Below are 57,671 nucleotides of genomic sequence, written 5' to 3' on the forward strand. Positions count from 1 at the left end.
GGTGCTGCTCCGGCTCACGGCGCCGCTCGTGCGCTTCGTACGAGTGGTGCTCGGTCCCATCCCGGGCGGTCTGGTGGCCCTCGGCAACCGCGTCACGCCGTCACGTGCCCGGAGTGCCCCGGTCACCAGCGAGGAGCAGCTGCTCTCGATCGTCGACGAGGCGACCGAGTTCGACGTGCTCGAGGAGGACGACCGGGAGCTCATCCACTCGATCTTCGAGTTCAACGAGACCGTGGTGCGCGAGGTGATGATCCCGCGCACCGACATGGTCACCGTCGACACGACGGCCGGGCTGGGTACCGCGATGGGCCTCTTCTTCTCGACGGGCGTGTCGCGCATGCCGGTCATCGACGGCGGCGATCCGGACGAGGTGACCGGCATCCTGTACCTCCGGGATGCGGCCAAGCTCAGCTTCGAGCGTCCCCTCGGGGCCGACGAGCTGACGGTCCGCGACCTGGCACGTCCGGCGCTGTTCGTGCCGGAGTCGCAGAAGGCCGACGCCCTCCTGGCCCAGATGCAGCGTGAGTCGAACCACCTGGCCATGGTGGTGGACGAGTACGGCGGCATCGCCGGACTGGTCACCCTCGAGGATCTCATCGAGGAGCTGGTCGGCGACATCTCGGACGAGTACGACCACGAGGTCGCGCTGATTCAGCCGCTGGGGGAGGGCCGCTACCGCGTGCTCACGCGCTTGCCGATCGACGACCTCGCCGAACTCTTCGACATCGAGATCGAGGAGGAGGACGTCGACAGCGTCGGCGGTCTCGTCACGAAGGCGCTCGGCCGGCTGCCGGAGGTGGGATCGACGGTGACCGTCCACGGGTTGCGCTTCACCGTCGACCGGATCGAGGGCCGGCACAAGCACGTGGCGTCCGTGCTCGTCGAGCGGGACACCGCGCTGCTGCCGGAACCGGACGGCGCGCACGTCCCCATGCCCAAGGACGAGGACCGGCCGGACCGGCACAGCAGCAACCGCACCGAGCAGCGCCGGGCGGAACAGCGCCGCACCGAGGCGCGTCGCACCGAACAACGACCCACCACGCAGCGCCGCACCGAAGAACGACACACCACGCAGGAGACCAGATCGTGACCGAGTACCACGCCGGATTCGTCTCGTTCGTCGGCCGCCCCAACGTGGGCAAGTCGACGCTGACCAACGCCCTCGTCGGCGAGAAGGTGGCGATCACCAGCTCGAAGCCGCAGACGACCCGCCGCGCCATCCGGGGCATCGTGCACCAGAAGGACGGCCAGCTCATCGTCGTCGACACGCCGGGCATCCACCGCCCGCGCACACTGCTCGGCGAGCGGCTGAACACGCTCGTCCAGTCGACGCTGGGAGACGTCGACGTGATCGGGTTCTGCGTCCCCGCCGACGAGAAGATCGGCCCGGGGGACCGCTTCATCAACGACCAGCTCGACGACTACCCGCGCGCCAAGAAGGTCGCGATCGTCACCAAGGTGGATGCCGTCGGCAAGGCTCAGGTCGCCGAGCAGTTGCTCGCCGTGTCGGCCCTGCGCGAGTGGGAGGCGATCGTGCCGGTCTCCGCCGCCAGCAACATCCAGCTCGAGACGCTCACCTCGGAGCTGATGAAGCTGCTGCCGTCCTCGCCCGCACCGCTGTACCCGGACGAGGCGACCACCGACGAGGGCCTGGAGGACCGCATCTCCGAGCTGATCCGGGAGGCGGTGCTGGAGGGCGTCGAGGACGAGCTTCCGCACTCGCTCGCCGTCACCATCGACGACATCGTGGAGCGCGACGACAAGGATCTGGTCGAGGTGTACGCCAACCTGTTCGTCGAGCGCGACAGCCAGAAGGCCATCGTCATCGGAAAGGGAGGCAGCCGGATCCGCGACGTCGGCGCCACGGCCCGGAAGCCGATCGAGGAGCTGCTCGGCCGGCACGTCTTCCTGTCGATCCGCGTCAAGGTGGCGAAGGACTGGCAGCGCGACCCGAAGCAGCTCGGCCGCCTCGGCTTCTGAGCGCGCCGCTCGTAGCTCCTTAAGATCGCGGGCTGAGTCGGTCCTGAATTCAGGAGATCGCGGGCTGAGTCGGTCCTGAATTCAGGAGATCGCGAGCCGAGTCGGTCCTGAATTCAGGAGATTCGGCACGGTACCCGCTCCTGGGGCCTTTATTCAGGACCCACGGCACCGCTAGAGCCAGAATCTCCTGAGAAAAATCGAGCCAAGGCCGCGATCTCCTGAAAACAGGACGACGGCAGCGGCATCTCCTGAAAACAGGACGACGGCAGCGGCATCTCCTGAAAACAGGACGACGGCAACGGACCGGGCGTCCCGCACCCCGCACCCCGCATCCCGCATCCCGCGACCCGTACATCCCGAGGATGATTCCGCCGACCGGATGCGCGACCGGCCGCGACCGGACCGTACGGTAGAAGCATGCCCGACCGCCGCCGCCTGTTGAGCGTGGTCGCTCCGCACCGCTGGGTGCTGGAGCCCACGCTGGCCGTCGTGCTGTTCGCTGCGTGGTTCGTCACGGGGTTCCCGTACGACATGGCCGCCGCCCTGGCACTCGTGTTCTACTGCGCCGCGGTGGCGGTGTCGCGCATCCTTCCGGGGGTGTCGCTCGGGCTGGTGTGGATCGCCGTCCTGCTCGAGCTGACCGAGCAGAGCGGGCTGGAGGCGCCGTTCCGGGTGATCGCGGCCGTCGCGGTCGTCGCCGCTCTGGTCGGCGTGGCCGCGCACGGCGGGAGGGTGCTGCGCTGGCTGGACTTCGCCTCCGCGATCCTGCTCGCTCCCGCCATGGCGTACCTGTTCACGGTCCGCGGGGAGCTGAAGTTCCCGCAGTTCGGCCCGGTCATCGGCGGGTACTACACGAGCCAGGGGCTCGGCTTCGTGCTGATGAGCCTCCTGCTCGGCGTCATTTTCGTCGCGGCCTGGCTGCTCGGCTTCCTGGTCGCCCGTCAGCGGGCGGAGGCGGTCGGCCGGGGGCCGTCGGTGCTGGTCTGGCTGGCGTCCAGCGGGGGAGCGGAGGTGCTCGAGGACGACGTGGACCGCCCCGTCCTGGTGCGCCGCCTGAACCGCACCCAGCTGACCGCCGACATCATCGGCGCCGTCGTGTTCCTGGTCTTCTGCCTGGTGGTCGGGGAGCAGGATCGCGCGGCTTTCCTCATCCTCACCGGCTTCGCCGTCGCCGTCGCCCTCCGCCGCATGTCGCCGCCGGTCGCGCTGTCGATCGCCTGGCTGGCGGCCGTGCTGCAGATGACCACCGGGCACTCGATCCTGGTCAGCGACCTGGGCGTCCTCGTCGTGCTGTACGCAACGGCCGCGTACGGCGACCGGATCGTCCGCGGCGCCGGGCTCATCTCCGCGGGCGTCGGCGCGCTGGTCGCGGCGCTGTACCTGACGGCGACCGCCGCGGTGGCGCAGGGCTACTACGACCTGCTGTCGAACGCCATCGCGAGCGTCGCCCTGCAGTTCGCCTTCCTGTTCGTGGTGAGCGTCACCGTCCTCGGCCTGTCGTGGGTGCTCGGCCTGCTGGCGAGGACCTGGCGGAACGCCCGCGTCGCGCGTCGCGCCCGGGCGGAGGCGGAACTCGACCGCAACCGCGCCGTCGAGGATGTCGTGGTCGAGCAGGAGCGCACCCGGATCGCCCGCGACATGCACGACGTCGTCGCGCACTCGCTCGCCGTCGTGATCGCGCAGGCGGACGGGGCCCGCTACGCACGGCACAACGACCCGGACGCGGTCGACGAGGCGCTCGCCACGATCGCCTCCACCGCCCGCTCCGCCCTGGGCGACGTGCGCGTGCTGCTCGCCGAGCTGCGGCAGTCGCACCCCGCCGACGCCGCCCGCGCGCCGGGCGCCCACGACGGCCCGCAGCCGTCGCTCGCCGACCTCGAACTGACCGTCGACCACATCCGTTCGGCCGGACTCGCGGTCACGCTCGAGCGGACGGGCGCCGTCGAGACGCTCGGCTCCGCCCAGCAGCTCGCCGCCTTCCGCATCGTGCAGGAGGCGCTCACCAACGCTCTCCGGCACGGCGACACCAGCCGTCCGGCGAGCGTCGTGCTCGCCGAATCGTCCGCCGACCGCGGCCCCGGCCTCGTCATCACCGTGAGGAACACCATGAAAGACACCACGCTGGAGCCCGCTTCGACAGGCTCGCTGCCCCGCATCGGCCACGGGCTGCCCGGGATGCGCGAGCGCGCCTCCCTCGCAGGCGGCTCGCTCACCGCCGGACCGCACGACGGCGAGTTCGTCGTGACCGCGTTCCTGCCGGGAGCGGTCGCGTGAGCGGGAACGCGAGCGGGAACGCGAGCGGGAACGTGAGCGGCGGAGCGAGCGGGGATGCGGCCGGCGGCGTGACCGAGGCCGGCACACGCATCCGCGTGCTCCTGGTCGACGACCAGCCGCTGTTCCGGGCGGGCGTGAGGATGCTGCTCGGCTCCCAGGACGACCTGGAATTCGCTGGCGAGGCCGGCAACGGCCAGGAGGGCGTGCGCCTGGCGGCCGAGACCCGCCCGGACGTCGTCCTGATGGACATCCGGATGCCCATCATGGACGGCATCGCGGCGACGAGCACGATCATCGCCGACGCCGAGCGCGCGGGCCGCACGCCGCCGCGGATCGTCGTGCTGACCACCTTCGACCTCGACGAGGCCGCAGCCAGGGCCATCCGCGGCGGCGCGAGCGGTTTCGTCCTGAAGGACGCGGAGCCGGAGTTCCTGCTCGCCGCCATCCGCACCGTTCACGCGGGCAGCGCCGTGATCGCCGCCGGTGCGACGCGCGAGCTGTTCGAGTACTTCTCGTCGGCGCAGCCGAACCGGCCTGAGCCGCCCGAGTTCGGGTCGCTCACGACCAGGGAGCGCGAGATCTTCGTCCTCGCCGCCCGCGGCCTGAGCAACGCCGAGATCGCAGGCTCCGAGTTCCTCAGCGAGGCGACGGTGAAGACGCACATCTCGCGCATCCTCGCGAAGCTCGGGCTGCGCGACCGGGTGCAGATGGTGGTCTACGCGTTCGAGCACGGCCTGACCGCCTCCGAGTAGCGCCGAGCCGCCCTCCACCGCCTCCCGGACCTCCACACGTCATCCTCAGGGAGGACACAGGATGGGCCCGCCGCCCGATCCGCCGCGCTGGTCCGCCTCCCTAGCGTTGAGGGCATGGAGCTGACTCTCACGGATACGGTGGCGCGCGTCGAAGCAGCCACGAAGACTTATGGCAGTGGCGCGGGGCGCGTGAGCGCACTCGACGACGTGACCATCGGGATCCCGGCCGGGCGGTTCACCGCCATCATGGGCCCGAGCGGTTCGGGCAAGTCGACGCTGATGCACATCATGGCGGGGCTGGACTCGGTCACGAGCGGCCGCGTGTTCCTCGGCGACACCGAGATCACGCACCTCGGCGACGCCGAGCTGACGCTGCTGCGCCGCCGCCGGATCGGCTTCGTCTTCCAGTCGTTCAACCTGGTGCCCACGCTGGATGTGCAGGGCAACATCCTCCTGCCGTTCGAGCTGGATGGCCGTCGGCCGTCCCGCTCCCAGTCGGAGTGGATCGACCACCTCGTCGACACGCTGGGGCTGCGCGATCGGCTGACGCACCGCCCGCACGAGCTCTCCGGCGGTCAGCAGCAGCGTGCCGCGATCGTCCGGGCCCTGGCCACCCGGCCCGACCTCGTCTTCGCGGACGAGCCGACCGGCAACCTCGATTCGCGGACCGGCCGCGAGGTCCTGGCGGTGCTCCAGGAGGCGGCACGCACGTTCGGCCAGAGCATCGCGATGGTCACCCACGACCCGGTGGCGGCGAGCTACGCCGATCACATCGTCTTCCTGGCCGACGGCCGCATCGTCGCCGAACGGCCGCAGTCGACTCCGGAGGAGATCTCGTCGTTCATGCTCGGGATGGAGGCTCGCGCGTGAGCCGCCCCTTCTCCGCCTTCCGGGCGAACGCCCGCGACCATCGGGCCGGCATCCTCGTCGCCGGGCTCAGCTCCGCGTTCGGCGTCGCCCTGGTCGGCGGTGTGAACACGCTCGCCGCCTACATCGGCAGCTCGTCGATGGGGGAGCACGGGAGCGTCCAGATCGCCCTCGGGGTCGTGGCGGGGATCTTCTTCGTCATCGCCGTCTACGTCGGCGCGATCGTCACCACGAACACCTTCGCCACCGTGATCGCCGGCCGCACCCGTACCATCGCACTGCTGCGGCTCATCGGCTCCAGTGCCCGTGCGCAGCGCCGGTCGGTGGCGAGCGAGGGGCTCGCGGTCGGTCTCATCGGCGGCGTGGCCGGCGGCGCAGCCTCCGCCGCGCTGTGCCTGGTCGCCGTGCGGGCGTTCGTGGCGACCGGGGTCCTCCCGGACGCGCTCTACCCGGTGCTCAGCCCGGTGATGGTCGCGCCGGTGGTCGTTGTCGTGCTGACGACGTGGCTCGCCTCCTGGGTGGGCAGCCGCCGGGTGCTCGCTGTCACGCCCGTGCAGGCGCTCGGCGCCGCGGAGGAGCGTCCGGCGCGCGTCGTGCGCAGCGCTGGCCGGCTCACGGTCTCGCTGCTGCTCATCCTCTCGGGCGCCGTCCTGCTGGCGGGCGGCCTGCTGCTCGGGCTCGGAGCGTTCGCGCGGATGAACGCCTCGCTCGGCGCCCTGTCGGGATTCGGTGTGCTGGTGGCGCTCCCCGGAGGTGTGCTCTCGTTCACCGGGATCATCCTGGCGGCTCCGTACTTCCTGCCTGCGATCCTCCGTGGTGTGGGTCTGCTCCTCGGCCGGGGCGCGGCGGGGAGGCTGGCCGCGGCGAATGCCGTGCGCAATCCCGAACGGAGCGCACGGTCGGCCATCGGGCTGGTGATCGGGGTCACCCTCATCACGATGTTCGTGGTCGCCGCCTCCACCTGGCTGCAGCTGATCCAGGATGCGTCCGCGCGCGAGCCGGGCATCTACGAGGGGGCGTCGGCGATCATCGGCGGCACCCTGACCGTGTTCATGGTCCTGGTCGGCTTCTCCGCGGTCATCGCCGCCTGCGGCGTCGTCAACACTCTGTCGCTCAGCGTCCTTCAGCGGAGGCGCGAGCTCGGCCTCCTGCGCGCCCTCGGCTTCAGCGCCGCACAGGTGCGCCGGATGATCCTGGCCGAGAGCTCGCAGCTGACCGTCGCCTCCGTCCTCACCGGTCTCGTCCTCGGCACGCTCTACGGCTGGATCGGCGCGCAGTCGTTGCTCGGGACGATCCCCGGCGGCGGTCTCATCGCTCCGTCACTGCCCTGGCCGTTCCTCGGAGCGATCGTGCTGGCGGCGGCGGTTCTGGCCGTCGTGGCGGCCCTCGCTCCCACCCGTCGGGCCACGCGGGTGTCCCCGGTGGAGGCGCTGGCGGTCGACTGACCGGCTGAATGTTGGCTGAACTCTCACAGAGCCTCAGCTATCGATGAACCTGGCGCTGAATAATCGAACGCGGTGCCGTCGAGTGCCCGCCCGAGCCCCACCGAGAGGATGTCCCCTGAACTGGCTGCTGACCCTGAGGATCGACAAGCCCCCGTTCCTCATCGCGCTCGACGTTCTCGCGGCCGGCCTGGCGCTGTACCTGCTGATCCGTCCGACGGCGCGGCGGACGCTCGCCGGGCTCGTGGCCGCGCTCGTCGGCGGGTTCGTCGGCTGGTTCCTGGTGTGGCTCCTCACGGACGTGATGGACCTGTTCGGCGTCGACCTCACTCCCGTCACGACGCTATGGACGGCGCTCGGCTTCGCCGGCGTGGGCCTGGCCGTGGCGAACCTGTTCCGCTCCCGCTGGTGGCGGAAGGTCATCGCCGTGGTCAGCATCCCGGTGTTCGTGGCCACCGCGCTCTGCGGCATCAACGTCGACTTCGGGGCGTACCGCAACCTGAACGACGCGCTCGGGATCGTGCCCTACAAGGCTCTCGGTCTGCACGCGGAGCGGGGGGAGGTGGTGGCCGGCACCGACTGGAAGGCCACCGTGAGCGACCCGGCGAGCGTTCCGGCGAAGGGCGAGATCGGCACCGTCCGCATCCCCTCCACCGAATCCCGGTTCCCGGCGCGCAAGGCCGTGGTCTACCTCCCGCCGGTCGCGCTGACGGCGAATCCGCCGGCGCTGCCCGTGCTGTACGCGCTGTCCGGGCAACCGGGCGCGCCCGCCGACATGTTCACCGCAGGCGGCGTCGCCACCGCGATGGACCGCTTCGCGGCGGCGCACGACGGCTATGCGCCGATCGTGGTCGCCCCCGACCAGCTCGGCGGTCCCGGCCGCAATCCGATGTGCGTCGATTCGCGTGCGTACGGCGACTCGGCGACCTACCTGCTGACGGATGTGCGGAATTGGGTGCGTTCGAACCTGCGCGTGAGCGGTGATCCGGCAGGATGGGGGGTGTTCGGCTACTCGCAGGGAGCAACCTGTGCGGTGCAGTTCGCGAGCGGCCGGCCGGACCTGTTCGGTTCGGCATTGGCCTCCTCGAGCGAGCTGGGGCCGACACTGGGGGATGAGGAGCTGACCATCAGCACGGGATTCGGCGGGTCGAGGTCCGCCTACGAGAAGGCGCAGCCTTCCGCGATGATGAAGCAGCACACGCCGTACGCCGACTCGGTGATGGTGTTCGGTGCGGGGGCCGACGACGCCAAGTACACCGCGTTCGCGCGCACGCTGTACGACGATGCTCAGCGCGCCGGCGTGCACGCTCAGTTGCTGAGCTCGCCGGGGACGGCCCACGACTGGAAGACCGTGCGCTACGTCCTGGCCACCGGGTTCCCGTACCTCGCCACCCAGATGGGCCTCGGGTCGTGAAGCTGTCCGCGCTGCCGGCGCGGATCGGACGGCTGGTCGCGCAGCATCCCTTCACCACCGGGGTGACCCTGCTCATCCTGGTCCTCGCGCTGGTCACGGGTCCGCTGCGCGGCCCGCACCGGCCGCTGCGCGGCTGGCTGGGCGCGGGCGCCGTCCAGCTGCTGGACGGCCACTGGTGGTCGCCCTTCACCGCTGTGCTCTTCACCGACGACCTGCTCGAGCTCGTGATCGCGCTCATCCTCACCGTGGTGCTCGTCGGGGCGTCGGAGCGCCTCATGGGCGCGTGGCGGACAGCGCTCGCCTTCTTCGGCACGGCCGTCGTCGGCATCGTCGTCGGCGCTCTGGTGCAGGTCGCCGCGAACGACATCGGCGAGCTCTGGGCCCGTAACGTCCACGGCCTGCTGGTGCTCGACGTCTTCACGGCGATCGGCGGCACGGTCATGACGGCGAGCGCGTTCGCCGGAACGCTGTGGCGGCGCCGCCTCCGCGTGATCACGCTGCTGGTGGCGATCATGTACGTGCTGTACTCGGGCCTCCCGTCGGACCTGTACCGGCTGCTCGCCGTGCTGACGGGCCTCGCGCTCGGCCCGCTGCTGCGGCAGACGCGCGTCGCGGGGGATTGGCTCCGCAGCTCCCATCACGAGGTCCGGGTGCTTCTCGCCTCCGCCGTGACGATCACCGCGCTCGGCCCGGTCATCGGTCTGCTCGGCTCGACGCGGTACGGACTGCTCTCGCCGATCGGGCTGCTGTTCAGCAACGAGGCGCCGAGCGCCGGATCGGTCATCGAGCGCTGCCAGGCGTTCGCTGTCACTCGCCAGTGCGTGCGCGACCTGACCCTGGAGCGCATCAACGGCTTCGGCCCTGTGCTGCTCTCGGTCCTTCCGCTGCTCGTGCTGCTCGTCGCTGCCTACGGACTGCTGCGCGGGCGTCGCTTCGCCGTGTGGCTCGCCGTCGCGGTGAACGGGCTGCTCGCCCTCCTCTCCGCCCTGTACTACGGCATCTTCCCGATCGCGGCAGCGCGGCCGGTCGTCTCACCCCGGTACTGGGAGGTGACGGCGATGCTGGCGCTGTCGACGCTGGTCCCGTTGGCGATGGCGGTGCTGCTGATCGTCTTCCGCCGCAACTTCACGGTCATGCCGTCGGCGCGGGCCGTTCGCCGCTACCTGCTGCTGGTGCTGTCGACGGGCGTAGGACTCGTCGTCCTGTACGTCCTCGTCGGCTGGCTGCAGAAGGACACCGGGTTCACCCGTCCCATCGACCTCAGCGACCTGCTCGACGACGTGCTCGAGCGGTTCGTGCCCGTCAGCTTCCTGCGCCGCGAACCGGTGCAGTACCTCCCGACGACGCCGCTCGCCACGATCGTGTACCACAACATCGGAACCGTCTTCTGGCTGGTCGCCATCGTCGGGGCGATCCCGGCGACGCTCGGCCGCGGACTCCGACGCCTCGGGACGGGCGAGGAGGGACGCGTGCGCGACCTCCTCCACCGCGGCGGCGGCGACGCGATCTCCTACATGGCGACCTGGCCGGGCAACTCCTACTGGTTCGACCCGGTCGGCGGAGGGGCGATCGCCTACCGGGTGGAGGGTCGGGTCGCGCTGACCACGGGCGGCCCGTTCGGCGCGCCCGGGCCGCACGACGGGGCCATCCAGAGCTTCGCCCGGTTCTGCGACGACAACGGGTGGATCCCGGTCTTCTACAGCGTGGATGCGCACTACGCGCCGCTGTTCGAACGGCTCGGCTGGTCGACCATGACCGTGGCGGAGGAGACCCTGATCCGCCCGCAGCTCTGGGCGACGACCGGCAAGAAGTGGCAGGACGTCCGCTCCTCCATCAACCGGGCGCAACGGGCCGGCATCCGGTCGGAATGGACCAGCTTCGCCGCCCTCCCGCTGACCGCCGCCGTGCAGCTCGCGGACATCTCGGAGCAGTGGGTGGCCGAGAAGGACCTCCCCGAGATGGGCTTCACCCTCGGAGGCCTCGACGAGCTGCGCGACCCGGAGGTGCGCCTCATGCTCGCGGTCGACGAGAGCGGCCGCATCGAGGCGGTCACCAGCTGGCTGCCGACCTTCCGCAACGGCATCGTGGTCGGCTGGACACTCGACTTCATGCGACGCCGGCCGGACAGCATCAACGGCGTGATGGAGTTCCTCATCGCCGAGGCGGCCACGCGGATGAAGGAGGACGGCATCGAATTCATGTCGCTCTCGGCTGCTCCGCTGGCTCACACCGCCGCGGCGCCAGAGGGGGACAAGGACGCCATGGACCGGCTGCTCGGCTACCTCAGCTCTTCGCTGGAGCCGGTCTACGGCTTCCGCTCGCTGCTCAAGTTCAAGCAGAAGTTCCAGCCGGAGCTGCACCCGCTGATGATGGCCTACCCGGACCCGGTGGCACTGCCCGCGATCGGCATCGCTCTGGTGCGGGCGTACCTGCCGGAGCTGTCGGTGCGCCAGGCTGCGACGTTCGTCCGGGGACGGTCCTGACGGAACGGGCGATGACCGGGCCGAGACGGCGTGGTACTCTCGGTGCTGTGTACGGTCTGCTCCTCCTTAGCTGCCGCGACGAGTCCTAATCCCGGGCCTCACTCGTCGCGGAGTTCGTCGTCGGCTCTCCCCAGCACACGAGTGAAGGATTCGAGAAGACCATGAAGAACACGCAGGCGCCGAGCGCCATGCCGATCCACAAGTACCGTCCGTTCCACGAGCAGATCCGCGTCGACCTGCCGGACCGCACCTGGCCCTCCCAGCGCATCACCGAGGCGCCGCGCTGGTGCGCGGTCGACCTCCGCGACGGCAACCAGGCGCTGATCGACCCGATGAGCCCCGAGCGCAAGCGGATCATGTTCGATCTGCTGGTGCGGATGGGCTACAAGGAGATCGAGGTCGGCTTCCCGTCGGCCAGCCAGACGGACTTCGACTTCGTCCGCAGCCTCATCGAAGAGGACGCCATCCCGGACGACGTCACCATCCAGGTGCTGACCCAGTCGCGCGAGCACCTGATCAAGCGGACGTACGAGTCGCTGGTCGGCGCCAAGCAGGCGATCGTCCACCTCTACAACTCGACCAGCATCCTGCAGCGGGAGGTCGTGTTCCGCACCGACCAGCAGGGCATCATCGACATCGCCCTCAGCGGCGCCCGGCTGTGCCGGCAGTTCGAGTCGCTGGTCCCCGGCACGACGATCTACTACGAGTACTCGCCCGAGAGCTACACCGGGACCGAGCTCGAGTTCGCCGCCGACATCTGCAACCAGGTGCTGGAGGTCTTCGAACCGACGCCCGAGCGCAAGGTCATCATCAACCTCCCCGCGACGGTCGAGATGGCGACCCCGAACATCTACGCCGACTCGATCGAGTGGATGTCGCGGCACCTGAACCACCGTGAGAACGTCATCCTGTCGCTGCACCCGCACAACGACCGCGGGACCGCCGTCGCCGCCGCCGAGCTGGGCTACCTGGCCGGCGCCGACCGCATCGAGGGCTGCCTGTTCGGCAACGGCGAGCGCACCGGCAACGTCGATCTGGTCACCCTGGGCGTCAACCTGTTCACACAGGGAATCGACCCGCAGATCGACTTCAGCGACATCGACGGGATCAAGCGCACGGTCGAGCACTGCAACCAGCTGCCGGTCGGCGAGCGCAGCCCGTGGGGCGGCGACCTGGTGTTCACTGCGTTCAGCGGCTCCCACCAGGACGCCATCAAGAAGGGCTTCGAGTCGATGGAGGCGCGCGCCGAGCGCGAGGGCGTCACGGTCGATGACCTGGTCTGGGCGGTGCCCTACCTGCCGGTCGACCCGAAGGACCTGGGGCGGAGCTACGAGGCGGTCATCCGGGTCAACTCCCAGTCCGGCAAGGGCGGCGTCGCGTACCTGCTGAAGAACGACCACTCGCTCGACCTGCCGCGTAAACTGCAGATCGAGTTCTCCGGCGTCGTGCAGGCCAAGACCGACGCCGAGGGCGGCGAGGTCACCAGCGAGCAGATCTGGGACGTCTTCCAGGACGAGTACCTGCCGGCGCCGTCCTCCGACCCGGACGCCAAGTGGGGCCGCTTCGAGCTGGGCAGCACGACGACCACCAACGAGACCGGCGAGCACGTCGTCCTCACGGTGACGCTGCGCGACGGTGACACTGTGTCGAAGGCCACCGGCGAGGGCAACGGCCCGATCGCGGCGTTCTTCGACATCCTGCACCAGCACGGCGTCGACGCCCACCTGTACGACTACTCGCAGCACACGCTGTCGGCGAGCGAGTCGGCCCTGGCGGCCGCGTACGTCGAGGTGGATGTGGACGGCCAGCGCCGCTGGGGCGTCGGCATCGATGCGGACACCACCACGGCCTCCTTCAAGGCGGTCGTCTCCGCGGTGAACCGTGCGGTGCGGTCCGCCGCGGGCCAGGCCGCCTCGGAGCTCGTCGGCGTCTGACCGCCCGCGCGCTGTCCTCCTGCCTCTCCCCGGAACCCGACATTCGTCACGAATGTCGGGTTCCGTGCGTCCGGAGCCCCGATTCGTGACGAATGTGCGGTTCGGTGCGTCCGGAGCCCCGATTCGTGACGAATGTGCGGTTCGGTGCGTCCAGAGACCCGATTCGTGACGAATGTGCGGTTCGGTGCGTCCGGAGCCCCGATTCGTGACGAATGTTCGGGGGCGGCGTTCAGTCGGGGCGGTCGCCGCGGTCGATGCGATAGCGCGGGATCGCGCCGGTCTCGGTGCGCTCGTCGATCCGGGCCGGCGTGCGGGTCCGGCTCAGGTTGAGGCGCGGCCACCGCATCCGCGGCAGGCGCCCCAGTTCGCGCTGCTCGGGGAGGCTCCAGCCGAAGCGGACGGCCAGCAGCCGGATGACGACCGTCACCACGACGCACGCGATCGCCGCAGGGATGAGCGGCACGCCGAGGTCGACCATCACGACGAGGACGATGGTTCCCGCGCCGGCCGCGACCGCGTACAGCGACCCGACGTGCATCAGCGCGATCGGGAGGTTCAGCAGCATGTCGCGCAGGATGGACCCGCCGACCGCCGAGACGACCCCGACGAAGACCGCGGGAACCTCCGGCAGACCGAGCGCGAGCGCCTTCGTCGCCCCGATCGCGCCGAACAGCCCGATGGTGAGCGCATCCAGCAGGGTGATCAGCGGGTCCAGCCTCCGGAACAGCCGCACCAGCAGCATCCCGAGCAGTGCGGCGACCACGGTGATCGGCAGGTACCAGTTCGACTGCAGAGCGACCGGCGTGACATTGAGCAGGATGTCGCGCAGCAGTCCGCCGCCCACCCCGGTGGCCACGCCGATGATGGCGATGCCGAGCAGGTCGAGGCGGCGGTCGCGGAAGCCGGACGCGAACATCGCGCCTTGGAGGCTGCCGACGCCGACGGCGACGAGGTCGCCCCACAGCGGGATCGCCAGTGCGCCGATGTTGAGGGCGGTCGTGCTCACCCGTCATGTGTACCATGCGCGGCACGCCCGTCCGCCCGCCGCGCTGTCAGCCGCAGGCGCGATACTGGAGTGTGCCTGTCTACCGTGATGAAGCCGTCGTGCTCCGCACCCACAAGCTGGGGGAAGCCGACCGCATCGTCACCATGCTCAGCCGGCAGCACGGCAAGATCCGTGCGGTCGCCAAGGGCGTGCGGCGCACGGCGTCCCGCTTCGGGTCTCGGCTGGAGCCGTTCATGGTCGCCGACGTGCAGCTGTACGAGGGCCGCAGTCTCGACACGATCACCCAGGCCGAGACCATCGGCGCTTACGGTGCCCTGATCGCCGACGACTATGCGAGCTACACCGCCGCCAACGCCATGGTGGAGGCGGCCGACCGGCTGACCGACGCCGAGGCGTCACTGCAGCAGTACCTCCTGCTCGTCGGGGCGCTCCGGTCCCTGTCGCGCCGGGAGCACGGCCCCGGGCTCACCCTCGACTCGTACCTTCTGCGCGCGCTGTCGCTCGCGGGGTGGGCGCCCAGCTTCCAGGACTGCTCCCGCTGCGGTGCACCCGGGCCGCACACAGCCGTGGTCGTCCAGCTGGGCGGGGTCGTCTGCGCGGATTGCGCGCCGCAGGGCGCCCCCAAGGTCGACCCGGAGACGATCGCGCTGTTGGGCGCGCTGCTGTCGGGGGACTGGGAGGCGGCGGAGGCGGCCTCCGAGACGACCCGCGGGCGGGCCAACGGCGTGGTCGCCGCGTACACGCAGTGGCACCTCGAACGCGGACTGCGGTCCCTGCAGCACGTTCAGCACGACCAGGTCCGCCCTGCCCCGAACGGCACCGACCAGAAGGCGAGTGGATGAGCCCCAAGCCGTACACGCACAAGGATGCGGTCGAATACCGGCCGCTCGACTGGACCGGGGTCTACCCTCCCGAGTTCCCCGCAGGCAGCGTCCCCTCGCACGTCGCGATCGTCATGGACGGCAACGGCCGCTGGGCCAACCGCCGGGGCCTCACCCGCATCGAGGGCCATCGCGCCGGGGAGGCGGCGCTGCTCGACGTGGTCGCCGGCGCCATCCAGGTCGGGGTGAAGCACCTGAGCGTGTACGCGTTCTCGACCGAGAACTGGAAGCGGTCGCCAGAAGAGGTGCGCTTCCTCATGGGATTCAACCGTGACGTCCTGCACAGGAGGCGCGACCAGCTCAACGAGTGGGGCGTCCGTGTGCGCTGGGCCGGGCGCAAGCCGCGCCTGTGGTCGTCGGTCATCAAGGAGCTGCAGTACGCCGAGCAGCTCACCGCCGGCAACGACGTGCTCACCCTCACCATGTGCGTGAACTACGGAGGCCGCACCGAGATCGCGGACGCCGTCCGGGCGATCGCCGACGAGGTGGCCGCGGGGAGGCTGCGGCCGTCCGCAGTGAGCGAGAAGACCATCCAGAGGCACCTCTACCTCCCGGACATGCCCGACGTCGACCTCTTCGTGCGGAGCTCCGGCGAGCAGCGCACCAGCAACTTCCTGCTCTGGCAGAGTGCCTACGCCGAGATGGTGTTCCTCGACACGCTGTGGCCGGACTTCAGCCGGACGGACCTGTGGGATGCGGTGGAGCTGTACCACCGCCGCGACCGGCGCTTCGGGGGAGCGGTGGACGCGCCGAAGCCTTCGGCGGCGGCCGCGGCCTCCGCGGCGGAATAGGTGCAGCGCTGCAGCGTTGACCCTGACGTGAGCGAACCCATCAAGATCGACATCTGGTCCGACATCGCCTGCCCGTGGTGCTACATCGGCAAGCGCAAGTTCGAGGCGGGGAGCGGTCTCTTCGCCGGTGCAGGCGACGGCCGCGGTGTGGAGGTCGAGTACCACTCGTTCGAGCTGTCCCCGGACACCCCCGTCGACTTCGAGGGCAGCGAGGTCGACTTCCTCGCCGGGCACAAGGGCATGCCCGCCGGTCAGGTGGAGCAGATGCTGGAGCGGGTCACCGGCATCGCCTCGTCGGTCGGCCTGGACTACCATTTCGACACCCTCAAGCACACCAACACGGTGAAGGCGCACGAGCTGCTGCACTTCGCGAAGGAGCAGGGCAAGCAGCTGGAGCTGGCCGAGCGCCTGTTTCGCGCCTACTTCGTGGAGGGCCGCCATGTCGGCCGCGTCGAGGACCTTGCGGACCTCGCGGCGGAGGTCGGCCTCGACCGCGCCGCCGCGCTCGAAGCGCTCGAGTCGTCCCGCTACCTGTCGGACGTGCGCGCCGACCAGGAGACCGCTACCGGGTACGGCATCAACGGCGTCCCGTTCTTCGTGATCGACGGCCGCTACGGCGTCTCCGGAGCCCAGGACGCGCAGACGTTCGCCCAGGTCCTCGAGCAGGTCTGGTCCGAGCGCGCCCAGGTGCCCGCGTGACCGCCGCCGAGGCGCCGCAGGCGGCTGCCGCGGCGGCCACGGGCGTGCCGGCCGTGCGGGCCGTGCCGGCCGCTGGCGTGCCGGCTGCCGCCGCCGCGCCGCGCCCGTCCCTCATCCCGCTCGGCGCCCCCGCCGCCGTCTGCGACGGCGACACCTGCGCCCTCCCGTGAACTACTGGTCCCGACATGCCGTTACGCGTGAAGGTGTGGCGGCATGTCGGGACCACTAGTTGCGCAGCGCACCGCGGATGCGTCGGAGCGCTTCGGCGGCTCCCGCACGCATGTGTGCTTTGTTGATGCGCAGCACACGCCAGCCCAGTGACTCGATCCGGTAGATGCGGTCGATGTCGGTCTGGTACTGGTCGGCGTCGCTGCGATGATGGTCTCCGTCGTACTCGATGACGAGGCGCGCCGAGGGCAGCACGAGGTCGCCCGACGCGACCACACGTCCCGACCCATCGCAGATCGCGTAGTTCACCTGAGGCTCCGGGAGGCCGGCGCGGACGATGGCCAGCCGCAGGATCGTCTCCATCGGAGAGTCGGTTCGGGCTCGGACGAGCTCCGCTGCAGGCCGAAGGCGACGGATGCCCGGACGCGCGTCGGCCGAGGAGACGGCGTCGCTGAGGTCTGAGGGAGCGCACAGAGGACCCTTCCGCCGCAGCAGCGCGTCCCCTGCGATGACGAGATCGTCGATGCCGAGAAGTGCCGCAAGTTGGCACCACACCTCTGCGGGCGCAGGCACGGGCATCCCCTGCACACATCGCAGTGAGATCGGCACGGCGAGCGCATGACCGAGGATGCTCTGGCCCTTTGGCGAACGACGGGGCAGGACCCTGGAGACGTGCAGTCGGCTTTCGTCGGTGAAGCGGGCGGGGAGAGGGAGCCCGTACAGCAGAGCCGCGGTCGCGTGGCTGAAGAAGGCATCCGGCTGCATGACCGTTCGGTATGACGCGCAGCGTTCCAGGAGTCCCGGATCGACATCAGCCCCGACACGGGCTCCGTGGAACGGTGCGACGAGGTCGGCGCGCCGCAGCCGCTGCACAGGCACCCCGGCCTCCTGGGCCGCTCGGGCGGAGAAGGGTGCGTCGCACAACGGAGGTGGCAAAGGCGTGGCGGGTCTCATCCCGCCACCCTGCCGCATCCCCCGATTCGTCGCTCCGGTTATCCACAGCTCGCGATCTGCTGGTCCCGACATGCCGTTACGCGCGCGGCCGTAACGGCATGTCGGGACCAGTAGATGGCTACTCGGGGTCGGTGATGTCGGCGACGGCGGCGCCGAAGGCGGCGATGAGGGCGTCCGCGTCGACGAAGAGGGAGTAGCCGTGCTCGCCGGCGCCCATCGAAACGGTCCGCCCCGGGATCGTCGCGTCGGCGATGACGGGCCACGCGGTCGTGCTGCCGAAAGGCGTGATGGTGCCGCGCTCGTAGCCGGTCGCCGCGAGAGCGACGGAGGCGTCCGGCAGCTGCAGCTTGTTGACGCCCACCACGGACCGGAGCTTCGGCCAGGCGATCTTGCGACCCCCAGGAACCAGGGCGAACACGAACGTGTCGTCGCTGCGCTTCACGACCAGCGTCTTGACGATGTCGGACGGCTGGATGCCGAGCAGCGCAGCCGCCTCGTGGAGGCTGCCCGCAGCCGGGCGTTCGATGATGCGGATGTCGACCCCGCGGGCAGCTGCATCCGCCGCGACGCGCTCCCGTCCGCTGCTCACAGATGCGCCTTCGGAGGAGTAGTCCACGGATTCCGGGCTTTCGGCCATAGCTCAGCACGCTTTCTGGGAGAATCGAGTGAGATGTCTACCACTGCAACGATAAGCCACGCCCCCCAGCTGACCATCGGTCCGCTCGGGCTCGACGTGCCCGTGGTCCTCGCACCCATGGCGGGGATCACCAACACCGCGTTCCGCCGGCTCTGCCGCGAGTTCGGCGCGGGGCTCTACGTGAGCGAGATGATCACCTCCCGCGCGCTCGTGGAGCGGACGCCCGAGTCGCTGCGCCTCATCACCCACCACGAGTCCGAGACGCCGCGCTCCATCCAGCTCTACGGGGTCGACCCGGTTACGGTCCGCGAGGCGGTCACGATGCTGGTGGCGGAGGACCGCGCCGACCACATCGACCTCAACTTCGGCTGCCCGGTGCCCAAGGTCACCCGCAAGGGCGGCGGGGCCGCGCTCCCGTGGAAGCTCGGGCTGTTCCGCGAGATCGTCGAGGGCGCTGTGGAGGCCGCGGGCGGCATCCCGCTGACCATCAAGATGCGCAAGGGCATCGACAGCGACCACCTCACCTACCTCGAGGCCGGCCGTATCGCCGAAGGGGCGGGCGTGGCCTCCATGGCGCTGCACGCCCGAACGGCGGCGGAGTTCTACTCCGGCCACGCCGACTGGTCCGCGATCGCGAAGCTCAAAGAGACGGTCGCCTCCACCCCGGTTCTCGGCAACGGCGACATCTGGTCGGCGGCCGACGCGATCCGCATGGTCGACGAGACGGGATGCGACGGAGTGGTCGTCGGCCGCGGCTGCCTGGGCCGCCCGTGGCTGTTCGGGGATCTAGCGGCCGCTTTCCGCGCCCGAGCGGGTGAGATCAGCGGGGCGGAGGCCGAGGCGGCGCAGGCGCGGCCAACGCTCGGACAGGTGGCGCAGACGTTCCGCCGCCATGCCGAGCTGCTGGTGGAGTTCTTCGACAGCGAGGAGCGCGGCTGCCGCGACATCCGCAAGCACGTCGCCTGGTACTTCAAGGGCTACCCGGTGGGCGGCGACCTGCGCGCCAGCCTGGCGACGGTCGACACCCTCCAGCACCTCGACGACCTCCTCGCCACGCTGGACGGGAACCAGGAGTACCCCGGCGAAGCGGCGGAAGGGCAGCGCGGCCGTGCGGGTTCGCCGAAGCGGCCCGCTCTGCCCGACGGCTGGTTGCAGAGCCGCGACCTCGACGGTGTCCAGCGCGCAGAGGTCGCCGACGCGGAGGTCCACAACAGTGGTGGATGACGTGGCACCGGCCGCGCAGCCGAGCGCTCAGCCGAGCGCGCAGCCGAGCGCGCAGCCGAGCGCGCCTTCCGGAAGCGGCTGGGACGAGGCGGCGTCCGGATACACCGAGCACGACCGCGAACGCTGGCTGCCCGAGCACCACTCCAACCGCCGCAGCGACTTCGCCCGCGACCGCGCCCGGCTGCTGCACTCCAGCGCGCTCCGCCGCCTCGCGGCGAAGACGCAGGTGCTGAGCCCGACCGCAGGCCTCGACTTCGCCCGCAACCGCCTGACGCATTCCCTCGAGGTGGCGCAGGTCGGCCGCGAGCTGGCCAACAGTCTCGGGCTCGACCCCGACATCGTCGACACCGCCTGCCTCGCTCACGACATCGGGCATCCGCCGTTCGGCCACAACGGCGAGCGCGCGCTGAACTCCTGGGCGGAGGGGATCGGCGGCTTCGAGGGCAACGCCCAGACCCTGCGGCTGCTCAGCCGCCTCGAGCCGAAGGTGTTCGGCCGCGACGGGCGCCCGTACGGTCTCAACCTCACGCGCGCCAGTCTCGACGCGAGCTGCAAGTACCCGTGGCCCGCCTCCTCGTCGGTCGCCGACCCGAGCGGCCGGGCCAAGTTCGGCTTCTACGCCGACGACCGGGCTGTGTTCGAGTGGATGCGCGCCGGCGCCCCCGACCGGCAGCGTTGCATCGAGGCCCAGGTGATGGACCTCTCCGACGACATCGCCTACTCGGTGCACGACTTCGAAGACGCCGTGGTCAACGGCTACATCGACGTCGCCGCGCTGGGCAGCCGCGTCGACCACGAGGACCTGGTGGAGTCCATGCACGAGTGGGTCGGCGGCGAGGTGAGCCACCAGGAGCTCATCGAGGCGTTCGACCGGCTCGACAGCATGGACATCTGGCTGGACGGCTGGGACGGCTCCCGCCGCTCCCAGGCCCGGCTGAAGAACCTGACCAGCCAGCTGATCGGTCGGTTCGCCCACGCCGCAGTGCACGCGACGAAGGAGGCCGCCGGCCGCACCGACCTCATCCGGTTCGGCGCCGACGTGGTGGTTCCTCTGGGCATCCGTGCGGAGATCGCGGTGCTGAAGGGCATCGTCGCCACCTTCGTGATGTCGCGCAACACCCGTCAGCCGATCTACGCCCAGCAGCGCCAGATCCTGACGACGCTGGCCGACCTCCTGCACCAGCGGGGGCCCGCGGAGCTCGACCCCGGCTTCGCCGAAGACTGGCGTGATGCCGCGAACGAAGACGAACGTCGCCGGGTCGTCGTCGACCAGGTCGCCAGCCTCACCGACCAGTCCGCTCTGAGCTGGTACGAACGGCTCGTGCAGCATTGATGCGCCAACCGGAGCGGATGCGCGCACGACCGGGCTTGAATCCCGCCGCCCCGTGCAGAATGCTTGAGGTCAGGCCTTCAGGAGGAAACGAATGAGCACCGCACTACCACCGTCGGACGGCGACCGCCCCGCTGAGGGCGAGTCGGCGGAGGCGACCCCGGCCGCGCCGGCGACGCCCCGCCGGTCACCGCGCGCGTCCGCCGGAACGGGTGCGGCCCGCTCCACCCGGACGACAGGGACGACCAAAGCCACAGGAACGGCGAAGAGCGCATCCGGGGCCAAGACCACGGGCACGTCGAAGAGCGCAGCCGCCGCCAAGACCGCCGGCACGGCGAAAAGCGCAGCCGCCGCCACGCCGGACGGCGCCGAGAGTGCTTCCCCCACTTCCGAGCCCGAGACGGCCCGGAAGACGACCGGCGCGAAGTCCACGACCTCCGCGTCGCCTGCGAAGAAGCCGGCCGCCGGCCGTACGAGACGGACCACGGCGAAGCCCGCGCCGATCGCCCCCGAGGGCGAGGCCCCGGGCATCATGGATGCCACCCTGGGTGCGCGCGAACCGCTCGCGCCGGCCGCGACGGCATCCGCGGCGGTATCTTCGACCGGACCCGCCGACACCTCGACATCGCCCGCAGAGCCGCTCGCCGAGTCCGAGGCCTCCGCGGCCACCAAGCGCCTCCCGACGGCCGCCGAGTTGTACGGTGACGCATCGGCAGCACCCGCAGCAGCTGCAGCAGCCGCAGCGCCGACAGAAGTCCTCCCCGAGGCAGCGACCGCCGCCTCCACCTCGACCGCGGAGACCCCCGCAGCAACGGAAGGCGACACCGTGCCCGAGAATGTCCGAGCAGATGGCGCCGACACCGTGGTGGCAGAAGTACCGGTGCCCGCCGGCGCCGCCACTGCCGCCGCAGCCGCGGCCCCCGCAGCATCCACGCCCCTTGAGGGGGCGGACGCCGACGCCGCCGAGCACCCCGCGGGCGGGCGCACCGTCCACGACCTCGCCGACCGCCTCGACGACTCGCGCTTCTTCTCGTCGCTGTTCGACTTCACCTTCACCAACTACGTGACGCGCAAGCTCGCCGGCCCCGTCTACGTCGTCGGGCTCGTGCTGATCGCCCTCGGCATCATCGTCGGCTTCGCCAACGGCCTGACGTCCGCCATCGCGACGCATTCGCCCGTCGGGGCGTTCGTGTTCCTGTTCGGCGTGCTCATCACGCTGGTGGGCGCAATGCTGGCCGTTCTGCTGCTCCGCGTGGGCATCGAGGTCTTCTGCGCCATCATCGAGATCGCCCAGAACACGCGCCGCAGACGCCCGCCGCGGGAGTGAGTCCGGCCGCACGCGGGTGACCGTCGGTCCGGCTCACTAGAATCGAGAGCATGGCCGGCCGGATTCGACAGAGTGACATCGAAGAGGTCAAGGCCCGCACCAACATCGCAGACATCGTCGGCGATTACGTCAGCCTGAAGACCGGCGGGATCGGCGCGCTGAAGGGCCTCTGTCCCTTCCACGACGAGAAGAGTCCCAGTTTCTACGTGCGCCCCGGCGTCGGCCGGTACCACTGCTTCGGCTGCGGCGAGGGCGGCGACGTCTACGAGTTCCTGCTCAAGATGGACCACGTCACGTTCACCGACGCGGTCGAGCGCCTCGCCTCCCGCATCGGCTACCAGCTGCACTACGAGGAGGGCGGCGGCGGTCCGTCGGAGAGCGGCGGCAACCGGGCGCGCCTGCTCGCGGCGAACTCCGCCGCAGAGGAGTTCTTCCGCGACCGCCTGTCCGCGCCGGACGCCGAGCCGGGCCGTCGATTCCTCGGCGAGCGCGGCTTCGACTCCGCGGCGGCCGCCCACTTCGGCGTCGGGTTCGCCCCGAAGAGCTGGGACGAGCTGACCAAGCACCTGCGCGGAAAGGGCTACACGCAGGAGGAGCTCCTCGCCGCCGGTCTCGTCTCCCAGGGCGACCGTGGCGTCTACGACCGTTTCCGCGGCCGGCTGGTGTGGCCGATCCGCGACGTCACCGGTCAGACCATCGGCTTCGGCGCGCGCCGGCTCCTCGACGACGACAAGGGTCCCAAATACCTGAACACCCCCGAGACGGCCGTCTACAAGAAGGCGCAGGTGCTCTACGGGCTCGACCTCGCCAAGCGCGACATCTCCCGCCAGGACCAGGTGGTCGTGGTCGAGGGGTACACGGACGTGATGGCCTGCCACCTGGCCGGCATCACCACCGCCGTCGCGACCTGCGGAACGTCCTTCGGTGTCGACCACATCAAGGTGATCCGCCGGGTGATGGGCGACGACTCCAGCCAGGGCTCCGTGATCTTCACGTTCGACCCGGATGCAGCAGGCCAGAAGGCGGCGACCCGCGCGTTCGGCGAGGAGCAGCGCTTCTCGGCGCAGACCTACGTCGCCGTCGGGCCGGACGGGCTCGACCCGTGCGACCTCCGGCTGATGAAGGGCGACGACGCGGTCCGCCGGATGATCGACGCCCGCAAGCCCATGTTCGAGTTCATGATCCGTCAGGTGGTGGAGCGCTTCGACCTCGACTCGGTGGAGGGGCGCACGGCGGCGCTGCGGGCCGGCGCGCCCATCGTGGCGACGATCCGCGACCCCGCCTCGCAGAACGGCTACACACGCGAGCTGGCCCGGCTCTCCGGAGCGGACCTGCAGGATGCGATCCGCGCCGTCCGGGCGGCCCAGCGGAGCAGCGGCGGCGGCAGCAGCGGCGGCCGCCCCGGCGATGGGCGCGACTCCGGCCCGGGCGCCGGACCCGGCGCGGCCTCAGAGACGCAGCGCCGGCTCCCGCAGGCCGACCTCGCCGACCCCACGCAGCGCACCGAGCGCGAGAGCCTCATGGTCCTGCTGCAGCTTCCGGCCGAGGTCGGCCGCGAGCGCGCCGCCCGCGCCGTCCAGGTGCCGTTCGTGAACGCGACCCATGCCGTCGTCCGCGACGCGATCGCCAGCCAGCTGGCGACGCTCGAGCAGCCGGGCTGGGTGGATCGGATCCTCGCCGAAGTCCCGCAGGCGTACGCGTCGACCGTGAACGCCCTGGCCGTGTCCGCACTCCCGCAGGAGGGCGACGCCGGCCCCTACGCGCGCTCCATCGTCGATGGGCTGATCGATCGCGACCTGCTGCGCGAGAAGGCCGAACTCACCTCGCGGCTCGGGCGCACGGACGATCCGGAGCTGCGCCGCCAGATCTCGCTGGCGATGGTGGCGATCGAGACCGAACGGCGGCGTCTCCGCGGGGAGTGACCGCAGGTGACGGCAATACTGCGGAATCCTTCGTCGGGTGCGCAGATGAGCGCTCTTTTGTTGCGCCTGTGTAAAGATCACGCCCGGATCCGCATCTGGATGCGCTGTCCGCGACCATTCCGTGCTAGGAAAGTTCTCACGCGAACGGCGATCACGCATGCCCGCGAGGACGCCGCCGCGCATCCCACACCAGGAAGAGGTACTCGGATATGACATCCGCACACAACGGCGGTCGGCGCCTGCTCGCCGTCTCCGCCGCGTTCGCGGCCGCGGCACTGGTGCTCGCCGGCTGCTCGGGAAGCAACAACTCCTCCGGCGGCGGCTCAGCGCTCACCATCGGAACCACCGACAAGATCACCTCGATCGACCCGGCCGGCTCGTACGACAACGGCTCGTTCGCCGTCATGAACCAGGTCTACCCGTTCCTGCTGAACACGCCGTACGGCAGCCCGGACGTGAAGCCCGACATCGCCGAGAGCGCCGACTTCACCTCGCCGACCGAGTACACGGTCAAGCTGAAGCCCGGACTGAAGTTCGCGAACGGCCACGACCTGACCTCCTCCGACGTGAAGTTCACGTTCGACCGTCAGATCAAGATCAACGACCCGAACGGCCCGGCCTCGCTGCTCGCCAACCTGGACAGCGTCTCCACCCCGGACAAGTCGACGGTCGTCTTCAAGCTGAAGGTGCCGAACGACCAAACCTTCCCGCAGGTGCTCTCGAGCCCGGCCGGCCCGATCGTCGACGAGCAGGTCTTCTCGGCCGACAAGGTCACCCCGGACAACACCATCGTCAAGGGCCACCCGTTCGCCGGTCAGTACGACATCACGAGCTACGACTTCAACAACCTGATCGCGTACAAGGAGTTCGACGGCTACAAGGGCCTGCTCGGCAAGCCCGCGACGGCCAAGATCAACGTCAAGTACTACGCGGAGTCGTCGAACCTGAAGCTCGACATCCAGAAGACCGCCATCGACGTCGCCTACCGCAGCCTCTCGGCGACCGACATCGCGAGCCTCGAGAGCAACAACAAGGTGAAGGTCGTCAAGGGACCGGGTGGCGAGATCCGCTACATCGTCTTCAACTTCAACACCCAGCCCTTCGGCGCCACCACTTCCGACGCCGACGCAGCCAAGGCTCTCGCGGTGCGCCAGGCGGCCGCCGACCTCGTCGACCGTTCCGCGATCGCCGACCAGGTCTACAAGGGCACCTACACCCCGCTGTACTCGTTCGTCCCGGACGGCCTGACCGGCGCCACCACGGTGCTCAAGGACCTCTACGGCGACGGCAAGGGCGGCCCCAGCCTCGACAAGGCGAAGGCTGCACTGCAGGCGGCTGGCGTCAGCACGCCCGTCTCGCTGAACCTCCAGTACAACCCGGACCACTACGGCCCGTCCTCCGGTGACGAGTACGCGCTGGTCAAGTCGCAACTGGAGAACGGCGGCCTGTTCAAGGTCAACCTGCAGTCCACCGAGTGGGTGCAGTACTCCAAGGACCGCACGAACGACGTGTACCCGGCCTACCAGCTGGGCTGGTTCCCGGACTACTCCGACGCCGACAACTACCTGTCGCCGTTCTTCATCAAGGACAACTTCCTGGCGAACCACTACGACAATGCGGAGGTCCAGGGCCTGATCGCGAAGCAGGCGGGCACGACCGACAAGGCCGAGCGCACCAAGCTGATCGAGGAGATCCAGGCGAAGGTGGGCGCCGACCTCAGCACCCTGCCGCTGCTGCAGGGCTCGCAGGTCGCCGTCGTCGCCAAGGGCGTCTCCGGGGCGGACAAGACGCTGGACGCGTCATTCAAATTCCGTTACGCGGCACTCTCGAAGTAAGCACGGACCGGAGCCAGAAGCTCCGAGCCGACCGGGGGGTGGCTCGCTCACGCAGCGAGCCACCCCTCTCCACGAACCACCACGATTGGCTTCCATGACAGCGACTGTCAGCACCGCGGACGCGGGTACGACCCCCGGCCCCGAGCGCACCAAGGCGAAGCGACGATCCGGGGGCGGTCTCGGCCGCTACATCGTGATCCGCGCCGTCCTCATCATCCCCACCATCTTCATCCTGGTCACCGTCGTCTTCTTCCTGATGCGGTCGACCGGCGACCCGATCACCGCAGCGCTCGGCGGCAAGCTGCCTCCTGAGCAGCTCGCGCAGCGCGTGCACGAGGCCGGGTACGACCGGCCCATCATCGTCCAGTACTTCGAGTACCTGGGCCAGCTGCTCCGCGGCGACTTCGGCACCACCTTCACCGACAATCAGCCGGTCACCCAGGTGCTCCTCCACTACGGTGCGGCGACCCTGGAGCTGGCGTTCTACGCGCTCATCGTCGCCTTCATCGTCGGCATCCCGCTCGGCCTCGTCGCGGCGTACTTCCGTGACAAGGCGCAGGATGCCAGCCTCCGCATCTTCGCCATCCTCTGCTATGCGACGCCCGTTTTCTTCGTCGGCCTCGTCCTGAAGCTGATCTTCTCGATCTGGCTGGGCTGGCTCCCGGTGTCCGGGCGCGCGTCGACCAGCTCCGAGCTGGAGATGCAGACGCTGGACGGGAAGACCGGCATCTACCTGATCGACGCCTTCCAGACCGGCGACCCGGAGGTGGTGGTGGATGTGCTCACCCACGCCATCCTCCCGGCGGTCGCGCTCGGACTGCTGACCGCCGGGATCTTCCTGCGACTGGTGCGCACCAACGTGATCGGGACCCTGTCCACCGACTACGTCGACGCCGCGCGGTCACGCGGAGTCGGGGAGTCCCGCCTGCTGCGGAAGCACGCGTACCGGCCGGCGCTCATCCCGATCATCACTGTCATCGGCCTGCAGATCGCCCTGCTGCTCGGCGGCGCGGTGCTGACCGAGACCACCTTCGAGTGGAAGGGCCTCGGTTTCCAGCTGGTGCACTACCTTCAGGCGCGCGACTTCGTCGCCGTCCAGGGCATGGTGGTGCTGCTCGCGGTCATCGTCACCCTCACCAACTTCGTGGTCGACGTCATCGCGGCCCTCATCGACCCGAGAGTGAGGTACTGAGATGTCGACCGCAGCACTCACCTCCCGCAAGCGCTCCCTCTGGGACCGCCTGCCCGTCGTCCACCAGCTCCGGCAGAGCGTCGGCCTGCAGCGCGGAATGCTCGTCGTGGGCCTGGTCATCACGGCCGTCTTCATCCTGCTGTCGATATTCGCTCCGCTGATCGCCCCGTACGGCTTCGCCCAGTCGAAGGCCGACGGGAAGTCGTTCGGCGCGCAGCAGCCGCCGAGCGCCGCCCACATCTGGGGCACCACCTCCGGCGGCTACGACGTGTTCTCGCGGGTGATCTGGGGAACGCAGACCGCGATCCTGGTGATCATCGTCGCGGTCATCCTGTCGATCTTCATCGGCGTGTTCCTCGGCCTGATCTCCGGCTACTTCGGAGGCTGGCTCGACCGCGTGCTGGTCGTCATCTGCGACGCGATCTACGCCTTCCCGTCGCTGCTCCTCGCGATCGTCATGGCGATCGCGATCAGCGGCGGGCAGTCGAGCCTGTGGGGCGGCATCCTGGCCGCGGCGATCTCGATCACGGTGGTGTACATCCCGCAGTACTTCCGGGTGATCCGCTCCGAGGTCGTCCGCATCAAGGCGGAGTCCTACGTCGAGGCGGCGAAGGTGGTCGGCGCCAGCAACACGCGGATCATGGCGCGGCACGTGCTGCGCAACTCCACCCGCACCCTCCCGCTGATCTTCACCCTGAACTCGTCGGAGGCCATCCTCACGCTGGCCGGGCTCGGCTTCCTCGGCTTCGGCATCGAGCCGACCGCGGCAGCGGAGTGGGGCTACGACCTGAACAAGGCCGTGGACGACGTGACGAGCGGCATCTGGTGGACGTCCATCTACCCCGGTCTCGCCATCGTGCTGGTGGTGCTCGGCATCACGCTGGTGGGCGAGAGCCTCAACGACCTGGCCGACCCGCGTCTGCGCGGCCGTCGCCGCGCGGCAGCCGCCTCGGGGCAGGTCGCCGAGACCTCCGTGGTCCCCGGCGGCACCCTGACCGCCGGCCCAGGCGGAGTGGACGGCCTGGAGGGCGGCGAGTCCTTCGACGAGCATGGAATCGAGGTGCGTCCATGAGCGACGTCGTCCAGATCAACGACCTGTCGGTCTCCTTCTCGACCGACGCCGGAGCCGTCAAGGCGGTCGACGGGGTCAGCCTGACCGTCGGGCCGGGCGAAGTCCTGGCGATCGTGGGGGAGTCCGGTTCGGGCAAGACCGTCACCGCGAAGACCATCCTGGGGCTCCTGCCGGAGACGGCGACCGCCTCGGGCGCCGTCATCCTGCGCAGCCGGGACGGCAAGAGCGAAGCGGACATCGTCTCGCTCGACGGCCGCCGGCTGCGCGCGGTGCGCGGGACCGACGTCGCCATGGTGTTCCAGGAGCCGTCGAGCGCGCTCAATCCGGTCTATCCGGTCGGCTGGCAGATCGCCGAGGGGCTGCGCGCCCACGGCAGGCTGTCGAAGAAGGAGGCTCGCGAAAGGGCCGTCGAGATCCTCGGCCGGGTCGGCATCCCGGATCCGGAGACCCGCGTCAAGCACTATCCCCACCAGTTCTCCGGAGGCCAGAAGCAGCGCATCGTGATCGCGATGGCCCTGGTGCTGAACCCGGGCCTCATCGTGGCGGACGAGCCGACCACGGCGCTCGATGTGACGGTCCAGGCCGAGATCCTCGACCTGCTGCGCCGCTGCCGCGACGAGTTCGGCGCCGCGATCGTGCTGATCACGCACAACATGGGCGTGGTCGCCGACCTCGCCGACCGCGTCGCGGTGATGTACCAGGGCAAGCTGGTCGAGGAGGCCGACGTGCGCACCCTGTTCGCGTCGCCGCAGGCCGACTACACGAAGAAGCTTCTGGCGGCCGTTCCGAAGATCGGACAGGGCGCAGTTGCGACACAGGACCGCGCCATCGCCCGCGCCGAGCGTCCCCAGCTGGCGCCGGTCGTCCGCGCCCGCGACCTGCGCATCCAGTACCCGGGCCGGCTGGGCCGACCGGGGTTCGTCGCCGTCGACGGCGTCTCGTTCGACATCCGCCCCGGCGAGGTCCTCGGCCTGGTGGGGGAGTCCGGTTCGGGCAAGACCACGATCGGGCGCGCGATCGCCGGCCTCAACCGGGTCACCGGCGGCTCTCTGGAGGTCCTCGGGCAGGAGATGAACGGCGTCCGCGAGCGGCAGTTCCGCAAGGTGCGCAGCGACATCGGCTTCGTGTTCCAGGATCCGGCGTCGAGCTTCAACCCGCTGCTGACCATCGCCGAGTGCGTGGCCGAGCCGCTGGTGGTGCACGGGCGCGCGTCCTCGCCGACGGACGCGCGGCGCCGTGTCGACGAACTGCTGGAGGCCGTCCAGCTGCCCCGCGCGTACGGCGACCGCTTCCCGCACGAGCTGTCCGGCGGTCAGCGGCAGCGCGCGAGCCTCGCCCGGGCGCTCGCGCTCGAGCCGACCCTCCTGATCGCGGACGAGCCGACGTCGGCTCTGGACGTCTCGGTGCAGGCCCGGGTGCTGGAGCTGTTCGCCGACCTGCAGAAGGAGTTCGGCTTCGCGTCGCTGTTCATCAGCCACGACCTGGCCGTGGTCGACCTGCTGGCCGACCGCATCGCGGTGCTGCACCGCGGGAAGCTGGTCGAGGAGGGGACCGGCGCGGAGGTGCTCGGCAACCCGCGCGAGGCCTACACGCAGCGGCTGCTCGCCTCCCTTCCGGTGCCGGATCCGGTCGAGCAGGCCGACCGGCGGGAGGAGCTGCACCGCTTGCAGAGCCAGAGCGCCTAGGGTCGAAGGTGTGAGTTCCGAGCCAGCCATCGCCGTCAGCGACCTGTCCGTCGAATACCCCGCGCGCGGCCCCAGCGCCTCGTGCGTCGCCCTGCGCGGGGTGAGCTTCCGGCTGGAGGAGGGGCAGGTGCTCGGCGTGCTCGGCGAGACCGGGTCCGGCAAGAGCACGCTCGCCCAGGTGCTGGCCGGACGCGTGCTGCCGGCGCGCGCCTCCGATCCCGGCCCGCGCATCAGCGGCGGCGAGGCGTCGGTGCTCGGCCACCGCCTGCGCAAGGCGCGCAAGCGCGACCTGGCGGAGGTGACCTTCCACGTCGGCTACCTGCCGCAGGAGGCCGCGGCGACCCTGGAGCCGTCGCTGACGGTGCAGGACAACGTGGCGCTCCCGATCTTCGAGCGCGACGAGCACTATCCGCGCCGCGCGGCGGGGGAGCGGGCCGCCACCATGCTCGACACGGTGCACCTCCCGCTGAGCGTGCTGAGCAAGTACCCGTACGAGCTCAGCTCGGGTCAGCGGCAGCGCGTCGCTCTGGCGCGGGCACTCGTGCTCGGGCCGAGCATCCTCATCGCCGACGAGCCCACGGCCGGGATCGACGCCACCGTGCGGGATGCGGTGATCGACCTGCTCAGCCAGCTGCGCGAGCATCCCGACTTCACGGCGGTCGTGGTCAGCCACGACCTCTCGGTGCTGCGGAGGGCCACCGACGTGTCGCTGGTGCTGCAGGGAGGGCGACCGGTCGGGTTCGGCCCGATCGAGGAGGTCCTGGCCGACCCCACGCATCCCTTCGTCGCTGGGCTGGCGCGGGCGCTGAAGCCGCCGCAGCTGCGGACCGAACGTCGACCGCAGCGGGCCGCTGCTCGCCGGACCACCAAGGAGGACGGATGAACCAGGACGCAACCGAGCATGACGGGGGTGCGGGTGCGGGTGCCGGTGCCGCGCGGCATCGTGCCGTGATGGCGGACGAGGTGACCGCGATCCCCGCCGACCGGCGGCCCGAGCCCGGTCCGATCGCCGTGCTCCCCGAAGCCGGGCAGCAGTTCGTCGACGCGGTGGAGGCCGCAGGCGGCACGGTCGAGCCGCTCTCGGACCGCACGCGTGGCGTCGTCTGGCTGTCCAATAAGGACGCCGCGTCGTTCCCTGCCGTCCTGGAGGCGCATCCCGGCATCGGATGGGTGCAGCTGCCGTTCGCGGGTGTCGATGCCTTCGCCGACATCCTGGCCGCGGAGAACCGCCCGGGCCTCGTCTGGACCAGCGCCAAGGGCGCCTACGCGCAGCCCGTCGCCGAGCACGCGCTCGTGCTCTCCCTGGCGCTGCTGCGGGTCCTGCCGAAGCGCTTGCGCGCGCGTTCCTGGGCGACCGAGCCGGAAGGGCGCTCGCTCTACGGGATGGACGTCGTCATCGTCGGCGCCGGCGGGATCGCGCTGGAGCTCATGCGCCTGCTGGAGCCGTTCGGCGCGCGGGTGACGATCGTCCGCCGGTCGGAGGCCGCCGTTCCTGGCGCCGCTCGGACCGTGACCGCCTCCCGCCTGCGCGAGGTGCTGCCGTCGGCGGACCTCGTCGTCGTCGCTGCGGCGCTCACCGGCGGGACGCGCCGCCTGTTCGGGCCCGACGAGTTCGCGGCGATGAAGGACACGGCGTACCTGGTGAACATCGCGCGCGGCGGCCTGGTCGACACGGACGCCCTGCTGGAGGCGCTCCGGACCGGCGCGATCGCGGGTGCAGGCCTCGACGTGACCGATCCGGAGCCGCTTCCGGACGGCCATCCGCTGTGGGACGAGCCCGGTGTGATCATCACGCCCCACCAGGCGGACACCCCCGAGATGACGGCTCCGCTGCTCGCCGAGCGCATCCGGCTGAACGTGCGCGCGTTCCTCGACGACGGTCGTTTCGTCGGCGTCGTCGACCCGGAGGCCGGGTACTGAGCCCGACGCACCCGGGATGGTGGCCCGATTTCCGGAGGGGCGGCGAATCTTGCTAGAGTAGCTTCGCTGATCAAGCATTCCTCGATAGCTCAATTGGCAGAGCAGCCGGCTGTTAACCGGCAGGTTCTTGGTTCGAGTCCAAGTCGGGGAGCCAGCGAAACCCCCGGTCTTCTACGGAAGGCCGGGGGTTTCTGCGTGTGCGGGGTGCGCCGGTTTGCGGGCGATGTCGTCCTGAATTCAGGAGATTGGGCTCCGGTATTCAGGAGCGGCGGAGCGGAGTTCGTCGCGTCCTTTTCTCAGGAGATTCGGTCGGGACCGGTGCCTGACGTCCTTTACTCAGGACATAGCGGACGATCTGCGCCGTTTCTCCTGAGTTCAGGACGGCCATTCTCCTGAATTCAGGATCAGCGCCCTACTGCCACCCCGGCTGCACGAGCCCGGTCTCGTAGGCGAGCACCACGAGGTGCACCCGGTCGCGGGCGTCGAGCTTGGTCATGATCCGCGACACGTGCGTCTTGGCGGTCAACGGACTGAGGAACAGCCGCGCCCCGATCTCGGTGTTGGTCAGCCCGTGCGCCACGAGGGCCAGCACCTCCCGCTCCCGATCGGTCAGCTGCTCCAGGCCAGCGGAGTCCGGGGCCGGGCGGAGACCACCGGAGACCCGCTCGATGAGGCGGCGGGTCACCCCGGGCGACAGCAGCGCATCCCCCGCGGCCACCACGCGAACGGCGCGGATCAGCTCGACGGGCTCCGTGTCCTTGACCAGGAAGCCGCTCGCACCCGCGACGATCGCCTGCGCCACGTACTCGTCCAGTTCGAACGTCGTCACGATGACGATGCGCGTCCCCGCGAGCGCCGGGTCGGCGACGATCTCACCGGTCGCCCACAGCCCGTCCCCGTCCGGCATGCGGATGTCCATGAGCACGACGTCGGGACGGGCGCGGCGGACCAGTTCGACGGCCTCCCGACCGGTGCCCGCCTCGCCGACGATCTCGACATCCTCCTCGGCCTCCAGCAGAGCGCGGAAACCGGCTCGGACCAGGTGCTGGTCGTCGGCCAGCGCGACGCGGATCACGAGGCCTCCCGCAGGCCGGTTCCCGGCGCCGGGGGAGTCGCGGGGATGCGGGCCTCGATGAGCAGTCCGCCGCCGTCGGGCTTCCGCGCCTCGAAGGAGCCGCCGAGCAGCTCTGCGCGTTCGCGCATCCCGAGCATCCCCCTGCCCGTCGTGGCGCCCGGCCCACCGGGTTCGGCCGCCGTGTCGGCGGGAAGGCCCCGGCCGTCGTCCTGAACCGTGAGCACGTATCGGCCGTCCTTCTCTGCGATGCGGATCGTCACGCTCGTCGCCTGGGCGTGCCGGCCGACGTTGGTGAGCGACTCCTGCACGATGCGGTACAGCGCGAGTTGCGCCGCCGCCGACGGGGTGGAGCGCAGGTCCGACCGGTAGTCGATTCGGAGGCCGGCTTTGCGGTACGTCTCGACGAGCAGCGGGATGCGTGCCAGGTCCGGCTCGGGCGAGCGGGCAGCGTAGCCGTCCGGCCCGCGGAGGAAGCCCAGCACGCCCCGGACCTCCTCCAGGGCCTGACCGCTGGTCGCCTTGATGGCCTCGAGGCTCTCCCGCGCCTTCTCCGGGCGCGAGTCGAACAGGTGGAGGCCGACCCCGGCCTGAACGCTGATCTGCGAGAGCGAATGGGCGAGCACGTCGTGCAGTTCCCGGGCGATGCGGAGCCGTTCGGCTTCGGCGGCGGCTTCACGGCGGGCGGCGATGGTGCGGGCGACCTCCCGGTACCGTTCGCCCCGGTTGCGCAGAGCCTCTCCGACGCCCACCAGCAGGCAGAGGAGGAGGGCGACGATGAGGGGCCGGATCATGGCGGCCGGATCACCGCGCAGCAGGTAGGCGGCGGCGGGACCGGCGAGGGCGAACCCGGCGAGTGTCCACCACGCCCACACCCGGGCACCGCGGATGACGGCGCCGACGACGGCGAACGCGAGGGGGACGACGGAGAAGGGCGGCCCGGTCGTCACGGCGATCGCCGGCGCGCAGAGCGCGGCGACGATGGCGACGGTGAGTCCGGGATGGCTGCGCCCGGCGAGCAGGACGAACGAGGAGGCGAAGGCCAGGAGCGTGAAACCCAGTGCGAGCGGGTGGGCGGACGCCTGCTGCCCCGCGATGAGGACCCCTGGCACCTGCAGCAGCGCGGCGAGGACGACGGGGAACCAGCGGGAGCCGCGCGGTCGCCCGCGCTCCACCCAGGGAGGACGTCCCCAACCGGGTCCGGTGGCCGCGCCCTCGAACCCTCCGTGGCGCGGGCCTGCGCCGTCATCGGCGGGCGCGTTCCAGGGCATCTCCTCATGCTAGCCAGGGCCGCCCGCGTCGGCGTCCGCCGGACGGTGTCTCCCGGCTACTCCCCGGGGAGTACCCGGCGGGCGTCCGGCGCGCTCACGGGTTGTTCTGGGCGTTGAAACCGCCGTCGTCGGAGGGCGGCTGGTCGAAGAGGTGCCCGAAGCTCGGGCCCCCGAACGCGCTCAGTCCCGCCTCACGCTCCAACGACTCCCGGTTCTCCGCCTCGTCGTTCTCGTACGCGTCCACCTCGTCGTCCGGCTCCTCGGCGTTCGCGTCGCCCCTGTCGTTGCGGGCTGAGTGTCGTCCCTCGTCATCGTCCATGCGCGCATCGTACGACCGTGGGGCGCTGCGCGACGAGGGGGAGATGGGAGGGCGTTGCTCCCGCCGGAGTAGCCGGGAACGCTCCCGGCGGCGGATTCGCCCGGTGGCCGCCGCGGCGAGGCTGGCAGTGTCGTCCGCGAGAGCCGCGGACCGTCATCGATTGGACACATCATGCTCAGCTCACTGGCCACCGCGGCCGCGGCAGCCCCCTGCGTGGTGGCGTACGGCCACCCCTTCTTCGGCTGGTGGTGGATCTTCATCCCGATCTTCTGGATCCTCGTGATCGCGCTCATCTTCGGCTTCGCCGGCCGGCGCTGGCGGAGGGCCGCAGCGATGCGAGGAAACGGCTACCCGGGCTGGGGCCCGCACGGCGCCACCCGCTCGGCCGAGCAGACCCTCGCGCAGCGCTACGCGAACGGCGACATCGACGAGCAGGAGTACCGCGCCCGGCTGGAGGTCCTTCGCGCCAACCGCGACAGCGCCTGACGGTCTCGCGCGGCCCGGTAGGATCGACCGGGCCGCGCGAGCGCGTGGCGGGAAGGAAGGCCGATGGACGTCGTCGTCACCGCGACAGCCGTCGTGGCGCTCGTCGCCGCCGTGGTCTTCCTCGTCCTCTGGCTCGCCGAGCGGAGGCGCCGTGTCCGGTTGCGGGACACCCGGCAGGAGTCGGAGTGGGACCGCATCGACCGGGAGCTCGACCTGGCCGAGCAGGCGGGCCGGTTCCGCATCGTCGGCGATCTGGGGGATGTCGCGATCCAATCGGTCTCACGGCTCGTCACGCAGGCCGAGGGTGTCCGTTATGCGGCCGAAGCCGATCCGGCGGCCGCCGTGCGGTCGGTCGGAGCGCTCGAGACGTCCGCACGCGACGCCCTGGCCGACCTGCGCCGGCTGCAGGCGGTGGCCCGCGAAGCGCAGGAGGCCGCACTCCCGCAGCCGAGCCTCCACTCGGCGCGCGATCTGTTCCGCGTGTTGCGCGACGCCGGTCTCGCGGTCACCTTCACCGAGAGCGGCGACCGCTTCGACCTGCGGCCGGGGGCGGAGCTGGCCGTGTTCCGCATCCTGCAGACCAGCCTGGAGAACGCGCTCAAGCACGGCGGCGCCGGTACGAACGCGTCCGTCGCGTTCTCGTGGACGGCGGACGGGCTCAAAGTGAGCGTCGAGGACGACGGTATCCGTGCCGCCGCACGGCGGCTCGGTCTCGACCGGGACGGCGTGGACCAGGCGACGTCGTACACGATCGCGGACGATGTCCGGGCGCTCACCGCGCACTACGAGGGCGCCGGGCTCATCGAGATGCGGGAGCGTGCTGCGCTGTTCGGCGGGACGCTGACGGCCCAGACGGTCCCGGGCGTCGGCTTCACTCTGACGGTCGTGTTCCCGGCACTGCGCCACCACAACGGCGTGCACGGGGTGGACCTGCGGCGCTGACCGCAGCCTCCGCACCCGCGGCTTCCGGACCCGCGCTGCGCAGCACGTGCGACGTGGCCGGGGCGCTCAGTCGTCGAGGTGGTCGCGCCCGGGCAGCCAGCTGAGACCGGGGACGCCCCAGCTGTTCTTGCGCTGCGTCTTCAGGGCGGCCTTGCCGAAGGGATGCGTCAGGCGGTCCACGTAGAGGATGCCGTCCAGGTGGTCGTACTCGTGCTGGAAGATCCGTGCCAGCCAGCCCTCGGCCCGCACCTCGTACTCGACCCCGTCGAGATCGGTGGCCTGCAGGATCGCGCGCTCCGCCCTCCGGAGCGGGAAGCGCTCGCCCGGGAAGGAGAGGCATCCCTCCGACTCGATGTCCTCGTCCAGCTCCTCGACGGTCAGCGGGCTCAGCCAGAGCGTCGGGTTGATCGCGGCACCGCGGTGCTGCACGTCGTCGTCGTCGGTCCAGCCGTAGACGAACAGCCGGAGCGGCACTCCCACCTGCGGAGCAGCGAGACCGACCCCCGGCGCCTCGTCCATGGTCTCGAACATGTCGGCGACCAGGGTCCGCACCTCGTCGTCGATCTCGGCGACGGGACGGGCGGGGGAGTGCAGCACGGGGTCACCGGTGATCCGGATCGGGAGGACGGCCATTCAGCAAGACTATCCGGATCATTCCCGGTAGGGTCGTGGGGTGGGTACGGAACTGATGGACGCTTTCGACCTCTCGTATCAGCCCAGCCAGCTCCTGGGCATTCCGGTCGCGCTCGTCGGTGCCTGCTTCCTCTCCGTCGGTGCACAGCTCCAGCACCATGGCGTCGCCAAGGTGGAGGCCACCACCGGCCACGCGGGCGGGGGCATGAGCGCCAGGACCCTCGGTCTTCTGCTGGCACGTCCGTCCTGGGTGATCGGGACGCTGCTGCTGGGGCTGGCCATCGTCTTCCAGCTGGTGAGCCTCAAGCTGTCGCCGATCATCCTGGTCCAGCCGCTCGGCGTGGTCGGGCTCGTCATCACCAGCATCCTCAACGCCCGGGTCAGCGGTGTGAGACTCAATCACCAGTCGGTGATCGCGGTGACCCTCTGCGTCAGCGGCGTCGGTGCGTTCGTGCTGCTGGCGGCGGTGTTCGCCCGAGATCTGCCGGTCACCAGCCGGGCGCTGATCGTCATCCTGATCATCCTGGCCGTCGTGCTGATCACCTTCGGTGTCCTGTTCTGGTTCCTGCGGCACAAGTTCAAGGCGATCATCTACATCGTCGGCGCCGGCGTGCTGTACGGCTTCGTTGCGACCCTCGCCAAGGTGGCCATCGACCGCATCTCCGAGCAGGAGTGGGACTGGCTGCTCGTCGCGTGCATCGTCGCCCTGCTGCTCGCCGCCATCCTGGGCGCGTACTTCGTGCAGAACGCGTACTCGTCCGGGCCGCCGGACCTGGTGATCGCCGGCCTCACCGTGATCGACCCGATGGTCGCCGTCACCATCGGGATCGTCGTCCTGAACGAGGCGGCCGGGGCACCTTGGTGGGCCATGGTCGGGTTCGCCGTCACGGGCGCGGTCGCCGTCCTCGGCGTCTTGCAGTTGGCGAAATACCACCCGCAGAGCGCCTCGGACGCGCCGGTGGCCGACCGCATTACGGACGCCGCGGGACAAAGCGGCTTAGACTAGGCCGTTGAATCGACCGGGCTGCGACACTCACCAGCCCGGGCCGCGAACGCCGTCGCCGGATTCGCCATCCGAAGCCCACGACCGTAGGGAACGAACAACGTGCCTGATACGAGCGGACCGCAACCGACACCGCCCGCCCCGGCAACCACCGAGCCGCTGACCATCGTCATGGGCTGCGACACCTTCGCCCCCGACGTCAACGGGGCCGCCCGCTTCGCCGAGCGCCTCGCCGCCGGCCTCGTGGCGCGGGGCCACGACGTCCACATCGTCGCCCCTGCCGCGAGCCGCAAGCACGGCACGTGGATCGAGGAGCACGAGGGCCAGAAGATGACCGCCCACCGCCTCCGGAGCTGGCGCTGGTACCCGCACGACTGGCTCCGCTTCGCGCTGCCGTGGACCAGCAAGGCGAACGCGCGCCGCGTCCTCGACGAGGTGAAGCCGGACGTCCTGCACTTCCAGTCGCACATCGTCGTCGGCCGCGGGCTGGCGGCGGAGGCCCAGAAGCGCGGCATCCGCATCGTGGCGACGAACCACGTCATGGCGGACAACATCGTGGAGTTCACCCTCCTGCCCAAGTTCCTGCGCAAGACCTTCGTGAAGATCGCCTGGGCCGACGCCAGGAAGAGCTTCGACCGGGCCTCGGCCGTGACCACCCCGACGCGCAAGGCGGCGGAGTTCTTGGAGGCGTCGACAGGGCTGCGCGACGTCTACGCGGTCTCCTGCGGCATCGACGCGCACAACTACACGCCCGACTTCACGCCGCGCACCGGCAACCGCATCCTCTTCGTCGGGCGGGTGACCGGCGAGAAGCACATCGACGTCCTGCTGAACGCCTTCACGCTGCTTCCCGAGAGCCTGGATGCGCGGCTGCAGATCGTCGGCGGCGGCGACCAGCTCAAGAACCTGCAGAACATGGCCGAGACTCTCGGCATCGCCGACAGGGTGGAGTTCCTCGGCTACGTCAGCGACGAGGAGCTCCGCGAGGCGTACACGCGCGCGACGGTCTTCGCGATGCCGTCCATCGCCGAGCTGCAGTCGATCGCCACGATGGAGGCGATGGCCTCCGCGCTGCCGGTGGTCGCCGCCGACGCCATGGCGCTTCCGCACCTCGTGCACGACGGCGAGAACGGTCACCTGTTCCGTCCGGGCGACGCGCAAGACCTGGCCGACAAGCTGGAGAGCGTCCTCACGCTGCCGCAGGACGAGCTGGATGTGCTCAAGCGCGCGTCGCTGCGGATCGTGGCCGCGCACGACATCCAGACCACGATCAGCACGTTCGAAAGCCTGTATCGTGGTGAGCCGGTGGCCGAGCCGGAGACGGAAGCGGCCCCCAGCGTCCCCGCTCCGGAGTGACCGGACCGGTACGCGATCGGGGCGGTAGCTCAGCTGGTCAGAGCAGGGAACTCATAATTCCTCGGTCACGGGTTCAAGTCCCGTCCGCCCTACTCATCCGCGGACGCGGCGGCCGAGTGGTGAGCAGATGTCGCCACTCGACGTGAATTGGAGCATCTACTCACCACTCGACGGCATCCAGGGAGCCGGGGGAGGAGCCGGGCGGGAGCCCGGCGGGCGGCTGGTAGAGTCCTCGGGTGACCCAGACCCGCCGTGCTTTGGCGGGCGGCATCCTGCTCGTCGGAGCAGCGACCATGCTGGCCAATGCGGCCTCGTATCTGCTGTCGATGTTCGCCGCCCGCTGGATGAGCGTCCCCGAATACGGCGCTCTCGGCGCGATGCTGAGCGTCTCCATCATCGGCGGTACGGCTGCGCTCGGTGTTCAGGCGGTGGCCGCCCGACGGGTCGCCCTCGCGGGAGCCGGCGGCGCGGAGGAGCGCGCCGCTGTCGTCTCCCTCGGCCTCCGGGTGACCGCCCTCATCGCCGTCGCCGGACTGGCCGTCGCGTGGCCGCTTGCGAGCCTGCTGACGGTGCCGCCTGCCGCGGTGATCCTCACCGTTCTCGCGGTCGCAGCCTCCATCCCTGGCTTCGGCGCGCTGGGCCTGGTGCAGGGCGAGGAGCGGCACCGCCACTACGGGTACGCGTACGCCGCGATCGGCGTGCTGAGGGCGGCGGGAGGCGTGATCGCCCTGGCCGTCCGGCCGGACGTGACCTCGGCCTGCGCGGGCATCCTGGTCGGGAGCCTGGCCGGCACGGTCGCCGCCGTCTGGTTCGCCGGTCCCGTCCGCCCGCGGCGCCGGCTCACCCCGCAGCTGGTGCGGGAGCTCACCGCCACGACGGGCACCCTGGTCGCGCTGTACGCGCTCTCGAACACCGACCTCCTCCTCGCCCGGGTGTTCCTCGACGGGCAGGGTTCCGGGGAGTACGCCCTGGGCGCCCTGGTCGCGAAGATCGCCTTCTTCCTGCCGTACGCGGTGATCACCGTGTTCTTCCCGAAGATGACGGCCGGGACGATGCGCCATGCCTTCGCCGTCGCGGTCGGGCTGTCCGCGGCGATCGGCGTAGTGGCGACCGCCGGGACGGCCGTGCTGGCGGTCCCGCTGGTCTGGATCATCGGCGGCGACAAGTACGCCGACTTCGCCTCCCTCGCATGGCTCTTCGCACTGGAAGGCAGCCTGTTCGCCATCGTCCAGGTCATCCTCTACGCCGGTTTCTCGTCGCGTGCGCGGGCGCTGGGTGTGCTGACCGCCGTCGGTCTCGTCGTGCAGATCGTGGTGGTCTCGCTGTGGACGCACCAGTCCGTGACCTCCATCGTGCTGACCAGCTCCGCGATCGCGGCGGTGCTCGTCGTGGTGGGTGTCCTCGTCGAGTTGCGGCGCAGTCGCGGCAGGGGAGAGGTTCCCGCCGAGGCGGAGCTGGCCCCAGCCCCCGAGCGAGACATGCACTAAGCTCCACCGAGGCATCCATGCCCGATCCCCGCTCCCACCTACCGGCCGCTCCGGCGCGCCGACCAGTACGAGGAACTGCAGCAAATATGTCCCACACCCCCAACGCCACCGCCGCCGCCAACCGGCTCTGGCCGCGTTCGACGAGCGTCTTCCTCATCCTGGTCGGTGTCGTGCTGAGTGTGGTGTCCTTCCTCGTGGTCATCAACATGCCCGCGCTCGCCTGGCACTCGGCGCGCGACCACGAGCTGCGCGCGACGTACGATGCGTTCCGGGAGACGGGCACGCTGCTCATCAAGGCGGTCAACTCCGGATCCAACTACACGCAGGTCGCGTCGTCCGGGCAGTGGGTCTCCGCCGCGTGGGACGACGACCCTGGCGCCTACATCGTCGCCAGCCTGATGGGCCTGGTCACCCGTTCGGCATCCCCGTACCCGGGGCTCGGTCTCGCCGAGGCCCTGCTGGTCGCCCTCCCGCTGCTCTGGCTGCCCACGGCCGTCGCCCGCATCTTCAAGCGTGCTCGCGCCGGCTACGCCGTCGTCCTGCTTCCGCCGCTGATGTGGCTGCTCAACAACGGCACGATCCTCGCCGGCACCGAGTACGGGCTCTCCGACTCCGTCAGCACGACCCGGGTGTACGCCCTCTACGGGATCGCCGCGTCCGTCGCGTTCCTCTCGCTGTCGCTGCTCGTGCTGTTCTGCACCTTCAAGCTGCGGACCAGCCTCCTGATCGTCGTCAGTCTCGGCTTCGTGGTGCTGGCGGCGATCGGCGACCTCTCCCGGTCGCTGTCCGGGATGGGCATCGCGGCTGCCGTCGGCGTGTTGTGGTGGATGCACACCCGCAAGAAGTGGCGGTGGCTGACGGCGATCGCGGCGGCGGCAACGGCCATCGTGCTCACCATCGGTCTGCAGACCGCCGCCATGACCGGTCTGAACGCGGCCCGCGCCTCGGCGACCGGCCAGTCGATGGACAACCTCCCGAACGCGCACGGCACGTGGCACCCGCTCTACCTGGGGCTCTCGTACCCGCAGCCGATCACCGGCCAGCCGTCGCCGCTGGGCATCGTCTGGTCCGACCAGTTCGGCTGGGACAAGGCCCGCGCGATCGACCCGGACGTGGTCATCGCGAGTGAGAAGTACGACCTCATCCTGAAGGACCTCTACCTGAACGAGGTGAAGGCCCACCCCACGACGGTCGTGAAGCTGTACCTCGAGAAGTTCCTCTACGTGGTGAAGCACTTCGGCGCCATGCTCGTGTTCATCCTCGTCGGCCTGGTTCTCGCGTTGATGAGGCGTGCGCCGCAGAGGCGCCCGCTCGGCGCCGCGATCACGGTCACGATCCCGACCATCCTGATCGGGCTCATCCCGCCCGTGCTGGTGATGCCGCTGCTGTACTACTACTCCGAGCTCACCGCGGCCCTCAGCATCCTGGTCGCCATCGCCCTCGGCGGGCTGGTGTGGTCGCTGACGTCGATGCCGTCGCACGTCCGCGCCTCCGAGCGCAACCGGCTGAGCTCGCGGGCGCTGCCGTCGGAGCCACGGCCGGAGCCGGCGGTCCGGCTGAGCGTCGTGGTGCCGACCCGCAACGGGTCCGGCGTCCTCGGGGCCACCCTCGCCACCTTGGGCGCCCAGCTGACCGCGGACGACGAGATCATCGTGGTCGAGAACGGCTCCACCGACACGGCCTGGGAGCTGCTGCAGTCCGAGCAGGCCTCCTGGTCTGCCGCGCCCGCCCTCGTGCTCCGCCAGTCGGAGCCGGGCCTGGGGGAGGCGCTGCGCACGGGCGTCCTCGCCAGCCGCGGACGTCGGGTGCTCCTCACCGCGGACGACCTGCCGTTCGGGATGTCCGACTACGACCAGTTCGTGCGGCTGTCCGACGACGTGATCGTCGCGATCGGCTCGAAGGCGCATCCGGATTCGCAGGTGCGGCGCTCGTGGAGGCGGTCGGTCCAGTCGAAGATCTTCCGCTTCCTGCGCGAAGCGCTGCTGCAGTCCCGGGTCGGCGACAGCCAGGGGACGATCTGGGCCGACGGCGAATGGGCCCGCGCGCTGGCGATCGTCTCCCGGGAGTCCGGGCTGATGTGGACGACGGAGCTCGTCCTCGCCGCCGAGCAGCAGGGGCTGCACGTCGTCGAGGTGCCCGTCGTCCTGAGTGAAGGACACGAGTCCGGGTCCAGCCGCTTCCGGTTCGGCGACGCCTGGAGGTCGGTCGTCGGCTTCACCCGCCTCGCCGTCTACAAGGACGACTACTCGGACGTGAACTGGGTCGTGCCGCTCGGCCCGCGCGTCGCGGCTGCCTCAGACCGTTCAATCCCCTAGCTATTCCGCGTCGTGGGAGTACCGTGACGCGTCATGAACACAACCGGATGGATCATCCTGATCGTCGTCGTCGTGATCGTGATCATCGTGATCGCCATCATCGCCGCGACCGTCGGACGCAACCGCAAGCGTGAGGCCGACCGCCGCCGGGCGGAGGAGATGCGGCAGAGCGCAGCGCAGGCGCAGCTCGACGCGCAGGAGCGGGAGGCCAAGGCCGCTCGCGCCTCCGCCGACGCCAAGCAGGCCGAAGTGGATGCGGAGCGCCTGCGCCGTGAGGCGCAGGAGCGCGAGTCCACCGCCGCCGAGGCGCGGTCCCAGTCCGACGAGGCGCTGCGGAAGGCCGACCACGTCGACCCCGACGTGCGCACGGACCGGAACGGCAACCGGATCGACGACGGAACCCGCCGTGCGGACGACCGTGCTGCTGCAGGGACGGACACCACCGGCGCCGCGCCCGCGGGCACGACGACCGCGGACGGGACCGCGGACGGGACCGCACAGGGCACCACGGCCGCCCCGGTCGACGACGGAACGCGTCACGCCCGGCACGAAGCTCCGCGCTTCGACGACGGAAGCGGCCGCTCGACGCGCTGAGCTAGCATCGGTCCGTCGGCGCACACGGACGGAGGTCGGGATGCCCGCCTTCGTCGTGATCGCCCACGGGTCTGCGGGGGCCGGGATCGCCTCCCGGCTCTCCGCAGGCGACCGCGCGCGTCTCAGTGCGCTCGGCGACGGTCCGGCGGCCGCACGGTTCCTGGCCGGGCGCGCCGCTCTCCTGGCGGCTGCTGCGGCCGCCGGCGAGCCGGACATCCGCATCGAGGCGGCCTGTCCCGAGTGCGGCAGGTCGCACGGCCGCCCCGAGGTGACAGGCGCCTCAGTCCGGCTGTACCTGTCGCTCGCCCACTCGGAGGGGGCGGCCTTCGCCGTCGCCTCCCGAGTGCCGGTGGGCATCGACGTGGAGGCCGACGGTGCGCCGGTCGAGCGTCTTGCCGCCATCGACGAGCTCGCGCCGGGGCGCGGTCCGGCCCTCCGGCGGTGGACGGCGGTCGAAGCCGTGCTGAAGGCCGACGGCCGAGGGCTGCGGGTCTCGCCGGGCGAGGTCCGCGTCGGCCTGCGGAGCGCCCGGCTCCACGACTCCCGCTACCGGCTCCGCACCACCCGCACCGACGGTCGCGTCATCACCGTGGCCGAGCGCGCGAGCGGTCACCCGGAGAGCGACGGCAGCGCGGTCTGACGCAGCCAGGCGTCGAAGAACCCGGCGAGCGGCTCCTCCGAATACTGCTGCGCCAGCTCCTCGAAGTCGGCGCTGCGGACGGTGCCGAACCGGTGGAGGCGGGTCCACTCCCGCAGCAGCTCGAAGAACCGTTGGTCGCCGGTCCGCCGCCGAAGGGCGTGCAGCAGGCAGGCGCCGCGCTTGTAGACGCGGTCGTCGAACATCGCATCCGGCCCAGGGTCGCCGAGCAGCAGATCCTTCGGCGCGAGGCGCAGCCGCGCGTGATGCGCCCGGGCGTGCACCGCGGCCGACAGCCCGCCGGACGCCTCCGACCACAGCCACTCCGCGTAGCAGGCGAAGCCCTCGTTGAGCCAGATGTCGCCCCAGGAGGCCAGCCCCACGCTGTTGCCGAACCACTGGTGGGCGAGCTCGTGTGCGATCAAGCGCTCCGACCCTCCATGCCCGTCGGCGTGCGTCGAGCCGAACGTGGCCATCGCCTGCGACTCCAGTGGGATCTCCAGCGGATCCTCGGTGACGACGACGGTGTACGAGGGGAACGGGTAGGGGCCGAAAAGCTCCTGGAAGGATTCCAGCATCCGCCCGACGGGCTCGAAGTCGTGCAGCACGCGCCGTGCTAGAGCGGGCGGGTAGGCGATGGACCAGTCGACGTCGGCCGTCCGCCTCCGCTCCACGGTGTACCGGCCGATCTGCACGGCGGCGAGGTATGTCGCGGTCGGCTCGGAGCGCTCGAACACCCACGTCCCGCGGCCTGCCGCGACGCTGTGGCCGACCGGCTCTCCGGTCGCGGCCACGGTGTAGGCCTGCTCTGTGGTGACCCGGATGCCGTAGGCGGCCTTGTCCGACGGGCGGTCGTTGCACGGGAACCAGGTCGGCGCGCCCGAGGGCTGCGCGGCCACGATGGAGCCGTCGGTGAGCTCCTCCCACCCCAGGGTTCCCCACCGGGTCCGCCGCGGCGCGGGCGACCCGTCATAGGCCACCTCGACGCTGAACTCCGTGCCGGCGGGAATCGGCGTAGTCGGCGAGATCCGCAGATGCGTCGCCGTCTGCCCGAAACGGACCCGCTTCTGCCCGTCGAGCCGGACGCGTTTCGCCTTGAGGTGGACGAGGTCGAGAACGACGACGGGGAGGTCGACGGCGGCGCGGGCGCGGATCGTCGCGGTCGCATCCAACCGGTTCGTGGTCACGCGGTACGACAGGTCCAGGTCGTAGCGGAGGACCGCGTAGTCATCGGTGCCCGACCGGGGAAGGTAGGCGTGCGGCCCGGCATCCGTCATTTGCCCACCCTAGCCCGGTACTCGCGCACGACCACCTCGCGCCAGGGACCGATCGGGTTGCCGCTCCAGCGGCTGCCCGCGGGCACGGTCTCGCCGCGCATCACCAGGGAGGCGGGGCCGACGGTCGCCTCCTGCCCGATGTCGGCGGCCGGGAGGATGACGCTGTGCGGGCCGAGCGTTCCGCCGCGTTCGATGGTGACCTGGTCCATGCTCATGATTCGATCATGGAACAGGTGCGTCTGCACCACGCAGCCCCGATTGACGGTGGATGCGTCGCCCAGCGTCACCAGGTCGGCCTCCGGGAGCCAGTAGCTGTCGATCCACACGCCGGTGCCGATCCGCGCGCCGAGGCTGCGCAGCCACCAGACCAGGGCGGGGGTTCCTGCCGCCGCCCAGGCGAACCACGGCGCGGCGACCATCTCGGTGAACGTGTCGGAGACCTCGCTGCGCCAGATGAACGACGACCACAGCGGGTGTTCGCCTGGCCGCAGGCGCCCCAGCAGGAGCCACTTCGCGGCCGTGCTGACGGCCGCCGCGACAGCGCCGGCGACGAGCAGCACCGGGCCGCCCAGCACCACGGCCCACGCCGTGCCCCAGGTCGCGTCGATGGCCCCGAGGGCGATGACGACACCGAGGCCGACGGCGCAGGTGACGAAGACGGGGACGATCCGCAGCAGCTCCCAGGCGGTGCGTGCGACGCGCAGCCCGGTGGAGGGTTCGAACGTGCGGGAGAGGTCCGCCTCCTGCGCCCGGCGCCGCAGCCGCACAGGGGGTGATCCCAGCCAGGACGATCCGGCCTTCGCCTTGCGCGGGGCGAAGGAGAGCACCGCGACGAGGCCGTCGCGCGGGACGCGGTTGCCGCCGCCGGCCATCCCGGAGTTGCCGAGGAACGCCCGCGCGCCGATGTCGACCGCGGCGATGCGCACGTAGCCGCCGCCCAGCTCGTACGACGCGACCAGCGTGTCGTCGGCGAGGAACGCTCCGTCGCGGATGCGCGTCATCCGGGGGAGGAGCAGCACCGTCGACGCCTCGACGTCCTTGCCGACCCGTGCGCCCAGCATCCGCAGCCAGACCGGGGTGAACAGGCTCGAGTACAGCGGGAACAGCACGGTCCTGGCGAGATCGAGCAGCCGCTCGGTCGACCACGCCTGCCAGCCCACCCGGCTGCGCACCGGGTGCACGCCCTCCCGCATCCCGCTGCCGAGGAGGCGGACCAGCAGCACGACGCACACGGCGAGCACGACGCCGGCGACCAGGGTCCCGGGGACGAGCCCCGCAGCCGCCCCGGCGACGACAGCGCCCCACGACGCCGCCCCGCGGACGAACGCGGCCACGACCGCGCCGCCCGCAGCCAGCGCCGCGACCGGCACGAGGGACACGACGATCGACGCCAGAGCGTAGGCGATCAGCCACCGGGTGTTCCGCGGCGGCCGTTCTGCAGGCCACCAGTCGTGCACCCGGCCGACGCGCACCGCGGGGGAGCCGGACCAGTTCTGGCCCGCGGGCACCCTCCCGAACACCGCAGAGCCGGGAGCGACCGTCGCGTTGCGTCCGATCTTCGTCCCCGGCATGAGCGAACTCCGCGCGCCGACCGAGCTGCCTGCCCCGATCCGGATCTCGCCGATGCGGACGACGTCGCCGTCGATCCAGTAGCCGGCCAGGTCCACCTCCGGTTCGATGGAGGCGCCCGCGCCGATGCGCAGCATCCCGGTCACCGGCGGGAGCGCGTGCAGGTCGACGCCGCGGTCGATGGTCGCCCCGAGAGCACGGGCGTAGGCGATGATCCAGGGCGCACCGGCGAGGCTGGCCGCGCCGATCTGGTGCGCCACCTGCTCGGCCAGCCAGAGCCGGAGGTGCACGCCGCCGCCGCGCGGATGGTCCCCGGCCTTCACACCGGCGAGCAGGAGACGCGCCGCGATCACCGAGATCGCCATCCGGCCCCACGGCGTCACGAACACGACGAGGCCGATGACCAGCCAGACCGGATCGACGACGGGCAGGACGTCGAAGCCTCCCAGCGGCCGCAGCAGCAGCGCGGCGGTCAGCAGGTACAGCAGCCAGCGGATGCCGCCCAGGATGAACAGCGGAACGCCGAGCACCGTCTGCACGGCCCGCATCCGCAGCGGTGTCGGGGGGACGACGTGCGTCGAAGCCGCCGACGCCGACGGCGAGCTCTCGGCCAGCGTCTGCGCCATGGCCCCGAACCGTGGCGTCGCGTAGATGTCGGCGACCGTGATGTCGGGATGCCGCCGCCGGATCAGCGAGACCAGCTGCGCGGCCGCGAGGGAGCCGCCGCCGAGGTCGAAGAAGTTGTCGTCCGGGCCGGTCACCGGCAGGCCGAGCACGCTCCGCCAGTCGTCGGCCAGCGCCTGGGCGACCGGATCGTCGCCGGCCGCGCCCTGTGCACCGTCACCGTCGTCCTCCAGCGGCCAGGGCAGCGCAGCCTTGTCCACCTTGCCGGAGGTGCGGACGGGCAGGTCGTCGACGACGGCCAGGAGCGGTACCAGAGCGGCGGCAGGGTCGCGCGCAGCTGATCGAGGGAGGCTCGGCGGTCGAACATGCCGCGGTCCGGCACCGCGAGATAGCCGACCAGGACGTCGTTGCCCCCGGACGATCGGCGTACCGCGGCCGCCGCGCCCGAGACGCCGGGGAGGTCCTGGAGCGCCGCCTCCACCTCGCCAAGTTCGATCCGGCGGCCGCCGAGCTTGACCTGATCGTCCGCCCGTCCCCGGTAGAACAGGCCGGTCGGGTCGAGCTGCACCAGGTCCCCGCTCCGGTAGGCACGGTGCCAGCCGAGCGTGGGCATCGGGGCGTACTTCTCGGCGTCCTTCGCCGGGTCGAGGTAGCGTGCGAGGCCGACGCCTCCGATCACCAGCTCGCCGATGTCGCCGTCAACGACCGGGCGGCCCTCCGCATCCACCACCGCGAGGTCCCAACCGTCCAGGGGCAGCCCGATGCGCACCGGTTCGCCGGCGACCAGCGGGGCCGCGCACGCGACCACGGTCGCCTCGGTCGGCCCATAGGTGTTCCACACCTCGCGGCCGGGCAGCGCGAGCCGGTTGACCAGCTCCGGCGGACAGGCCTCGCCACCGAAGATCAGCAGGCGGACGTTGTCGAGTGCATCCACGGGCCACAGGGCGGCGAGCGTCGGGACCGTGGAGACGACGGTGATCCGGCGCGCCGAGAGCCACGGGCCGAGATCCATGCCGGTCCGGACGAGCGAGCGCGGAGCGGGGACGAGGCAGGCGCCGTGCCCCCAGGCGAGCCACATCTCCTCGCAGGAGGCGTCGAAGGCGACCGAGAGACCCGCCAGCACGCGATCCTGCGGTCCGATCGGTTCGTCCTGCAGGAAGAGCCGGGACTCAGCGTCGACGAAGGCGGCCGCCGAACGGTGGCGCACCGCGACGCCCTTCGGTGTGCCGGTGGAGCCCGAGGTGAAGATGATCCAGGCGTCGTCGTCCGGGATCGGCGGCTCCAGAACCGCGATGGCGGCGGTGCTGGGATGCGGCGCCGCGCCGGCGAACACCGCCTGCGGCGCTGCGTCGCCCTGCAGGACGAGACCGGCGTCCGTCATGACGGCGCGGACGGCCGCCTCCCCGAACACGAGATCGGCGCGCTCCTCCGGGTCGTCCACGTCGACCGGAACGTAGGCGGCGCCGGCGGCGAGCACGCTCAGGATGGCCAGGTACAGCTCCCGGGTGCCCGAGGTCATGCGCACGCCCACCCGGTCGCCTCGGCGCACCCCGCTCTCCCGCAGCCGTGCCGCTCCGGCACCGACCCGGGCCAGGAGCTCGCGGTAGCTCAGTGCGCCGGCGGCGTCCTCCACGGCGGAGGCGTCCGGGTAGCGGCGCGCCGTCTCGGTCAGGATGTCGATCAGCGTCCGCGCGGGAGGCGCCTGGTCGGCGCGGAGCAGGCTGTCGGGGGTGTCGGGCACGGCGGCACGCTACGGGCGGCGGGTTAAGCGCCGGTGAACGGAACGGCGGGTCACCCTTCGCCCAGTGCGTGCAGCAGCTGCGCCTTGTTCATGCGCGAATACCCCTGGATGCCGCGGGATTTCGCACGGTCGCGCAGGTCGCGGAAGGTGGGGATGCCCAGACCCGACCCGGCAGAGGCCCCGCCAGCGGAGGCGGAACGGGCTGCGGAGGCGGAGCCTGCAGCGGAGGCGGAACGGGTCGCGGTGGAGCTCGCTGCGGCGGAGCTCGCCGCGGTCTTCTGCGAGCGGCGCACCGCCTTCTTGGCGTTCTTCGCCGCCAGGGCCAGGCGCTGGGCCAGCTCCTCGGCCTCCCGCTTCGTCTTCTTGTCCAGCTTCTTCACCGCGGCCTCGGCCTCGCCGACGGCGGTGCGCGCGCTGTCCAGCGCCTTCTCGGCGGCCTTCTCGGCCTTGCTCTTGGCCACGGTTCCTCCTTGCGGTCACGCCCCTGTTGGGGCCAACCATACGGGCGAAGGGCGGCTCTGCGCGCTAGTGGATTTCCGCGTCCTGCTCCAGCCGCGCGAGCAGCGCGTCCAGAATGGGCCGCTGCGCTTTCGTCAGTTTCGCCCGGGCCTCCTCGATCGGGAACCAGCGCGCGTCGTCGACCTCCGGGAAGCTCTGCATGCGGCCCGACCGCGGCGGCCACTCCAGCTCGAACGTGTTGCTCGTCACGGCCTCCGGCTGGAACTCGCTCTCGGCGGCGAACACGATGATCGTCTTCCCCGATCCGCGGAACTCGCCCAACGGCACGTAGTCGGCGTCGGGAGCGGGCGTGCCGATCTCCTCCGCGAACTCGCGTCGTGCCGCGACGAGCTCGTCGCCGAGGTCGCCCTCCTCGACGATGCCCTTCGGGAACGACCACGCCCCCTCGTCCTTGCGCGCCCAGAACGGGCCGCCCATGTGCGCGATCCACACCTCCACGTCCTCCCGGCGGCGGAACAGGAGCAGGGCGGCGCTGCGGACGGTCATGAGGACAGCCTCCCACGCCCGCGTCGGCGTGTGACGGCTCGGCGGGAGACGGCTGCGCGCGCGACTAACGTGGAGACGTGGACTCGGGTGACGCATGGGTGGAAGGGCCGGACGGCCAGCGGTTCTGGGGCCGATTCGGGGCCGCGGGGCTCCTCGTGCACGACCTGCGCCGCGGGGTGCTGCTGCAGCACCGCGCCGACTGGAGCCACTTCGGCGGCACCTGGGGACTCCCGGGAGGCGCCCGTCACGCGGGGGAGAGTGCGGTGGAGGGCGCCCTGCGCGAAGCGGCGGAGGAGGCGGCGGTGCCCCCGGACGCCGTCCAGGTGCTGTTCGAGAGCGTGCTCGACCTCGGCTTCTGGTCGTACACCACCGTCGTCGCGCAGGCGGTCCGCTCCTTCGAGGCGCACATGGCGGACGTGGAGAGCATCGAGTTGCGCTGGGTGCCCGTCCATGAGATCGACGACCTGCCGCTGCACCCCGGCTTCGCCGCCTCCTGGCCGTCGCTGCGGGCGCGGCTCGCCGCCCTCAGCGACTGACGCGCTCATCGATGGGCCGCACGCCAGCGATCTGGTGGTCCCGACATGCCGTTGTGGCTGGGTCGTAACGGCGTGTCGGGACCAGTGGATGGCGGAGGGAGGCGCCGCGAGCGGGGTCAGGAGGCGACGCGCGGCCAGAGCAGGGGGCTCGCGACGTCGTCGCAGCCGTCCGGCAGTCCCGTGTAGGAGGCGGCGCCGGGGTACGGGGCTGCTCCGGGATAGGCCGGCGCGCCGGGGTAGCCGGGCGAACCGCGGTAGGTGTGGGAGGCCTGGGCGAACAGACGGTCGCCGCGGACCGTGCCGAGGTAGTGCCCCTCGGGCGTGACGGCGTCGTCATCGCTCCAGGGGAACCAGCCGATCCAGTCGCCATCGGGATTGAACAGGTCGCGGGATCTCGGGTCGGTCCGGAAAGCGATCCATACGCCCTGGGAGTCGTGCAGGTAGACGGTCATCGTCGATCATGCCTTTCGGGTCGGCATCGTCGTTGGGTGAATTATCCTCACCTCGCCGCACGGGTGCAAGCGACGCGCCGCGATTCCGGTGTCGGAGGGAGCCCCCAGAATGGGAGGGTGCAGATCCTTCTCGAGCGCGACGGGCGCGACCGTGCCCGCGTGACGTGGATCGGGGCCGACCGCGAGGGCGGTGGCGACCGCGGCGGAATCGGCGGGGACCAGGGCGAGCGCACTGCGGTCCTCCCACTCGCAGAGCTGCCCGCGCTGGTGGCGGCCGAGGAGGGCGCCGCCGAGGAGGGCGCCGCCGAGCGCCCGCGCTGGGTGTGGGACGACACCCGCGCCTGGTACCCGGCGCTGCTGCGGGCCGGTGTGCGCGTCGAGCGCTGCGTCGACCTGCGGCTGTGCCACGCCATCCTCCGCAACTCGACGCTGACCGCCGGCACCGCGCTCGCCACGGCCGCGCCCGGGCCGTGGGACACCGCCCTCGACCTGCTCGAGGAGCCCGCCGCCGGCCACACCGCGCACACCGCGCTGTTCGAACTGGACCAGCCCGAGCCGCCGGCGCTCGACGACCGCCGAGACTCCCGCTCCGAACTGTTCGCACAGGAGGCCGCGGTCGCGGCGAGCACGGACCCACGACGGCTCCGCCTCCTGCTCGCCGCCGAGTCCGCCGGTGCGCTGATCGGCGTCGAGCTGCAGCACGCTGGCCTCCCGTACAGCGCCGACCGGCACGACGACCTGCTGACCGAGCTCCTTGGCCCACGGCCGACGTTCGGGCGTCCGCCGGTGCTGGAGGAGCTGGCGCGCGACGTCCGCGCCCGGCTCGACAGCCCCGACCTCAACCCGGACAGCCCGCCCGACGTGCTCAAGGCACTGCAGCGCGCCGGGGTGATGGCGACCTCCACCCGCTCGTGGGAGCTCCGGAAGCTGGAGCATCCCGTCATCGAGCCGCTGCTCCGCTACAAGAAGCTGTCCCGCCTCCTCACCGCCAACGGCTGGACGTGGCTCGACGCCTGGGTGCACGACGGACGCTTCCGTCCCGACTACGTCCCCGGCGGCGTGGTCACCGGCCGCTGGGCGACGCGCGGTGGGGGAGCGTTGCAGCTCCCGAGGCAGGTGCGCGGTGCGGTCGTGGCGGATCCGGGGTGGAAGCTGGTGGTGGCGGATGCCGCCCAGCTCGAGCCGCGCGTCCTCACCGGGCTCTCCGGCGACCAGGCGATGGCCGCCGCCGGGCGCGGAAAGGACCTGTACGAGGGGATCGTCGCCTCCGGCGCCGTCGACGAGCGCGCGCACGCCAAGGTCGCCATGCTCGGCGCCATGTACGGTGCGACGACGGGGGAGAGCGGCCGGCTGATGCCCCGGCTCACCCGGGCGTTCCCCCGCGCGATCCGGCTGGTGGAGGATGCGGCCCGCGCGGGCGAACGCGGCGAGAAGGTGACCTCCCGGCTGGGGCGGAGTTCACCGCTCCCTGGACCCGCATGGGACGCCGCTCAGTCCGCCGCGTCGGCCTCCGACTCCACTGCTGCGGACGAGCGGAGGGCGCGCAGTCAGGCGCGCGACTGGGGCCGCTTCACCCGCAACTTCGTCGTGCAGGCGAGCGCTGCGGAGTGGGCGCTGTGCTGGATGGCGGAGCTCCGCAACCGGCTGACCGCACTGGCCCCGGGAACCGCACTGACGGAGTCGCCGCACCTCGTGTACTTCCTGCACGACGAGGTCATCGTGCACACACCGGCCGACCGCGCCGACGAGGTGGCGGCGGCTGTCCACGCGTCCGCGGCGCAGGCTGGGCGGCTGCTGTTCGGCGCGTTCCCGGTGGAGTTCCCGGTGACGGCCGCGATCGTCGACAGTTACGGGGAGGCGAAATGAGCCCTGCGCCGGAATGCCCGAGTGTCGATGATGGTTGTCACCGGAGACCTGACCGAGGATGGACACCATGACCGACACCGCCACCGCTGCCAACAACAACGCTCCCGCCGGCCCGGACGCCGTCCTGGCCCGCTATCGCGCGCGGCGTGAACAGGCGGTGACCGCACCGCAGGGCAACCTGGCCCTGGTCAACACCCAGTGGATCACGGGCGACCCGGAGGTCGAACAGCCCATCTGGGGCGTGCCGGGCCTGTGGTCGCCGCTGCCGAAGGGCGAGTCCGGCCTGAAGGTGACCGCTGCGGCCACCGACGACATCTTCGTCGACGACGTGCTCGTCGACGGCTCGGCGATCGTCCGTGGCAAAGACGACCCCGACCCGAGCAAGATCCGTTTCAGCGAGACCGTCAGCGGCTTCGTCATCGCCAGCGAGGACGGCGACTACGCCCTCCGTGTCTGGGACGCGAACTCCGAGGCGATCCAGGAGTTCGGCTCCATCGACGCCTTCCCGTTCAACCCGGAGTGGATCATCACGGCCTCCTTCTCGCCTATCGAGGGCGGCAAGACGGTCGGCTTCGAGCACCTCAAGGACGACGGCGCGACTCGCGATATGGTCATCCCCGGCGAGATCACCTTCAGCAAGGACGGCGTGGACTACAACCTCGCCGCCTTCAAGGCGGGTCGCGCGCTGCAGCTCGTCTTCGCCGACACCACGAATGGCGACAGCACCTACTCCGTGGGGCGGTTCCTCTTCGTCGTGCCCAACGACGACGGCACGGTGACGCTCGACTTCAACCTGGCCGTGCTGCCGCCGTGCGCCTTCAGCTACAACTTCAACTGCCCGCTGCCGCCGGCGCAGAACCGCTTCTCGGTGCCGATCGAGGCGGGGGAGAAGAACGTCCTGAACAAGCAGGGCGAGCTCCTGCACTGACTGGCGCGCCCGCCGCAGGGCTACTCGGCGGAAGCCGGCTCGGCGGCCGCCGGCTCAGTGGCCGCCGCCTCAGTGGTCGCCGTCTCTGATGCAGCTGCGGTCTCCGCGGACGGCCGCCGACCGCGACGCGGACGCTCGGGGGAGCGCGGCTGCACCAGCGCGCCCGGATGCGCGCCCAGCATCGCCGCCACCTCGTCCAGCCACTCGATGGCCGCTTTCGCTCCCAATTCGGCCGCGCGGTTCGCTGCAAGCAGTGCCCGCGAGTCGGCCTCGTGCGTCAGGTACCGGATGCGCTCCGCATAGGCGGCGCGATAGCCGTCCACGATCGCGAGGGCGTCGACGCCGTCGAGCGACGCGGCGATGAGCACCTGGTCCTGCATTTCGTCCCAGTCGGGACGCCCGTCCGCCGGGCCGTCGCCGAGCCACGCCGCTGCAGCCTCCCGCCCTGCCGCGGTCAGTTCGTACAACGGCAGGCCGTCGTCCGTCGCGCCGGCCGAGGCGACGAGGCCCTGGTCGGTCATCCGGTCGAGGGTGGAGTACACCTGGCCCGGGTTGAGCTGGCGGCGATGCGCCGCGCGGCAGAGGAACTCGCTCTGCAGCTGGGACCCATAGGCGGGCCCCTGCGTCAGAAGCGCCAGAAAACCGTTCTGCACCGACATACTCGGTATGCTATTCCGCTCCCGTGTTCGCGGGGCGACCGAATCGCCGAATCACAATCTTGTAACTACCCGCGGTTCTCAGGCATAATCGTGGCAACGCGCGTGAGCGCATCCAACTTCATACGCCGCAGCACTCCATCCCGTTTTTGGTCGTAGGGGAAGACGCACCAACGAACGGAGGAGAATCATGTCGGCACACGCAGCCAGAGGGGTGCTCTACGTGCACTCCTCGCCCAGCGCGCTCAGCCCCCACATCGAGTGGGCGGCCGGTCGCGCTCTGGGTCGCGCAGTCAACTTCACGTGGGAGACCCAGCCTGTGCTGAAGGGCTCCCAGCGCACGGAGTTCTTCTGGGACGGCCCCGCCGGCACCGGCGCGCGCCTCGCGTCCGCCCTGCGCGGGTGGGAGCATCTCCGGTACGAGGTGACGGAGGACGCCGGTCACGGCACCGACGGCGGCCGCTGGATGCACACTCCCGACCTCGGCATCTTCTTCGCCCAGGTGGACACGGCCGGCAACATGGTCGTCCCGGAGGACCGCATCCGCTACGCCATGGAGATCGCCGGATCGAACGCGCTCGAACTGCACCGCGAGCTCCGCCTCGCCCTCGGCCAGGCGTGGGACGACGAGCTGGAGCCGTTCCGGCACGCCCACGACGACACCTCCGTCATCTGGCTGCACAACGTGGGCTGACTCCGCTACCGTGAGTGCGGCGCCACGTCACGACTGCGGCTCGGCGCGCGTCCGCAGACGTGACACAGCACCGCAGTCGCACACGACTCCCGCGACGGGCCCGGCCACGGCCGCCCGCAGGCGGTGACACAGAGAAGGCCCCGGTCCAGCGGACCGGGGCCTTCTCTACGCGGCGAGGGCTGTGGCTCAGTAGCTGCGGAACGCGGCGACGGCGTTGTGACCGCCGAAGCCGAACGAGTTGCTGATGGCGAGCTGCGCTCCGTCGCCGAGCGGCTGCGGCTCACCCGTCACCTGCAGCGGGATGGCAGGGTCGCGCTCGGTGATGTTGATCGTCGGCGGGGCGACGCGGTCGCGGATCGCGAGGATCGTGAACACGGCCTCCAGTGCGCCGGTGCCGCCGAGCAGGTGACCGGTGGAGGCCTTGGTGGCCGACACCGGGATGCCGTGGACGCGGTCGCCGAACACCTCGCGGAGGGCGACGTACTCGGACGGGTCGCCGACCGGGGTGCTGGTGGCGTGCGCGTTGATGTGGGTGACGTCGTCGGGCGACGCGCCGGCGGCCTTCAGCGCGAGGTGCAGCGCGCGGCTGGCGCCGCGGCCCTCGGGGTCGTTGGCCGTGATGTGGTATGAGTCGGCGGTGACGCCGCCGCCGGCGAGCTCCGCGTAGATGCGGGCGCCGCGGGCGAGCGCGTGCTCCTCGGTCTCGACGACGAGGCTGGCCGCTCCCTCGCCCATGACGAAGCCGTCGCGGTCGACGCTGTAGGGGCGGGAGGCGTGGGCCGGGTCGTCGTTGCGCCGGGAGAGGGCCTGCATCGACGAGAAGGAGGCCACGGTGATCGGGTGGATGGCCGACTCGGTTCCTCCGGCGATCACCACGTCGGCGAGACCGGCCTGGAGGTGCTCGTAGGCGTTGACCAGCGACTCGGTGCTGGACGCGCAGGCGGAGGCGACCGTGCGGGCGAAGGCGCGGGCCTCGAAGTGCATGGAGACCGCAGCGGAGGCCGCGTTCGGCATGAGCATCGGCACCGTCATGGGCAGCACACGACGCGGGCCGCGTTCGCGCAGCGTGTCCCACGCGTCGAGGAGGGTCCACACGCCGCCGATGCCGGTGGCGTAGTCGACACCCAGACGCTCGGGGGCGACCTCCGGACGACCCGCGTCCTCCCAGGCCTCCATCGCGGAGATGAGGGCGAACTGGCTGGACGGGTCGAGGCGCTTGGCGACGGGGCGCTCCAGCACCTCCTCCGGCCGCACCTTCGCCTCGGCGGCGAAAGTGACGGGGAGTTCGTACGTGGCCACCCAGTCGTGCTCGAGCGTGTGGGTTCCGGACACGCCCGCGAGCAGTTCGGACCAGCTCTCGGGGGCGGTGCCACCGAGGGGCGAGGTCGCGCCCACGCCGGTGATTACGATCTTCTTGGTCATAACGGCAACTCTCCGTGAATCAGGACGACGACGCGCTCAGAGGGAGCGCGACGCACGCGCGGGCGGCGGCTGAGGCGACCGCCGCCCGCGCGGAAGCAGCTTCTGCAGGCTCAGGCGTTCTGCGCCTTGACGATGAACTCGACCGCGTCACCGACGGTCTTGAGGTTCTTGACCTCCTCGTCCGGGATCTTGACGTCGAACTTGTCCTCGGCGTTGACCACGATGGTCATCATCGAGATCGAGTCGATGTCGAGGTCGTCGGTGAACGACTTGTCCAGCTCAACCGTGTCGGTCGCGATGCCGGTCTCGTCGTTGATGAGCTCGGCCAGGCCGGCAAGAACTTCTTCGGTGGACAATGCCATGGTTTATCTCTCCTTGAGGGGGTGTCGTTGTGACCGGGAAACAGTCTAGGGCAGCACGACGACCTGCGCGCCGAAGACCAGACCGGCTCCGAAGCCGATCTGGAGCGCCAGACCGCCGCTCAACTCCGGGCGTTCCTGGAGCAGCCGGTGGGTCGCGAGGGGGATGGAGGCGGCGGACGTGTTGCCCGTCGTCTCGATGTCGCGGGCGATCGCGACGGTCTCCGGCAGCTTGAGCTGCTTGGCGAACTCGTCGACGATCCGCATGTTCGCCTGGTGGGGGATGAACGCGGCGAGCTGGTCGGGGGAGACCCCGGCCTCGTCGAGCGCCTGCTTGGCGACCTTCGCCATCTCCCAGACCGCCCAGCGGAAGACCGTCTGGCCCTCCTGGCGCAGCGTCGGCCAGGGCGCGTCGCCGTCGCGGTACTCGATGAGCGTGTTGCCCATCCCGACCGCGTCGGCCTTCGAGCCGTCGGAGCCCCACACCGTCTTGGCGATGCCGGGGTAGTCGCTCGGGCCGATGACCACGGCGCCCGCACCGTCGCCCAGGAGGAACGAGATGGTGCGGTCGGTCGGGTCGACGACGTCGGACAGCTTCTCGGCGCCGACCACCAGCGCGTAATGCGCTGCGCCGGTGC

Annotated in this window: 50 protein-coding genes, 2 tRNA genes and 1 pseudogene (2 of these 53 running past the window's edge); 37 read left to right on the forward strand and 16 right to left on the reverse strand. The window is 70.8% G+C overall.

Annotated elements, in window-relative coordinates:
* From SB754_RS07160 to leuA, 9 genes are all read left to right on the forward strand, one after another.
* On the forward strand, positions 1 to 1,090 hold the 3' portion of the coding sequence (locus SB754_RS07160) for a hemolysin family protein (RefSeq protein ID WP_410781648.1). It extends 359 nt beyond the left edge of the window; only the last 1,090 of its 1,449 coding nucleotides appear in the window; the start codon falls outside the window, past its left edge; its stop codon occupies positions 1,088 to 1,090.
* Positions 1,087 to 1,980 carry a GTPase Era gene (gene era, locus SB754_RS07165; protein WP_410781649.1) on the forward strand — a complete coding sequence of 298 codons (894 nt, stop codon included), beginning with the start codon at positions 1,087 to 1,089 and terminating at the stop codon, positions 1,978 to 1,980. Before SB754_RS07160 ends, era begins: the two co-directional genes overlap by 4 nt.
* Positions 1,981 to 2,397: 417 nt before the next feature.
* Positions 2,398 to 4,254, forward strand: a complete 1,857-nt coding sequence (locus tag SB754_RS07170; protein ID WP_410781650.1) for a sensor histidine kinase — start codon at positions 2,398 to 2,400, stop codon at positions 4,252 to 4,254.
* A 68-nt stretch (positions 4,255 to 4,322) separates the two neighbouring features.
* Positions 4,323 to 5,006: a response regulator gene (locus SB754_RS07175; protein WP_410783279.1), complete on the forward strand. Its 684-nt coding sequence runs from the start codon at positions 4,323 to 4,325 to the stop codon at positions 5,004 to 5,006.
* Between the two features lie 114 nt (positions 5,007 to 5,120).
* Complete coding sequence (locus tag SB754_RS07180) at positions 5,121 to 5,876, forward strand: ABC transporter ATP-binding protein (RefSeq protein WP_410781651.1); 756 nt, start codon at positions 5,121 to 5,123, stop codon at positions 5,874 to 5,876.
* On the forward strand, positions 5,873 to 7,318 hold the full coding sequence (locus SB754_RS07185) for an FtsX-like permease family protein (protein WP_410781652.1): 1,446 nt from the start codon (positions 5,873 to 5,875) through the stop codon (positions 7,316 to 7,318). The genes SB754_RS07180 and SB754_RS07185 overlap by 4 nt, the downstream gene beginning before the upstream one ends.
* Positions 7,319 to 7,400: 82 nt before the next feature.
* A complete protein-coding gene (locus tag SB754_RS07190) occupies positions 7,401 to 8,729 on the forward strand; it encodes an alpha/beta hydrolase-fold protein (protein ID WP_410781653.1) in 1,329 nt (442 codons plus the stop codon).
* Positions 8,726 to 11,212, forward strand: coding sequence for a bifunctional lysylphosphatidylglycerol flippase/synthetase MprF (locus SB754_RS07195; RefSeq protein WP_410781654.1), 2,487 nt, complete (start codon positions 8,726 to 8,728; stop codon positions 11,210 to 11,212). Before SB754_RS07190 ends, SB754_RS07195 begins: the two co-directional genes overlap by 4 nt.
* A 161-nt stretch (positions 11,213 to 11,373) precedes the next feature.
* The gene (gene leuA, locus SB754_RS07200) at positions 11,374 to 13,146 is read left to right on the forward strand and encodes a 2-isopropylmalate synthase (protein ID WP_410781655.1); all 1,773 of its coding nucleotides are present in this window, start codon (positions 11,374 to 11,376) and stop codon (positions 13,144 to 13,146) included.
* A gap of 229 nt (positions 13,147 to 13,375) precedes the next feature.
* Here leuA and SB754_RS07205 read toward each other — a convergent pair whose 3' ends face one another.
* Positions 13,376 to 14,152, reverse strand: coding sequence for a trimeric intracellular cation channel family protein (locus SB754_RS07205; protein ID WP_410781656.1), 777 nt, complete (start codon positions 14,150 to 14,152; stop codon positions 13,376 to 13,378).
* Positions 14,153 to 14,223: 71 nt separating this feature from the next.
* Here SB754_RS07205 and recO point away from each other — a divergent pair, with 71 nt between their 5' ends.
* The 4 genes from recO to SB754_RS07225 are packed head-to-tail and all read left to right on the forward strand — an operon-like array spanning position 14,224 to position 16,693.
* A complete protein-coding gene (gene recO / locus SB754_RS07210; RefSeq protein ID WP_410781657.1) occupies positions 14,224 to 14,994 on the forward strand; it encodes a DNA repair protein RecO in 771 nt (256 codons plus the stop codon).
* Entirely contained in the window at positions 14,991 to 15,824 is an 834-nt protein-coding gene (locus SB754_RS07215) for an isoprenyl transferase (RefSeq protein ID WP_410781658.1), read from the forward strand. The genes recO and SB754_RS07215 overlap by 4 nt, the downstream gene beginning before the upstream one ends.
* 27 nt (positions 15,825 to 15,851) lie before the next feature.
* Positions 15,852 to 16,523, forward strand: coding sequence for a DsbA family protein (locus SB754_RS07220; protein ID WP_410781659.1), 672 nt, complete (start codon positions 15,852 to 15,854; stop codon positions 16,521 to 16,523).
* Complete coding sequence (locus tag SB754_RS07225) at positions 16,520 to 16,693, forward strand: hypothetical protein (RefSeq protein ID WP_410781660.1); 174 nt, start codon at positions 16,520 to 16,522, stop codon at positions 16,691 to 16,693. Before SB754_RS07220 ends, SB754_RS07225 begins: the two co-directional genes overlap by 4 nt.
* Positions 16,694 to 16,748: 55 nt before the next feature.
* Here SB754_RS07225 and SB754_RS07230 read toward each other — a convergent pair whose 3' ends face one another.
* Together SB754_RS07230 and SB754_RS07235 are read right to left on the reverse strand one after the other, a co-directional pair.
* Entirely contained in the window at positions 16,749 to 17,570 is an 822-nt protein-coding gene (locus SB754_RS07230) for an endonuclease domain-containing protein (protein ID WP_410781661.1), read from the reverse strand.
* A 193-nt stretch (positions 17,571 to 17,763) separates the two neighbouring features.
* On the reverse strand, positions 17,764 to 18,282 hold the full coding sequence (locus tag SB754_RS07235) for an aminoacyl-tRNA deacylase (protein ID WP_410781662.1): 519 nt from the start codon (positions 18,280 to 18,282) through the stop codon (positions 17,764 to 17,766).
* 33 nt (positions 18,283 to 18,315) lie between these two features.
* On the opposite strand from SB754_RS07235, the gene dusB reads away from it, so the two are divergent.
* The 11 genes from dusB to SB754_RS07290 all read left to right on the forward strand — a co-directional run bounded on the left by dusB (position 18,316) and on the right by SB754_RS07290 (position 31,943).
* The gene (dusB, locus tag SB754_RS07240) at positions 18,316 to 19,506 is read left to right on the forward strand and encodes a tRNA dihydrouridine synthase DusB (protein WP_410781663.1); all 1,191 of its coding nucleotides are present in this window, start codon (positions 18,316 to 18,318) and stop codon (positions 19,504 to 19,506) included.
* Positions 19,496 to 20,839, forward strand: coding sequence for a deoxyguanosinetriphosphate triphosphohydrolase (locus SB754_RS07245; protein ID WP_410781664.1), 1,344 nt, complete (start codon positions 19,496 to 19,498; stop codon positions 20,837 to 20,839). Before dusB ends, SB754_RS07245 begins: the two co-directional genes overlap by 11 nt.
* Before the next feature lie 91 nt (positions 20,840 to 20,930).
* Positions 20,931 to 22,163 (forward strand): DUF4282 domain-containing protein, encoded by a 1,233-nt coding sequence (locus SB754_RS07250; protein WP_410781665.1) that lies wholly within the window; start codon positions 20,931 to 20,933, stop codon positions 22,161 to 22,163.
* Positions 22,164 to 22,213: 50 nt separating this feature from the next.
* Positions 22,214 to 24,085 (forward strand): DNA primase, encoded by a 1,872-nt coding sequence (gene dnaG / locus SB754_RS07255; protein ID WP_410781666.1) that lies wholly within the window; start codon positions 22,214 to 22,216, stop codon positions 24,083 to 24,085.
* A 209-nt stretch (positions 24,086 to 24,294) separates the two neighbouring features.
* On the forward strand, positions 24,295 to 25,920 hold the full coding sequence (locus SB754_RS07260) for an ABC transporter substrate-binding protein (protein WP_410781667.1): 1,626 nt from the start codon (positions 24,295 to 24,297) through the stop codon (positions 25,918 to 25,920).
* A 94-nt stretch (positions 25,921 to 26,014) separates the two neighbouring features.
* The gene (locus SB754_RS07265; protein WP_410781668.1) at positions 26,015 to 27,112 is read left to right on the forward strand and encodes an ABC transporter permease; all 1,098 of its coding nucleotides are present in this window, start codon (positions 26,015 to 26,017) and stop codon (positions 27,110 to 27,112) included.
* Between the two features lies 1 nt (position 27,113).
* Entirely contained in the window at positions 27,114 to 28,184 is a 1,071-nt protein-coding gene (locus tag SB754_RS07270; protein WP_410781669.1) for an ABC transporter permease, read from the forward strand.
* Positions 28,181 to 29,869, forward strand: a complete 1,689-nt coding sequence (locus SB754_RS07275) for an ABC transporter ATP-binding protein (RefSeq protein WP_410781670.1) — start codon at positions 28,181 to 28,183, stop codon at positions 29,867 to 29,869. Before SB754_RS07270 ends, SB754_RS07275 begins: the two co-directional genes overlap by 4 nt.
* Positions 29,870 to 29,879: 10 nt before the next feature.
* Positions 29,880 to 30,752, forward strand: a complete 873-nt coding sequence (locus SB754_RS07280; protein ID WP_410781671.1) for an ATP-binding cassette domain-containing protein — start codon at positions 29,880 to 29,882, stop codon at positions 30,750 to 30,752.
* Positions 30,749 to 31,789 carry a D-isomer specific 2-hydroxyacid dehydrogenase family protein gene (locus SB754_RS07285; RefSeq protein WP_410781672.1) on the forward strand — a complete coding sequence of 347 codons (1,041 nt, stop codon included), beginning with the start codon at positions 30,749 to 30,751 and terminating at the stop codon, positions 31,787 to 31,789. The genes SB754_RS07280 and SB754_RS07285 overlap by 4 nt, the downstream gene beginning before the upstream one ends.
* A gap of 78 nt (positions 31,790 to 31,867) precedes the next feature.
* Positions 31,868 to 31,943: transfer RNA gene (locus SB754_RS07290), tRNA-Asn, on the forward strand.
* Positions 31,944 to 32,201: 258 nt separating this feature from the next.
* Here the strand turns inward: SB754_RS07290 and SB754_RS07295 are convergent.
* The 3 genes from SB754_RS07295 to SB754_RS07305 form a co-directional block, all read right to left on the reverse strand.
* Positions 32,202 to 32,864 (reverse strand): response regulator, encoded by a 663-nt coding sequence (locus SB754_RS07295; protein WP_410781673.1) that lies wholly within the window; start codon positions 32,862 to 32,864, stop codon positions 32,202 to 32,204.
* Positions 32,861 to 34,132: a sensor histidine kinase gene (locus SB754_RS07300; protein ID WP_410781674.1), complete on the reverse strand. Its 1,272-nt coding sequence runs from the start codon at positions 34,130 to 34,132 to the stop codon at positions 32,861 to 32,863. Before SB754_RS07300 ends, SB754_RS07295 begins: the two co-directional genes overlap by 4 nt.
* A gap of 94 nt (positions 34,133 to 34,226) precedes the next feature.
* On the reverse strand, positions 34,227 to 34,451 hold the full coding sequence (locus SB754_RS07305; protein ID WP_410781675.1) for a hypothetical protein: 225 nt from the start codon (positions 34,449 to 34,451) through the stop codon (positions 34,227 to 34,229).
* A 171-nt stretch (positions 34,452 to 34,622) separates the two neighbouring features.
* Between SB754_RS07305 and SB754_RS07310 the strand changes: the two genes are divergently transcribed.
* Both SB754_RS07310 and SB754_RS07315 read left to right on the forward strand, forming a co-directional pair.
* The gene (locus SB754_RS07310) at positions 34,623 to 34,937 is read left to right on the forward strand and encodes an SHOCT domain-containing protein (protein ID WP_410781676.1); all 315 of its coding nucleotides are present in this window, start codon (positions 34,623 to 34,625) and stop codon (positions 34,935 to 34,937) included.
* A 63-nt stretch (positions 34,938 to 35,000) separates the two neighbouring features.
* On the forward strand, positions 35,001 to 35,879 hold the full coding sequence (locus tag SB754_RS07315; protein WP_410781677.1) for a sensor histidine kinase: 879 nt from the start codon (positions 35,001 to 35,003) through the stop codon (positions 35,877 to 35,879).
* A 66-nt stretch (positions 35,880 to 35,945) separates the two neighbouring features.
* Here SB754_RS07315 and def read toward each other — a convergent pair whose 3' ends face one another.
* Positions 35,946 to 36,512, reverse strand: coding sequence for a peptide deformylase (gene def / locus SB754_RS07320; RefSeq protein WP_410781678.1), 567 nt, complete (start codon positions 36,510 to 36,512; stop codon positions 35,946 to 35,948).
* A gap of 40 nt (positions 36,513 to 36,552) precedes the next feature.
* Between def and SB754_RS07325 the strand changes: the two genes are divergently transcribed.
* The 7 genes from SB754_RS07325 (at position 36,553) to SB754_RS07355 (ending at position 43,907) form a co-directional block, all read left to right on the forward strand.
* Complete coding sequence (locus SB754_RS07325) at positions 36,553 to 37,518, forward strand: multidrug DMT transporter permease (protein ID WP_410781679.1); 966 nt, start codon at positions 36,553 to 36,555, stop codon at positions 37,516 to 37,518.
* A 99-nt stretch (positions 37,519 to 37,617) separates the two neighbouring features.
* The gene (locus SB754_RS07330) at positions 37,618 to 38,871 is read left to right on the forward strand and encodes a glycosyltransferase (protein ID WP_410781680.1); all 1,254 of its coding nucleotides are present in this window, start codon (positions 37,618 to 37,620) and stop codon (positions 38,869 to 38,871) included.
* 18 nt (positions 38,872 to 38,889) lie between these two features.
* Positions 38,890 to 38,963, forward strand: a tRNA-Ile gene (locus SB754_RS07335).
* 144 nt (positions 38,964 to 39,107) lie between these two features.
* Positions 39,108 to 40,358 carry a hypothetical protein gene (locus SB754_RS07340; RefSeq protein WP_410781681.1) on the forward strand — a complete coding sequence of 417 codons (1,251 nt, stop codon included), beginning with the start codon at positions 39,108 to 39,110 and terminating at the stop codon, positions 40,356 to 40,358.
* Between the two features lie 86 nt (positions 40,359 to 40,444).
* On the forward strand, positions 40,445 to 42,673 hold the full coding sequence (locus tag SB754_RS07345) for a glycosyltransferase (protein WP_410781682.1): 2,229 nt from the start codon (positions 40,445 to 40,447) through the stop codon (positions 42,671 to 42,673).
* Between the two features lie 33 nt (positions 42,674 to 42,706).
* Complete coding sequence (locus SB754_RS07350; RefSeq protein WP_410781683.1) at positions 42,707 to 43,267, forward strand: hypothetical protein; 561 nt, start codon at positions 42,707 to 42,709, stop codon at positions 43,265 to 43,267.
* 40 nt (positions 43,268 to 43,307) lie between these two features.
* On the forward strand, positions 43,308 to 43,907 hold the full coding sequence (locus SB754_RS07355; protein ID WP_410781684.1) for a 4'-phosphopantetheinyl transferase family protein: 600 nt from the start codon (positions 43,308 to 43,310) through the stop codon (positions 43,905 to 43,907).
* Here SB754_RS07355 and SB754_RS07360 read toward each other — a convergent pair.
* From SB754_RS07360 to SB754_RS07375, 4 genes and pseudogenes are all read right to left on the reverse strand, one after another.
* Positions 43,877 to 45,181, reverse strand: a complete 1,305-nt coding sequence (locus SB754_RS07360; RefSeq protein WP_410781685.1) for a M1 family metallopeptidase — start codon at positions 45,179 to 45,181, stop codon at positions 43,877 to 43,879. The genes SB754_RS07355 and SB754_RS07360 overlap by 31 nt on opposite strands.
* Positions 45,178 to 49,115 (reverse strand): annotated as a pseudogene (locus SB754_RS07365) (Pls/PosA family non-ribosomal peptide synthetase). Before SB754_RS07365 ends, SB754_RS07360 begins: the two are co-directional and overlap by 4 nt.
* A 50-nt stretch (positions 49,116 to 49,165) precedes the next feature.
* Positions 49,166 to 49,576 (reverse strand): hypothetical protein, encoded by a 411-nt coding sequence (locus SB754_RS07370; RefSeq protein WP_410781686.1) that lies wholly within the window; start codon positions 49,574 to 49,576, stop codon positions 49,166 to 49,168.
* A gap of 64 nt (positions 49,577 to 49,640) precedes the next feature.
* Positions 49,641 to 50,120: an NUDIX domain-containing protein gene (locus tag SB754_RS07375; protein ID WP_410781687.1), complete on the reverse strand. Its 480-nt coding sequence runs from the start codon at positions 50,118 to 50,120 to the stop codon at positions 49,641 to 49,643.
* A gap of 77 nt (positions 50,121 to 50,197) precedes the next feature.
* On the opposite strand from SB754_RS07375, the gene SB754_RS07380 reads away from it, so the two are divergent.
* The gene (locus SB754_RS07380; protein WP_410781688.1) at positions 50,198 to 50,656 is read left to right on the forward strand and encodes an NUDIX domain-containing protein; all 459 of its coding nucleotides are present in this window, start codon (positions 50,198 to 50,200) and stop codon (positions 50,654 to 50,656) included.
* A gap of 116 nt (positions 50,657 to 50,772) precedes the next feature.
* On the opposite strand, the gene SB754_RS07385 is transcribed toward SB754_RS07380, so the two are convergent.
* Positions 50,773 to 51,108: a hypothetical protein gene (locus tag SB754_RS07385; protein WP_410781689.1), complete on the reverse strand. Its 336-nt coding sequence runs from the start codon at positions 51,106 to 51,108 to the stop codon at positions 50,773 to 50,775.
* A 207-nt stretch (positions 51,109 to 51,315) separates the two neighbouring features.
* Between SB754_RS07385 and SB754_RS07390 the strand changes: the two genes are divergently transcribed.
* Positions 51,316 to 52,974: a bifunctional 3'-5' exonuclease/DNA polymerase gene (locus tag SB754_RS07390; RefSeq protein WP_410783280.1), complete on the forward strand. Its 1,659-nt coding sequence runs from the start codon at positions 51,316 to 51,318 to the stop codon at positions 52,972 to 52,974.
* A 67-nt stretch (positions 52,975 to 53,041) separates the two neighbouring features.
* On the forward strand, positions 53,042 to 53,902 hold the full coding sequence (locus SB754_RS07395) for a DUF1684 domain-containing protein (protein ID WP_410781690.1): 861 nt from the start codon (positions 53,042 to 53,044) through the stop codon (positions 53,900 to 53,902).
* A 20-nt stretch (positions 53,903 to 53,922) separates the two neighbouring features.
* Here the strand turns inward: SB754_RS07395 and SB754_RS07400 are convergent, their stop codons facing one another.
* Positions 53,923 to 54,561, reverse strand: coding sequence for a PadR family transcriptional regulator (locus SB754_RS07400; protein WP_410781691.1), 639 nt, complete (start codon positions 54,559 to 54,561; stop codon positions 53,923 to 53,925).
* Between the two features lie 187 nt (positions 54,562 to 54,748).
* On the opposite strand from SB754_RS07400, the gene SB754_RS07405 reads away from it, so the two are divergent.
* On the forward strand, positions 54,749 to 55,252 hold the full coding sequence (locus SB754_RS07405) for a DUF3145 domain-containing protein (protein WP_410781692.1): 504 nt from the start codon (positions 54,749 to 54,751) through the stop codon (positions 55,250 to 55,252).
* A 186-nt stretch (positions 55,253 to 55,438) separates the two neighbouring features.
* Here SB754_RS07405 and SB754_RS07410 read toward each other — a convergent pair whose 3' ends face one another.
* The 3 genes from SB754_RS07410 to SB754_RS07420 form a co-directional block, all read right to left on the reverse strand.
* On the reverse strand, positions 55,439 to 56,674 hold the full coding sequence (locus SB754_RS07410) for a beta-ketoacyl-[acyl-carrier-protein] synthase family protein (protein WP_410781693.1): 1,236 nt from the start codon (positions 56,672 to 56,674) through the stop codon (positions 55,439 to 55,441).
* A 110-nt stretch (positions 56,675 to 56,784) separates the two neighbouring features.
* Entirely contained in the window at positions 56,785 to 57,036 is a 252-nt protein-coding gene (locus tag SB754_RS07415; protein WP_018190963.1) for an acyl carrier protein, read from the reverse strand.
* Positions 57,037 to 57,081: 45 nt separating this feature from the next.
* Positions 57,082 to 57,671, reverse strand: the 3' portion of a protein-coding gene (locus SB754_RS07420) for a beta-ketoacyl-ACP synthase III (protein WP_410781694.1). It continues 415 nt past the right edge of the window; 590 of the gene's 1,005 nt are visible here — the last part of the coding sequence; its start codon lies beyond the right edge, outside the window — the gene reads right to left on this strand; its stop codon occupies positions 57,082 to 57,084.

The organism is Leifsonia sp. SIMBA_070 (assembly GCF_046534635.1).
In the GTDB taxonomy this organism is placed as follows: Bacteria; Actinomycetota; Actinomycetes; order Actinomycetales; family Microbacteriaceae; genus Leifsonia.

Bases quoted from the DNA above. Each gene is read 5' to 3' on its own strand.
- SB754_RS07180 (WP_410781651.1), top strand. From the start codon at position 5,121: ATGGAGCTGACTCTCACGGATACGGTGGCGCGCGTCGAAGCAGCCACG.
- SB754_RS07170 (WP_410781650.1), top strand. From the start codon at position 2,398: ATGCCCGACCGCCGCCGCCTGTTGAGCGTGGTCGCTCCGCACCGCTGG.
- SB754_RS07405 (WP_410781692.1), top strand. From the start codon at position 54,749: ATGTCGGCACACGCAGCCAGAGGGGTGCTCTACGTGCACTCCTCGCCC.
- SB754_RS07385 (WP_410781689.1), bottom strand. From the start codon at position 51,108: ATGACCGTCTACCTGCACGACTCCCAGGGCGTATGGATCGCTTTCCGG.
- SB754_RS07275 (WP_410781670.1), top strand. From the start codon at position 28,181: ATGAGCGACGTCGTCCAGATCAACGACCTGTCGGTCTCCTTCTCGACC.
- SB754_RS07270 (WP_410781669.1), top strand. From the start codon at position 27,114: ATGTCGACCGCAGCACTCACCTCCCGCAAGCGCTCCCTCTGGGACCGC.
- SB754_RS07345 (WP_410781682.1), top strand. From the start codon at position 40,445: ATGTCCCACACCCCCAACGCCACCGCCGCCGCCAACCGGCTCTGGCCG.
- SB754_RS07265 (WP_410781668.1), top strand. From the start codon at position 26,015: ATGACAGCGACTGTCAGCACCGCGGACGCGGGTACGACCCCCGGCCCC.
- SB754_RS07375 (WP_410781687.1), bottom strand. From the start codon at position 50,120: ATGACCGTCCGCAGCGCCGCCCTGCTCCTGTTCCGCCGCCGGGAGGAC.
- SB754_RS07235 (WP_410781662.1), bottom strand. From the start codon at position 18,282: ATGGCCGAAAGCCCGGAATCCGTGGACTACTCCTCCGAAGGCGCATCT.
- leuA (WP_410781655.1), top strand. From the start codon at position 11,374: ATGAAGAACACGCAGGCGCCGAGCGCCATGCCGATCCACAAGTACCGT.
- dnaG (WP_410781666.1), top strand. From the start codon at position 22,214: ATGGCCGGCCGGATTCGACAGAGTGACATCGAAGAGGTCAAGGCCCGC.
- SB754_RS07300 (WP_410781674.1), bottom strand. From the start codon at position 34,132: ATGCCCTGGAACGCGCCCGCCGATGACGGCGCAGGCCCGCGCCACGGA.
- SB754_RS07355 (WP_410781684.1), top strand. From the start codon at position 43,308: ATGCCCGCCTTCGTCGTGATCGCCCACGGGTCTGCGGGGGCCGGGATC.
- SB754_RS07410 (WP_410781693.1), bottom strand. From the start codon at position 56,674: ATGACCAAGAAGATCGTAATCACCGGCGTGGGCGCGACCTCGCCCCTC.
- SB754_RS07250 (WP_410781665.1), top strand. From the start codon at position 20,931: ATGAGCACCGCACTACCACCGTCGGACGGCGACCGCCCCGCTGAGGGC.
- SB754_RS07260 (WP_410781667.1), top strand. From the start codon at position 24,295: ATGACATCCGCACACAACGGCGGTCGGCGCCTGCTCGCCGTCTCCGCC.
- SB754_RS07315 (WP_410781677.1), top strand. From the start codon at position 35,001: ATGGACGTCGTCGTCACCGCGACAGCCGTCGTGGCGCTCGTCGCCGCC.
- SB754_RS07395 (WP_410781690.1), top strand. From the start codon at position 53,042: ATGACCGACACCGCCACCGCTGCCAACAACAACGCTCCCGCCGGCCCG.
- SB754_RS07215 (WP_410781658.1), top strand. From the start codon at position 14,991: ATGAGCCCCAAGCCGTACACGCACAAGGATGCGGTCGAATACCGGCCG.
- SB754_RS07305 (WP_410781675.1), bottom strand. From the start codon at position 34,451: ATGGACGATGACGAGGGACGACACTCAGCCCGCAACGACAGGGGCGAC.
- SB754_RS07285 (WP_410781672.1), top strand. From the start codon at position 30,749: ATGAACCAGGACGCAACCGAGCATGACGGGGGTGCGGGTGCGGGTGCC.
- def (WP_410781678.1), bottom strand. From the start codon at position 36,512: ATGGCCGTCCTCCCGATCCGGATCACCGGTGACCCCGTGCTGCACTCC.
- SB754_RS07400 (WP_410781691.1), bottom strand. From the start codon at position 54,561: ATGTCGGTGCAGAACGGTTTTCTGGCGCTTCTGACGCAGGGGCCCGCC.
- SB754_RS07360 (WP_410781685.1), bottom strand. From the start codon at position 45,181: ATGACGGATGCCGGGCCGCACGCCTACCTTCCCCGGTCGGGCACCGAT.
- SB754_RS07415 (WP_018190963.1), bottom strand. From the start codon at position 57,036: ATGGCATTGTCCACCGAAGAAGTTCTTGCCGGCCTGGCCGAGCTCATC.
- dusB (WP_410781663.1), top strand. From the start codon at position 18,316: ATGTCTACCACTGCAACGATAAGCCACGCCCCCCAGCTGACCATCGGT.
- SB754_RS07350 (WP_410781683.1), top strand. From the start codon at position 42,707: ATGAACACAACCGGATGGATCATCCTGATCGTCGTCGTCGTGATCGTG.
- SB754_RS07310 (WP_410781676.1), top strand. From the start codon at position 34,623: ATGCTCAGCTCACTGGCCACCGCGGCCGCGGCAGCCCCCTGCGTGGTG.